This window comes from Pseudarthrobacter adonitolis, assembly GCF_055412845.1.
This window is the reverse complement of the sequence record NZ_JBVAYW010000008.1, coordinates 1-57,671: the sequence shown is the minus strand read 5'-3', so window position 1 is coordinate 57,671 and position 57,671 is coordinate 1. Positions and strand designations below refer to the sequence as shown.

The 57,671-nt window shown below is 66.1% G+C and carries 44 protein-coding genes, 1 tRNA gene and 2 pseudogenes (1 of these 47 running past the window's edge); 28 read left to right on the top strand and 19 right to left on the bottom strand.

All coding sequences use genetic code 11. The features are described from left to right. On the top strand, nucleotides 1-116 hold the end of the coding sequence (locus tag ACZYZ4_RS10680; RefSeq protein ID WP_463860671.1) for a L,D-transpeptidase. Its footprint begins 1,123 nt before the window's first position; the window shows 116 of its 1,239 coding nt (coding positions 1,124-1,239); its start codon lies off the left edge, out of view; its stop codon occupies nucleotides 114-116. Nucleotides 117-141: 25 nt separating this feature from the next. Here ACZYZ4_RS10680 and ACZYZ4_RS10675 read toward each other — a convergent pair whose 3' ends face one another. Continuing rightward, entirely contained in the window at nucleotides 142-942 is an 801-nt protein-coding gene (locus ACZYZ4_RS10675) for an RDD family protein (protein WP_463860669.1), read from the bottom strand. A gap of 62 nt (nucleotides 943-1,004) precedes the next feature. Between ACZYZ4_RS10675 and ACZYZ4_RS10670 the strand changes: the two genes are divergently transcribed. Further along, entirely contained in the window at nucleotides 1,005-1,997 is a 993-nt protein-coding gene (locus tag ACZYZ4_RS10670; protein WP_463860667.1) for a stage II sporulation protein M, read from the top strand. A 123-nt stretch (nucleotides 1,998-2,120) separates the two neighbouring features. Next, nucleotides 2,121-3,224, top strand: coding sequence for a TIGR01906 family membrane protein (locus ACZYZ4_RS10665; RefSeq protein ID WP_463860665.1), 1,104 nt, complete (start codon nucleotides 2,121-2,123; stop codon nucleotides 3,222-3,224). A 38-nt stretch (nucleotides 3,225-3,262) separates the two neighbouring features. Here the strand turns inward: ACZYZ4_RS10665 and ACZYZ4_RS10660 are convergent. Next, a pseudogene (locus tag ACZYZ4_RS10660) lies at nucleotides 3,263-4,684 on the bottom strand (AMP-dependent synthetase/ligase); the annotation flags it as partial. A gap of 66 nt (nucleotides 4,685-4,750) precedes the next feature. Continuing rightward, nucleotides 4,751-6,433, bottom strand: coding sequence for a dolichyl-phosphate-mannose--protein mannosyltransferase (locus ACZYZ4_RS10655; RefSeq protein ID WP_463860663.1), 1,683 nt, complete (start codon nucleotides 6,431-6,433; stop codon nucleotides 4,751-4,753). Between the two features lie 133 nt (nucleotides 6,434-6,566). On the opposite strand from ACZYZ4_RS10655, the gene rsmI reads away from it, so the two are divergent. Together rsmI and ACZYZ4_RS10645 are read left to right on the top strand one after the other, a co-directional pair. Beyond that, nucleotides 6,567-7,439, top strand: a complete 873-nt coding sequence (gene rsmI, locus ACZYZ4_RS10650; protein WP_463860828.1) for a 16S rRNA (cytidine(1402)-2'-O)-methyltransferase — start codon at nucleotides 6,567-6,569, stop codon at nucleotides 7,437-7,439. 173 nt (nucleotides 7,440-7,612) lie between these two features. Next, nucleotides 7,613-9,112, top strand: a complete 1,500-nt coding sequence (locus tag ACZYZ4_RS10645) for an NAD-dependent succinate-semialdehyde dehydrogenase (protein WP_463860661.1) — start codon at nucleotides 7,613-7,615, stop codon at nucleotides 9,110-9,112. An 80-nt stretch (nucleotides 9,113-9,192) separates the two neighbouring features. Here ACZYZ4_RS10645 and ACZYZ4_RS10640 read toward each other — a convergent pair whose 3' ends face one another. Genes ACZYZ4_RS10640 through ACZYZ4_RS10630 form a run of 3 tightly spaced genes read right to left on the bottom strand, consistent with a single transcriptional unit; the run spans nucleotide 9,193 to nucleotide 14,202 of the window. After that, a complete protein-coding gene (locus ACZYZ4_RS10640) occupies nucleotides 9,193-11,679 on the bottom strand; it encodes a transglutaminase TgpA family protein (protein ID WP_463860659.1) in 2,487 nt (828 codons plus the stop codon). Continuing rightward, the gene (locus ACZYZ4_RS10635) at nucleotides 11,676-13,079 is read right to left on the bottom strand and encodes a DUF58 domain-containing protein (protein ID WP_463860658.1); all 1,404 of its coding nucleotides are present in this window, start codon (nucleotides 13,077-13,079) and stop codon (nucleotides 11,676-11,678) included. Before ACZYZ4_RS10635 ends, ACZYZ4_RS10640 begins: the two co-directional genes overlap by 4 nt. A 13-nt stretch (nucleotides 13,080-13,092) precedes the next feature. After that, nucleotides 13,093-14,202, bottom strand: coding sequence for an AAA family ATPase (locus ACZYZ4_RS10630; RefSeq protein ID WP_463860656.1), 1,110 nt, complete (start codon nucleotides 14,200-14,202; stop codon nucleotides 13,093-13,095). A gap of 165 nt (nucleotides 14,203-14,367) precedes the next feature. Here ACZYZ4_RS10630 and ACZYZ4_RS10625 point away from each other — a divergent pair, with 165 nt between their 5' ends. The 5 genes from ACZYZ4_RS10625 to ACZYZ4_RS10605 all read left to right on the top strand — a co-directional run bounded on the left by ACZYZ4_RS10625 (nucleotide 14,368) and on the right by ACZYZ4_RS10605 (nucleotide 20,632). Then, a complete protein-coding gene (locus tag ACZYZ4_RS10625; protein WP_463860654.1) occupies nucleotides 14,368-15,315 on the top strand; it encodes a TatD family hydrolase in 948 nt (315 codons plus the stop codon). Nucleotides 15,316-15,599: 284 nt separating this feature from the next. Then, nucleotides 15,600-16,751, top strand: coding sequence for a resuscitation-promoting factor (locus tag ACZYZ4_RS10620; RefSeq protein WP_463860652.1), 1,152 nt, complete (start codon nucleotides 15,600-15,602; stop codon nucleotides 16,749-16,751). A 184-nt stretch (nucleotides 16,752-16,935) separates the two neighbouring features. Next, entirely contained in the window at nucleotides 16,936-17,808 is an 873-nt protein-coding gene (rsmA, locus tag ACZYZ4_RS10615; RefSeq protein WP_463860650.1) for a 16S rRNA (adenine(1518)-N(6)/adenine(1519)-N(6))-dimethyltransferase RsmA, read from the top strand. Next, nucleotides 17,805-18,767 (top strand): 4-(cytidine 5'-diphospho)-2-C-methyl-D-erythritol kinase, encoded by a 963-nt coding sequence (locus tag ACZYZ4_RS10610; RefSeq protein ID WP_463860648.1) that lies wholly within the window; start codon nucleotides 17,805-17,807, stop codon nucleotides 18,765-18,767. Before rsmA ends, ACZYZ4_RS10610 begins: the two co-directional genes overlap by 4 nt. Before the next feature lie 38 nt (nucleotides 18,768-18,805). Continuing rightward, entirely contained in the window at nucleotides 18,806-20,632 is a 1,827-nt protein-coding gene (locus ACZYZ4_RS10605) for an ABC-F family ATP-binding cassette domain-containing protein (RefSeq protein ID WP_463860646.1), read from the top strand. Nucleotides 20,633-20,826: 194 nt separating this feature from the next. Here the strand turns inward: ACZYZ4_RS10605 and ACZYZ4_RS10600 are convergent, their stop codons facing one another. Next, nucleotides 20,827-21,471 (bottom strand): TetR/AcrR family transcriptional regulator, encoded by a 645-nt coding sequence (locus tag ACZYZ4_RS10600; RefSeq protein WP_463860644.1) that lies wholly within the window; start codon nucleotides 21,469-21,471, stop codon nucleotides 20,827-20,829. Nucleotides 21,472-21,620: 149 nt separating this feature from the next. On the opposite strand from ACZYZ4_RS10600, the gene ACZYZ4_RS10595 reads away from it, so the two are divergent. The 9 genes from ACZYZ4_RS10595 (at nucleotide 21,621) to sufU (ending at nucleotide 33,569) form a co-directional block, all read left to right on the top strand. Continuing rightward, nucleotides 21,621-21,692, top strand: a tRNA-Gln gene (locus tag ACZYZ4_RS10595). A gap of 109 nt (nucleotides 21,693-21,801) precedes the next feature. Continuing rightward, on the top strand, nucleotides 21,802-23,283 hold the full coding sequence (glmU, locus tag ACZYZ4_RS10590) for a bifunctional UDP-N-acetylglucosamine diphosphorylase/glucosamine-1-phosphate N-acetyltransferase GlmU (RefSeq protein ID WP_463860643.1): 1,482 nt from the start codon (nucleotides 21,802-21,804) through the stop codon (nucleotides 23,281-23,283). Beyond that, entirely contained in the window at nucleotides 23,283-24,263 is a 981-nt protein-coding gene (locus ACZYZ4_RS10585) for a ribose-phosphate diphosphokinase (RefSeq protein ID WP_463860641.1), read from the top strand. Before glmU ends, ACZYZ4_RS10585 begins: the two co-directional genes overlap by 1 nt. Nucleotides 24,264-24,521: 258 nt before the next feature. Then, nucleotides 24,522-25,112: a 50S ribosomal protein L25/general stress protein Ctc gene (locus tag ACZYZ4_RS10580; RefSeq protein WP_463860639.1), complete on the top strand. Its 591-nt coding sequence runs from the start codon at nucleotides 24,522-24,524 to the stop codon at nucleotides 25,110-25,112. 79 nt (nucleotides 25,113-25,191) lie between these two features. Then, nucleotides 25,192-25,782 carry an aminoacyl-tRNA hydrolase gene (gene pth, locus ACZYZ4_RS10575; protein ID WP_463860637.1) on the top strand — a complete coding sequence of 197 codons (591 nt, stop codon included), beginning with the start codon at nucleotides 25,192-25,194 and terminating at the stop codon, nucleotides 25,780-25,782. 118 nt (nucleotides 25,783-25,900) lie between these two features. After that, on the top strand, nucleotides 25,901-28,639 hold the full coding sequence (locus ACZYZ4_RS10570; RefSeq protein WP_463860635.1) for a LuxR C-terminal-related transcriptional regulator: 2,739 nt from the start codon (nucleotides 25,901-25,903) through the stop codon (nucleotides 28,637-28,639). Then, nucleotides 28,626-31,334, top strand: a complete 2,709-nt coding sequence (locus ACZYZ4_RS10565; protein ID WP_463860826.1) for a helix-turn-helix transcriptional regulator — start codon at nucleotides 28,626-28,628, stop codon at nucleotides 31,332-31,334. Before ACZYZ4_RS10570 ends, ACZYZ4_RS10565 begins: the two co-directional genes overlap by 14 nt. A 435-nt stretch (nucleotides 31,335-31,769) precedes the next feature. Next, nucleotides 31,770-33,095 carry a SufS family cysteine desulfurase gene (locus ACZYZ4_RS10560; RefSeq protein WP_463860633.1) on the top strand — a complete coding sequence of 442 codons (1,326 nt, stop codon included), beginning with the start codon at nucleotides 31,770-31,772 and terminating at the stop codon, nucleotides 33,093-33,095. A 24-nt stretch (nucleotides 33,096-33,119) separates the two neighbouring features. After that, nucleotides 33,120-33,569 (top strand): Fe-S cluster assembly sulfur transfer protein SufU, encoded by a 450-nt coding sequence (sufU, locus tag ACZYZ4_RS10555; RefSeq protein WP_463860631.1) that lies wholly within the window; start codon nucleotides 33,120-33,122, stop codon nucleotides 33,567-33,569. 33 nt (nucleotides 33,570-33,602) lie between these two features. On the opposite strand, the gene nhaA is transcribed toward sufU, so the two are convergent. From nhaA to ACZYZ4_RS10535, 4 genes are all read right to left on the bottom strand, one after another. Continuing rightward, entirely contained in the window at nucleotides 33,603-34,916 is a 1,314-nt protein-coding gene (gene nhaA / locus ACZYZ4_RS10550; protein WP_463860629.1) for a Na+/H+ antiporter NhaA, read from the bottom strand. A 71-nt stretch (nucleotides 34,917-34,987) separates the two neighbouring features. Beyond that, the gene (locus ACZYZ4_RS10545; RefSeq protein WP_463860627.1) at nucleotides 34,988-35,209 is read right to left on the bottom strand and encodes an SCO4848 family membrane protein; all 222 of its coding nucleotides are present in this window, start codon (nucleotides 35,207-35,209) and stop codon (nucleotides 34,988-34,990) included. 4 nt (nucleotides 35,210-35,213) lie between these two features. After that, nucleotides 35,214-35,711, bottom strand: coding sequence for a DUF2505 domain-containing protein (locus tag ACZYZ4_RS10540; RefSeq protein ID WP_463860625.1), 498 nt, complete (start codon nucleotides 35,709-35,711; stop codon nucleotides 35,214-35,216). A 48-nt stretch (nucleotides 35,712-35,759) separates the two neighbouring features. Beyond that, nucleotides 35,760-37,313, bottom strand: a complete 1,554-nt coding sequence (locus ACZYZ4_RS10535) for an SDR family oxidoreductase (RefSeq protein ID WP_463860623.1) — start codon at nucleotides 37,311-37,313, stop codon at nucleotides 35,760-35,762. A 181-nt stretch (nucleotides 37,314-37,494) separates the two neighbouring features. Between ACZYZ4_RS10535 and mfd the strand changes: the two genes are divergently transcribed. Both mfd and ACZYZ4_RS10525 read left to right on the top strand, forming a co-directional pair. Then, nucleotides 37,495-41,175, top strand: coding sequence for a transcription-repair coupling factor (gene mfd, locus ACZYZ4_RS10530; protein WP_463860621.1), 3,681 nt, complete (start codon nucleotides 37,495-37,497; stop codon nucleotides 41,173-41,175). A gap of 6 nt (nucleotides 41,176-41,181) precedes the next feature. After that, entirely contained in the window at nucleotides 41,182-42,003 is an 822-nt protein-coding gene (locus tag ACZYZ4_RS10525) for a metal-dependent hydrolase (RefSeq protein WP_463860620.1), read from the top strand. Between the two features lie 135 nt (nucleotides 42,004-42,138). Here the strand turns inward: ACZYZ4_RS10525 and ACZYZ4_RS10520 are convergent, their stop codons facing one another. From ACZYZ4_RS10520 to nirB, 6 genes and pseudogenes are all read right to left on the bottom strand, one after another. Further along, nucleotides 42,139-42,384 carry a hypothetical protein gene (locus ACZYZ4_RS10520; RefSeq protein WP_463860618.1) on the bottom strand — a complete coding sequence of 82 codons (246 nt, stop codon included), beginning with the start codon at nucleotides 42,382-42,384 and terminating at the stop codon, nucleotides 42,139-42,141. 52 nt (nucleotides 42,385-42,436) lie between these two features. Beyond that, the gene (deoC, locus tag ACZYZ4_RS10515; RefSeq protein WP_463860616.1) at nucleotides 42,437-43,162 is read right to left on the bottom strand and encodes a deoxyribose-phosphate aldolase; all 726 of its coding nucleotides are present in this window, start codon (nucleotides 43,160-43,162) and stop codon (nucleotides 42,437-42,439) included. A 101-nt stretch (nucleotides 43,163-43,263) separates the two neighbouring features. Next, nucleotides 43,264-44,158 (bottom strand): annotated as a pseudogene (locus ACZYZ4_RS10510) (FAD-dependent oxidoreductase). A gap of 138 nt (nucleotides 44,159-44,296) precedes the next feature. Continuing rightward, on the bottom strand, nucleotides 44,297-45,451 hold the full coding sequence (locus ACZYZ4_RS10505; RefSeq protein WP_463860614.1) for a uroporphyrinogen-III synthase: 1,155 nt from the start codon (nucleotides 45,449-45,451) through the stop codon (nucleotides 44,297-44,299). 14 nt (nucleotides 45,452-45,465) lie between these two features. After that, on the bottom strand, nucleotides 45,466-46,500 hold the full coding sequence (gene cobA, locus ACZYZ4_RS10500) for a uroporphyrinogen-III C-methyltransferase (RefSeq protein ID WP_463860612.1): 1,035 nt from the start codon (nucleotides 46,498-46,500) through the stop codon (nucleotides 45,466-45,468). 2 nt (nucleotides 46,501-46,502) lie between these two features. After that, nucleotides 46,503-49,160 (bottom strand): nitrite reductase large subunit NirB, encoded by a 2,658-nt coding sequence (nirB, locus tag ACZYZ4_RS10495; protein ID WP_463860610.1) that lies wholly within the window; start codon nucleotides 49,158-49,160, stop codon nucleotides 46,503-46,505. Between the two features lie 263 nt (nucleotides 49,161-49,423). Here nirB and nirD point away from each other — a divergent pair, with 263 nt between their 5' ends. Then, nucleotides 49,424-49,786, top strand: a complete 363-nt coding sequence (nirD, locus tag ACZYZ4_RS10490; RefSeq protein ID WP_463860608.1) for a nitrite reductase small subunit NirD — start codon at nucleotides 49,424-49,426, stop codon at nucleotides 49,784-49,786. 135 nt (nucleotides 49,787-49,921) lie between these two features. Here nirD and ACZYZ4_RS10485 read toward each other — a convergent pair whose 3' ends face one another. After that, nucleotides 49,922-51,688 (bottom strand): phospho-sugar mutase, encoded by a 1,767-nt coding sequence (locus ACZYZ4_RS10485; protein WP_463860606.1) that lies wholly within the window; start codon nucleotides 51,686-51,688, stop codon nucleotides 49,922-49,924. 112 nt (nucleotides 51,689-51,800) lie between these two features. On the opposite strand from ACZYZ4_RS10485, the gene ACZYZ4_RS10480 reads away from it, so the two are divergent. Beyond that, nucleotides 51,801-52,289 (top strand): RrF2 family transcriptional regulator, encoded by a 489-nt coding sequence (locus tag ACZYZ4_RS10480; RefSeq protein ID WP_463860604.1) that lies wholly within the window; start codon nucleotides 51,801-51,803, stop codon nucleotides 52,287-52,289. A gap of 43 nt (nucleotides 52,290-52,332) precedes the next feature. On the opposite strand, the gene ACZYZ4_RS10475 is transcribed toward ACZYZ4_RS10480, so the two are convergent. Continuing rightward, nucleotides 52,333-53,151, bottom strand: coding sequence for a purine-nucleoside phosphorylase (locus ACZYZ4_RS10475; RefSeq protein WP_463860602.1), 819 nt, complete (start codon nucleotides 53,149-53,151; stop codon nucleotides 52,333-52,335). 128 nt (nucleotides 53,152-53,279) lie between these two features. On the opposite strand from ACZYZ4_RS10475, the gene ACZYZ4_RS10470 reads away from it, so the two are divergent. The 5 genes from ACZYZ4_RS10470 to ACZYZ4_RS10450 form a co-directional block, all read left to right on the top strand. After that, a complete protein-coding gene (locus ACZYZ4_RS10470; RefSeq protein ID WP_463860600.1) occupies nucleotides 53,280-54,695 on the top strand; it encodes an NAD(P)H-quinone dehydrogenase in 1,416 nt (471 codons plus the stop codon). 65 nt (nucleotides 54,696-54,760) lie between these two features. Then, entirely contained in the window at nucleotides 54,761-54,946 is a 186-nt protein-coding gene (locus tag ACZYZ4_RS10465; protein WP_252566255.1) for a PspC domain-containing protein, read from the top strand. A gap of 463 nt (nucleotides 54,947-55,409) precedes the next feature. Further along, entirely contained in the window at nucleotides 55,410-55,580 is a 171-nt protein-coding gene (locus ACZYZ4_RS10460; RefSeq protein WP_463860598.1) for a histone-like nucleoid-structuring protein Lsr2, read from the top strand. A gap of 101 nt (nucleotides 55,581-55,681) precedes the next feature. Beyond that, nucleotides 55,682-55,879, top strand: coding sequence for a hypothetical protein (locus tag ACZYZ4_RS10455; RefSeq protein WP_463860596.1), 198 nt, complete (start codon nucleotides 55,682-55,684; stop codon nucleotides 55,877-55,879). Between the two features lie 554 nt (nucleotides 55,880-56,433). Then, nucleotides 56,434-57,671, top strand: a 1,238-nt coding sequence (locus tag ACZYZ4_RS10450; protein WP_463860594.1) for an Ig-like domain-containing domain, incomplete at its 3' end; no start/stop codon positions are given.

Genomic DNA, 57,671 nt, shown 5'->3' with positions numbered 1-57,671 from the left:
TTGACAACATGACCACCGGCGATGTGGTTCAGATCGTCAACACCGAAGGCGACTACGCCGCCGTCGACGACGGCTACGGCGACTGGAACATCCCCTGGGCGGAGTACGACAACTAGGGAACCGTTCGGTCCAGGACCGGGCCTAGGAGCCGAACGGCAGGCGGTCCAACCGCTCCGCCGTAGCCGAGTTCTGGCGCCGGGCCTGGTGCAGCCGCGCAAGTTCGCGGTGACGGCGTTCGGCGGTAACAGCGGCCAGGTACTGATCCGGGCTGGTTCCCGGGGGCGGCGGAGGGGCCACATGCCCGGCCAGTTCCGTGGCGATCGACGCGGCCATTCCGGCGGCGGACAGCGGTGACATGCGCCCGGCCTGCCGGATGAACTGGGCCGCCTGCCGTGCGGTCGCATCCGGAATCCGTCCGATATCCGCGGCCGTGGCCCAGGCCTGAAGCTGCGGGGGAACAAAGACGCGGACCGGTGCCTCCACAGGGACGCGCCGGCGCAGGGCATAGCTGCCGGCGAGGATGTCACCCAGCCGCTTGGAGCGGCTGCTGAAGAGGGCGACGCCAATGGCGAGGCCGCCCAGGGTGAGGTAGATTTCCAGGAATCCGGTCAGCCCCCGGATCACCGCGTGGCGGAACCGGATGGCCCCGCCGTCGTCCCTGACCACCCGCAGGCCGGCCGCCAATTTTCCGAGGGAGAGCCCCCGGGTGAGGGTCTCCACCGCCACAGGGACAATCACAAAGCAGAAGACCACGCTAACTAGCGTCAGCGCCCGCATTGCCGCCTCGTCAAGGTCCTGGCCGGCGGCCGAGACGCCCAGCAGGATCAGGACCAGCAGGATGATGTTGAACAGGACATCCAGCAGCAGGCCAAGGGCTCGGGCGGCTAAGGATGCGGGGCGCAGTTCCAGGACAACGGCCTCGCCGGTGATTATCGAACTCAAGCGGATACCCCTCGTCAACCATCCTGCGGACGTTCACAGTCTATGGCGGCTAGGCTGTTGCCGTGGATATGGATGCCTTCTCCGCCGTCAACGGGGACAAGTGGTCAAGGCTGCACCAGCTCGCCCATAAGCGGCGCCTCAGTGGCGAAGAGGCCGATGAACTGCTGCGCCTCTATCAGTCGACTTCGGCCCACCTTTCCTTCATCCGTTCGATTGCCCCGGAAAGCGGCCTGTCCGCATCCTTGTCCGCCACCCTGGCCCAGTCCCGGACCCGCTTCACGGGCGCACGGTCCAACGTGATGGCGGACCTGGCCCGCTTTTTCGTTGCCGCACTTCCGGCAGCCCTGTTCCGCCTGCGGTGGCTGACGGTGGCCTGCGGCGCCGCATTTCTCATGGTCGCCGGCGGCTACGCACTCTGGATCGCGACGTCCCCGGATGCCCTGCGGTCCGTTGCCTCGGAGGCTGCGGTCCTGCAATACGTCGAGGAAGACTTCATTGATTACTATTCGGAAAATCCTGCGGCCTCGTTTGCGGGGGCCGTATGGACCAACAATGCCTGGATCAGTGCGCAGGCCGTGGCCCTGGGCATCACCGGCATCTGGGTGCCCATGATCCTGTTCACGAACGCCCAGGGTGTCGGGATCGCCGCCGGGGTCTTCGCCGCCGTGGGCAAGCAGGATGTTTTTTACAGCTACATCCTGCCGCACGGACTGATGGAACTGACGGCTGTCTTTATTGCTTGTGCGGCGGGCCTGCGCATCTTCTGGGCCATGGTGTCCCCGGGACCACGGACGCGGGGACGGGCCGTGGCGGACGAAGGCAGGTCGCTGATCACCGTGGCCCTGGGGTTGGTGCTGGTGCTGTTCGTTTCCGGATTGGTGGAGGGCTTTGTCACGCCAAGCCCGCTTCCGGTATGGGCCAAGATCGGCATCGGCCTGGCAGTGCTGGCTGCCTACTGGGGCTACGTCCTGGTGTGTGGACGGCGGGCCTATGACGCCGGTGAACGCGGTGACTTGGTGGCCGGCGACGCCGGATACAGCGAAATCGCCGCATGAATCAGGTAGCGCCGGGGTGGCTCCTCGCCCTCGTGGAGGAGCGGGCGGTAGGCTCAATATCAGATACACGGCGCTGCCCGGATCAGAGCCGGCAGCGCGGACCCCAACGGAAGTGACGCTGCTGTGAACGACTATTCGCCGACCCCTGCCAAACGCACGGAGCCGCAGCCGGATCCGGACCTGGATACTTCATCGGACTCGGACGAGCCGGCCTTTGCCTGGCTGAAAGACTCCGGCTCCAGCACTCCCGAGGCGTACCCGGCAAGTAACGCGGGTGCCGGGCAGGGCGGTGTCACCCAGCCCGAAAGCCGCGCCGGCCGCAAAGCCGCGGAGGCCGCCGTCGAACCACCCGCCGTCGTACCTTCTGTGGAAGAGTCACTGCGCAAAGAACCGTCCGTCCAGGGCGCCGCCCGAAACGGTGCCCACTTCAGCGAACCGCTGCCCACGTCCGCGCTCCAGGTCCGTCCGCCGCAGGGGGAAGTGGAGCGCCGCAACGCGGAGCGCGAAAGTGCGGCCAACGCCAAGCCCGTGGCCCCGCGTATGTGGCAGGTCCTGCTGGCCCTTTTCTACCCCGTGGTCCTGCTGGTGCTGGCCGTTCGCGCGGTCACCAGCCCGCTGTTTCTGTGGGCCGAGTACAACCGGCCCGGGTTCCCTGGCGACGGGTACGGCTTCAGCACGGATGACAGGATGACATACGGCTCCTACGCGGTTGACTACCTCAGTAACTGGGCGGGGCCGCGGTACCTGGGTGACCTGGTCAACCGCAGCGGCGGGGACCTTTTCAAGGACGGCGAAGTCAGCCACATGGCCGACGTGAAAGTTGTTATCCTCTCGGCCTTTGGCGGGGGAGCACTCCTGATCGTCCTCAGCCTCGTCGCCATCGCGTACCTGCGCCGCCGCAGCACCGGCGGAGTCCGCCGCGGACTGTTTGCGGGATCCATCGTTGCGCTGGCAATCATCCTGGGCCTCGGCGCGTTGGCCGTGCTCGGCTGGCAGCAGTTCTTCACCGAGTTCCACCGGATCTTCTTCGCCAGCGGTTCCTGGACGTTCGCCCTGGAAGACACCCTCATCAGGCTGTTCCCGGGCCAGTTCTGGATCGATGCCGGCATTGTTATCGCCGCGCTGGTCCTCATGGCAGCTCTGGTGACGCTCATCCTCACCTGGCCCACCCGTCGCCGTCGCGGCCTGGCCAAGGATGACCAAGACGCCGTAGAGGTGCAGCCCTAAGCAGCTGCCTGTGCTCAGCCGTTAAGTCTGGCGGGCTGCTTCTTGCGGCCGGTAATGGTCAGGAAGCCCTCCGGGTCCAGTTCGCCGAGGTCCCCGGTGCGGAAGAAACCGTCCACAAAGGCCTCGGCGGTGGCTGCTTCATTGGCGTGGTAACCCTTGAACACGCCGATGCCCTTGACCAGCACTTCGCCGTCCTCGGCCACGCGGATGGTGGTGCCCGGCAGGGGGACGCCCACGCTGCCCACCCTGGTCCGGGCGGGCGTGTTCGCCGTACAGGGCGCCGTTGTTTCGCTCAGCCCGTAGCCCTCAAGGACCGGGATCCCGGCGCCGCGGAAGAAGTGCGCGTCCTCAGGGTCCAGGGGGCTGGACCCCGATACCGCGTAGCAGACCCGGCCGCCCAGGATCTGCCGGAGCTTCGGGTACACCAACCGGTCAAAGATGGCATGCCGCGCCCGCAACGCCAGCCCGGGTCCGCTGCCCCCGCCGCGGGCCACGCTGTCCTGTGCCGTGGAGAAGCGGATGGCGGCGGTTGACGCAGCCCCGAAGATTTTGGCCTTCCCGGACACGGCAGCCTGGTGCGCGGCGTCCGCCCGGACCTTCTCGAAGATCCTGGGCGCCGCCAGGAGGAACGTGGGTTTGAACGTGCCCAGATCGGCCGGCAAATCAGCAGGACGGGTGACATGGCCCAGGGTGGCACCGGCATGGAGGCACGCCACCTGGGCCGCGCGGGCGAGCACATGGGCCAGCGGCAGGAACATCAGGGTGCGTGCATTCTGCGCCTTGAGGACCTCCGGGAAAAAGGCGACGACGTTGACGGCCACGAGCGCAAAGTTGCCGTGGGTGATCACGCAGCCTTTTGGACGTCCGGTGGCGCCGGAGGTGTAAACCAGGGACGCGACGTCGTCCAGGCTCGCGGCGGAGCGGTGGCGTTCCAGCTCGGCGTCCGTGACGCCCATTCCGGCAGCCGAGAGGCTGGCGAGGTTCGGAGCCTCGCCGTCGTCATCCATCCTCACCACGGTGACCAGCCGGTCCTTGAGCAGGGTGGAGCCCTCCAGGATGCCCGTAATCATCGCCACCTTGCCGCGGTCCTCGGCGAACACCCGCCGCGCGCCGGCGTCGTGCAGGATCCACTCCACCTGGCCGGGGGTCGAGGTCTCGTCGATGGGAACGCTCACGCCGCCGGCGAACCAGATGGCGAAGTCCACCAACGCCCACTCATAACGTGTGGCGGACATAACGGCCACGGTGTCGCCCGGCTCCAGGCCGCCGGCGATCAGTCCTGTGGCGAGGGCACAGACATCGTGCAGGAACTTTTGCGCCGGAACGTCGGTCCAGCCGTTGGGGCCTTTGCGCGTGTAGAGGGCGTGGGCCGGGTTGGCGGCCTCCTGCCGGCGCAGGAGATCGGTGACATTGCTGCCGGGCTCCAGCTCCACCAGGAGTTCTGTGCTTGCTTCTCGCACGGGGGCGTCTCCGTTCCGCTGCCTCAACGCAATTCGCGGGTGGTCAGGGTCTGATGCAATCCTGCCTTAGATCCAGGACGGCATCCACATCCGGTGGCGCCATTCCTGGTAGGGGATGGTCTCCGCCGCCCACACCGGGTAGAAAAATGCGGATAACAGGACTGCCCCGGCGACGAAGAGCGCCACCAGGTAAACACCGGACCGCCGGCGCCAGAGCGGGTCGGTGTCCCGGCCCAGGACAAGGCCCAGGCAATACACCAGAGCGAGCACCAGGAAAGGCTCAAAGGAGACGGCGTAAAAGAAGAACATGGTCCGCTCCGGGTAAAGGAACCACGGCAGATAGCCGGCGCCCACGCCCGCAAGGATGGCCCCTGCGCGCCAGTCCCGGCGCCCGGCCCACCAGAACAGCAGGACCACCAGCGAGATGGCCGCTCCCCACCAGATCATTGGGTTCCCCACCGAGAGAATGGCTGAGGCGCAGTTGGGCACGTCGCATCCCGGGACGCCCTGCTCCGGTTTCTGGTAGAAGAACGACGTCGGCCGGCCCATCACCAGCCAGCTCCAGGCGCTTGCCTCGTAAGGGTGTTCCGAGCCCAGCCCCTGATGGAACTTGTAGGCCTCCAGGTGGTAGTGCGCCAGCGAACGCAGGGAGTCCGGCAGCCAGCCCCACTCCGCTGAGGGGTTGCTCTGGGCCCACCGCCGGAAGTAGGCGCCCTCGGAACGGAACCAGCCCGTCCAGGTGGCGGTGTAGACCACCACTGCAACCGGAACCATGCTGGCAAAGGCCAGCAGTCCATCCTTGATGATTCCGCCGCTGACCCAACCGCGGATTCCCGCGACGCGCCGTGCATTGAGGTCCCACAGGACCGTCAGCACGCCGAAGCCGGCGAGGAAAAACAGGCCCGACCATTTGGTGCCCACAGCAAGCCCCATGCACACGCCTGCGGCGAGCCGCCACCAGCGGATCCCCAGCCACGGTCCGGCCAGCAGCTGACTCACTGAGGGCCGGCCCTTCCGGGACGCGGCCGCGAGCCGTCCGAGCCGTGTGGCCAGCCGTCGTCGACCGTCTTCGCGGTCCAGCAGCAATGCTCCGAAGGCCGCCAGGAGCCAGAGCATCAGGAAGATGTCCAGGAGTGATGTCCGCGACATCACCAGGTGGTGGCCGTCGACGGCGAGCAGCAGGCCCGCGGCGGCAGCCAGCGGCAGTGAGCGGAACAGTTTCAGCGCAATCAGCGTGAGCAGCAGGATGGACAGGGTTCCGGTCAGTGCGGCCCCGAACCGCCAGCCGAACGGATTATCGGCCCCAAACAGCCACATGCCGCCGGCGATCATCCACTTGCCCACGGGCGGATGGACCACATACTCGGGAGTGTCCAGGAGGATGGCCGGGTTGCCTGCGTTGAAGGAGTCGTTGGCCTTGTCCGGCCAGCCCCGTTCGTAGCCGCTGACCACGTAGGAGTAGGCGTCCTTGACGTAATACGTTTCATCGAAGACCAGGCTGTGCGGCGTGTCCAGCCGGACAAAGCGGAGGATGCCGCCGATCACGGACGTTAGGGCAGGCACCAGCCAGAACCAGAGACGCAGCGACGGCGGGTACTCCCGCCAGCTGCGGGTACTTCCGATCAGGCGCTCGCGGAGTGCTGCAGCAGAGAAGGCCTCCGCCGGACTGGCGATCCACGGGCCTCGTGCCGGCGGGATGGTCTGGCCGGCCTCGGCAGGCCGCATGGAGGTCTGCGTCACGAGCCCCATGCTACCTTTTGCAGCTCGGGCCGCCTGCCAGCAGTACGCTGGGGGAGTGGACCCTAACCTCAGCACCTTCGCCGATTCCCGCCCTGTAGAACCTTCCGTTGCCGCCGGGGAGGAACCCGTGACTGAGGCGCAGGTGACAGTGGACCCACCTGCAACGGCACCGGTCGCCACGGGGCCCGGCCGGATTGTGCTGGCGGCGACGCCCATCGGCAATACCGGCGACGCGTCGGCCCGCCTGATCGAACTCCTGGGGACGGCGGACATCGTGGCCGCCGAAGACACCAGGCGCCTGCACCGCCTTGTCCAGAGCCTCGGAGTCACCGTCGCCGGGCGGGTCATCAGCTACCACGAGCACAACGAAGCCACCAAGACCGCGGAGCTGCTGGAGCACGTCCGGTCCGGCAAAACTCTGGTTATGGTCACAGACGCCGGCATGCCTTCGGTCTCGGACCCGGGGTTCAGGCTGGTGGAAGGCGCTGTGGCAGCCGGACTCACCGTGACCGCCGTCCCGGGCCCATCCGCGGTACTGACCGCCCTGGCACTGTCCGGACTGCCCACCGACCGCTTCTGTTTTGAGGGATTCCTGCCCCGGAAAGCCGGCGAACGGGCGTCGCGGCTGGCGGACCTTTCGGCCGAACGCCGGACCATGGTGTTTTTTGAGGCCCCGCACCGCCTGGAATCGATGCTGCGGGCGCTGCGCGAGCGCTTCGGTGCCGAGCGGCGGATCGCTGTCTGCCGCGAACTGACCAAGACCTACGAGGAAGTCATCCGCGGGACGGTCGGGGAACTGTTGCTGTGGGCCGAAGGCAACGAGGTCCGCGGCGAGATTGCCGTGGTGCTGGGCGGCGCCCCCGAGCAGGCGCCGGGCACCCCGGAAGACCACGTGGCCGCCGTCAACGAGCTGGTTGCCCAGGGAATCCGGCTCAAGGAAGCCGTGGCCGCCGTAGCTGAGGACGTCCGCGTCAGCAAGCGGGAGCTCTACTCGGCGGTCCTCGCGGCACGTTGAGCGAGCGAAACCGCCAACTGTGCAGCTGCACAACGGTGTCTCGGTTCAGTAGTGCGTCCAGGAGTAGACCCTCTGGCAGCCACGGCAGTAGTGTGACAGTAAATCAGCCAGGAAGGCAGGCCGCCCAGGCCCTGCGTCGCGGCTGACCCAACCTTACTGACGAGGGAGTCACCGTGACTGTCACCGCACAGCCAGCCGTTACCGCGGAGCGCGAAAGCGAGCTGCTGGCCTCTGTTCCCACCGGATTGCTGATCAACGGCGAATGGCGCCCGGCGGCGTCAGGCAAGACGTTCGACGTCGAAGACCCCGCCACGGGCAAGGTCCTCCTCAGCATCGCTGACGCCGGCGCCGAAGACGGCAAGGCTGCTTTGGACGCGGCTGCCGCTGCCCAGGAGCCGTGGGCGAAGGTCCCGGCTCGTGAACGTGGCGAAATCCTGCGCCGTGCCTTTGAGATGGTCACGGCGCGTGCCGAGGACTTCGCGCTGCTGATGACCCTGGAAATGGGCAAGCCGCTGGCCGAAGCCCGGGGCGAGGTCACCTACGGCGCGGAGTTCCTGCGCTGGTTCTCCGAAGAAGCCGTCCGCGCCTTCGGCCGCTACTCGGTCTCACCGGACGGCAAGTCCCGCCTGCTGGTGACCAAGAAACCGGTGGGCCCGTGCCTGCTGATCACGCCGTGGAACTTCCCGCTGGCCATGGCCACCCGCAAGATCGCTCCTGCCGTCGCGGCCGGCTGCACAATGGTGCTGAAGTCCGCCAACCTCACGCCGCTGACGTCGCAGCTGTTCGCCGCGGTCATGCAGGAAGCGGGCCTGCCGGCCGGAGTCCTGAACGTCATTCCCACGTCCACGGCAGGCGCCACCACCGGCCCGCTGATCAAGGACCAGCGCCTGCGCAAACTCTCCTTCACGGGCTCCACCGAAGTGGGCCGCCGCCTTCTTTCGGACGCCTCCGAGACGGTGCTGCGGACCTCCATGGAACTCGGCGGCAACGCCCCGTTCGTGGTGTTCGAAGACGCGGACCTGGACGCCGCCGTCGCCGGCGCCATGCTGGCGAAGCTGCGCAACATGGGCGAGGCCTGCACCGCGGCAAACCGGTTCATCGTCCACGAGTCCGTCGCCGACGAATTCGCCAAAAAGTTCGCCGCGAAAATGGGTGAGATGACCACCGCCCGGGGTACGGAGCCGGAGTCCAAGGTGGGTCCGCTGATCGATGCGAAGAGCCGGGACAAGGTCCATGAGCTGGTCTCCGACGCCGTGGCCTCCGGCGCCAAGGCTGTCCTGGGCGGCGCCCCGGCCGAAGGACCGGGCTACTTCTACCCGCCCACCATCCTCACCGGCGTCACCGAAGGCACCCGGATCCTGTCCGAGGAAATCTTCGGCCCCGTCGCACCGATCATCACCTTCGGCACCGAGGACGAAGCGATCCGCCTGGCCAACAACACCGAGTACGGGCTGGTGGCGTACGTCTTCACACGCGACCTGAACCGCGGCATCCGGATGGGCGAACGGCTTGAGACCGGCATGCTCGGCCTGAACGCCGGTGTCATCTCCAACGCCGCCGCACCGTTCGGCGGCGTCAAGCAGTCCGGGCTGGGACGTGAAGGCGGCCTCGAAGGCATCGAGGAATACCTCTACACCCAGTACATCGGCATCGCGGACCCCTACGCCGGCTGAACGGATCGTCCTCCGGCTGACAGGATGACCCTCCGGTCAGCCCTTACTCCACGCCCGTAGGTAGCCGCTGCGGCGAGCCGCTATTGGCTACCCCGCGGCCGGAACAAGCCGCCGCGCGCCCTCGACCAGGAGCGTGCGGCGGCTTTTGCCGTCCGGCGCGCCAGCCTGTTGAGCCCCTTGAACGGGGCAGCCAGGAGCCAGGCCCACCCTCCCAGAACCGACGGTGGGAGCCAGTCGGCACGGAGGCGTAGGGGGAGCGAGGCGTTGGCACGCAGGGACTGCTGCACCGCCGCGATGCGCGGGGCAATCGCCCCGGTCCTGCTGCGGCCGGCTATGTCCTGGACAGGTGGGCCGTAGTGCCGGCGTTCGAAGTCGGAGGTGAGGCTGCGTATGGCCTGGTGCGCGGCGTCATCCGTGCCGCCACTTTCGCCGAGCAGCGATGACTGGCGGAGCCGTGCGGAATACGTTCGGGCTGTTTCGCTGGATTCCGGTGGCAGCCCGTAGTCGGTTCCGAGGTCACGGATTTCAGCCCACGCCAGCGGAATCACGTCCTCCCGCGCCCGGTCCTCGGTGCGGAGCCGCCGGGCACGCCGCCCCATCCTCACGAGCCGTGGCGAGGCCACCAGGAGGACCAGGCCCAGCGCGGCCCCTGTCCCCAGCAGCCATGGCAGAACCCGCTGCCCGAGGTCCGCCGCACCGCCACCTGCGCCGGGGAGGGGCACGGCCGTGGCGCTTGGCGTGGGGGCCGGGGCGGTGGCGCCGGGAAGAAGGTCGTCGTTGCTTTCCAGCGAACCGGGGGAACCAGGGGTGCTGGTTTCCGTGGCGTACGCGGGTATAACACCACGCGACGGCGTGGGTTCGAAGGGCACCCACCCCAATCCCTGGAAGTAGAGTTCGGGCCAGGCGTGGGCATCCCGGGCGTCCACCTCAAACTCCGGCAGTGCACCTTGCCCGGCCACTGAAACCGTGGAACCGGTGGTGCGGCCCGGCGCGTAGCCAACCGCGATGCGGCTGGGGATACCCTCCAGGCGGGCCATCACGGCCATCGCGGACGAGTAATGGATGCAGTATCCGCTCTTCTGGGTTAGGAAATCGGCCAGCACCGAGAGTCCGTTACCGTCGTAGCCGCCCTGGACGGGTGACTGGAGCGAGTAGGTGAACTCCCCTGAGCGAAGGTACCTCTGGATGGCCATGGCCTTGGCGAAGGGTGTGTCACCGGAAGCCGTCACCGCGTCAGCCGTGCTGCGGACGATGTCCGGGACGTTGCCGGGAACCCTGGTGAAGTCGGCAGGGATTCCCCGCACGGCCTGCGACGACTGTTGGAGCAGGGCGGCCGTGAGCTTTGGCGCCGAGGACACCACAATGTATTGCTGTGCCCGCGAGGTGGTGTTGGATCCCTTGACGGCCAGGGTGGCCGGGTCCCATGTCCAGGCACCGTTGAGCCCACGGATTGATTCGGGGGCGTAAGGCAATGGCAGGTACGGGCTGGTGAACGTGCCCGTATCCATAGCAGTCACCTGGCGGAGCTGCTCCCCGGCGACGATCTCGTAGCCCGTCTCAAGCTGTCCGGCCACGGGGCGGCGCTCTGCGTCCCGGTCATCAGGTCCCCAGGATTCGCCGTCGAAATTGTCAACAGTGACGGACCGCAGATACAGCGGCCCCGCCGCATTGGTGGCATAAGTGATCCGACCGCTTCCTGCCGGTGCCCGCAGGCTGTTTCCCAAGGTAATCATGGGGTTCAAGCCGGTGCCGGCGCCCCAAGGGTTCAGCCGGGAGCCCTGCGGAAACGTGCCGTGGTCGAAACCGGGGATGGCCGCCGGTCCCGCCAGGGTTGCCACCAGTGCCACGGTTCCGGTCAGCACGGCCCGCCGGAGCTGGCCGGGATTCCGGCCGCTGTCGGCTGATGTGCGGGAATCCGGCGCAAACCACTGGCTGCACGCGAGGATCAGAAGGTACCCGGCCACCGTGGCAATAAAGCCCCAAACCCCCACACTTTGGGGCTTCACGGTGGCGGGGACTACCAGGATGGCCAGCAGGCCCAGCCCGGTTGTTGCCGGCATGCCAAGGGGCACGGCCAGCGCATCAATGAGGATGACTGTCAGGCCCAGGGCTGCGCAGCTGACCATAACGATTCCTGCGTTTGGAGCCACCGGGGCACTTTCCGCAAGGACGGTCTCGCTCGCCCTGCGGATGAACCTGTCCACTTCGGCCAGAGTTGCCCCGGATGGGATGAAACCGGCAATGCCCGTGCTCCGGAAGAATGTCAGTGTGAGAATCGCGATCAGGGACCCGAAGCCGCCGGCCGCCACCACGAGTGGCTGGGCCCGCAGGGCGCGGAGCGTGGCGATGGACAGGCAGACCACCACTACCGTGGTCAAGATGGGCAAGTACCAGGCCCAACCGCGCAGGACGCCGTTGAGGGAAATCGCGGCGCCGGCCACGGACAAGGCGACGGCACCGGCCATGGCCCAGGGGTGCGCCCCGACCCGCGTCCATGCGGGGACCTGTCCCGGGGTGCCCGTGGCTGCCCGCTCGCGGGACGCGTGGCGTTCCGGTGCCAGCGTCACCGCCCCACCCCCGCTCCGCGGCGCACGTCTGCCGCTGCCGTGGCGGGCGCAGCACCAACCTGGTCGAAGTGGGTCCAGGCGTCCGGGACTGAAACCGAGGCTGGCACCGCCGCTGCCCTCCAGCCGCCCCGGCGGAGGGTCTCCAAAGAGTCCTCGGAATCCGCCGGCCTGTCGGAAACGATGATGGCGAAGGCATTTGCGCCGTAACCCGCCGCCGGAGCGAGGGCTCTGGCCTCGCTCGGAGAGATCCTGCCGAGCAAAGCAATAAGGGGCCCCCGCATCCGGTGGGCCGAGAGTTTGTCCATCAGGTGATCGTCGAAAACAGCCGGTCCGGCATCCTGGCCACCGGCGTCCCGGGCAGCGTGGTGCGGACCGGAGAGCTGGATGGCAGCGAGGCTTTCGGCGATCGACTTGAGCCCGGACACTCCGCTGAACTCTTCCGCCTCCGGTTCCGGCGCAGACGGGGAACGGAGGAACGCGGGTTCGCCGCGGGGGTCCAGGAGGCGGAGAGCATAGTTCCGCTCCGAGAGGTGCGTGCAGATGGAGATCGCGGCCACCACGGCCCACTCGAACGTGCCGCTGGTGATCATTTCGTGGCCGTCCACGGCCGCATTGCCCCCGAAACCGGAGCCGTGACCCCCGGAATACGCCGCGAACCGTTGGTCCAGGATGAGGGTGGCCTCCGGCGTCGTGACGGATTCCTCCTGGCGCACCATCAGGGCGCCGTGGTGGGCGGTCGCTGCCCAGTGCACCCTGCGCATGGGATCGCCCGGGCGGTATTCGCGGGTCATGACGTCATCGTCGCTGGGGTTGGCGCGGGTACGGGTTGCTGTGATGCCGTCGTTGCCGCGGGCTCCCGCGAGACCCGTCACGGGAAGCTCGACGGCGGCGGGCGTCACGGTGAGCGTGTCGCCGTCGTCAATTGACCGCCGGTGCAGGGACAACCCGAACGGATCAGTGAACTCGGCTGATACCGGGCCGATCAGGTACTGTCCGCGTTTGGTGGAGCGCAAGTGGTATTCGTACCTGCTGGTCCCGCCCTTGGCTGAGCGGGCGGGAAAATGGAAGGCCGGGGATTCGCCGAACCGTGGCGGCAGCCGTTCCTCCATGATCGCCCGGCCGCCACCGGAACCGGTCCGCGCCACGGCGAGCCGCACTGTGGTGGCGGCGGAGGTCTCCACCGGGGACGGGGTGAACTCGCGGTAAACCTGGAACCGGGGCTTGAGGAGCCTGATTCCGGCGAGCGAAACCAGGGGAAGGACGATGAGCAGGACACTCAGGCTCAGCAGGTCCCGCCGCCCCATGATCTGCGCAGACAACAGGCAGACGGCGCCGGCGGCCAGGAGCCCCCAGCCGCGCTGGCTGAACAGGTGTCGGGGCAGTCGGTCACGCAGCGCCATGTGACAGCCCTGCCTAGTGGTTCCGGCGCAATCCGGCCGGCGGGGCCGATGACCGGGCCGGGTTGTTCACGGGGTCCTGGTTCACCGGGAGCCGGGTGAGAACGCCCCGGATGACGCTGTGCGGGGTCTCGCCGGCGCCGGCCGCCTTGCGGTCCAGGATGATGCGGTGGGCCAGCACGGATTCCGCCACGCTTACGACGTCGTCGGGCAGCACAAAATCACGGCCGTCCAGGGCCGCCGTGGCCTTCGCAGCCCGGAGCAGCTGGAGCATGGAGCGTGGGCTGGCGCCCAGCCGGAGCAGGGGGCTTTCGCGCGTGGCGCGGCCTACGGAGACGGTGTATTCCTTGACGGCCTGGGATACGTAAACCTGCTGGACCGTGGCGATCATCGCTGCGACGTCCGCCGCGGTGACCACAGCGGAGACACTGGCCAACGGGGAGGTTGCCTGATGAGTCTCCAGCATTTCGATCTCGGAGTCCTTGTCCGGATAGCCCATGGAAATCCGCGCCATAAACCGGTCCCGCTGGGCCTCGGGAAGGGGATAGGTGCCTTCCATCTCGATCGGGTTCTGGGTGGCCACCACCATGAACGGTTCGTCGAGTTTGTACGAGTCCCCGTCCACGGTCACCTGGTGTTCCTCCATGCACTCCAGGAGGGCGGATTGGGTCTTGGCGGACGCGCGGTTGATTTCATCGCCAATGACGATGTTGGCGAACACGGCACCCGGGCGGAACTCGAACAGCCGCGACGCCTGGTTGTAGATGGACACGCCCGTCACGTCGGAGGGCAGCAGATCGGGAGTAAACTGGATGCGGCTGACCGTGCAGTCGATGCTCCGTGCGAGGGTTTTGGCCAGGAGTGTCTTGCCCACACCTGGCACGTCCTCCAGGAGCAGATGGCCCTGGGCCAGCAGCACGGTCAGGGCGAGCCTGGCCGCATCCGACTTTCCGTCGATGACTGTGTTGATCGAGGCCAGGATGCGATGGCTGGCCGAGTGGAATGCTTCGGCGTCCATGGCGGCTGCCTTGTGACCGTTGAGGTGGCCCGCCTGCTCCGTCACGGCGGTAAAGCTCCGGCTGGCAGGGGTTACCTCATTGACGGCGGTGCGGCGGTGGGAGTCCATCTGCAACCTTTCAGCCCGGGGATCACCCGGAACGGGACAGCAGGCCTGCCTTCGCCCTGGCGGTGGGCGTTCGCATCTGTTCTAACCAGCCTACTAACATAACTGCCCTGGCTGACAGTGCGTTCCGGGAATTCTGCGGGGATCCGCCGCCGCTAGGCTTGAGGGATGTGCAATTCGCTGATTCCCGCCGCCTACCGTGCCGCCGGGGCGGGCCCTGCAGATGCCGCCCACACCGGCGCCGGCGCCGCAGCCGGCGCCGCAGCAGGAGCCGGGCGGCAGGCTCGGCAGGACTATCCGCCGGCGCCCGAGCCGCTGCCGGTCCCAGTGATGGACAACCATACGCACCTGGATTTCCCGGACGGCGGGAGTCCCGTGGGCATCGCCGCGGCGATGGATGCGGCCCAGGCCGTCGGAGTGCAGGGAGCTGTCCAGGTGGGCTGCGACCTGGAGTCCTCCCGGTTCACGGTCCGCGCCGTTGACCTGGACAGCAGGTTGCTGGGGGCAGTGGCACTGCACCCCAACGACGCCCCGGACTATGCCAGGCGCGGCGAGCTGGAGGATGCGCTGACGGAGATTGAGCGACTGGCCGCTCATCCCCGGATCAGGGCCATCGGCGAGACCGGCCTTGATTTCTTCCGCACCGAAGGGGAAGGCCTGGCCCACCAGCGCTATTCGTTCCGGCGGCATATCGATATTGCCAAGCGCCTGGACCTGACGCTGCAGATCCATGACCGCGACGCGCACGACGACGTTGTGCAGGTCCTGCGCGAGGAGGGGGCCCCGGAGCGGGTGGTGTTTCATTGCTTCTCGGGTGATGAGGCGCTCGCCAGGATCTGCAACGCCGCGGGCTGGAACATGTCCTTTGCCGGCACACTGACCTTTAAGAATGCGGCTAACCTCCGCGCCGCGCTGGCGGTGGCAGACCCGGACCTGGTGCTGGTGGAAACAGACGCTCCGTTCCTGACTCCGCATCCGCACCGCGGCCGTCCCAACGCCTGCTACATGGTGCCGTACACCGTCCGCGCCATGGCCGAAGTGACAGGAACTGACCTCGCGGAGCTCTGCACCCGGATTAGCGAAAATACCGTGCGGGCGTACGGTTCGTGGGACTGATTTGGGCCTCGGCGGATCATTCGATACGCATACCTCGTATGTAAAATTCTTGGCCGCTTTATAACGCTACGGTTACAGTGGAGAACTATTAGCCGGGGTCGGGGAAGGCCTTCGGATAATTTCACTTCATTCGCAGCAGGACCAAGCTGGGCTTTCGTGCCCCTTGTCTGCCGCGCACGGAGTGTGGCGGCGCAACGGTGCCCGGAGCTGTCCCCAGGGTCACGCGCCGGCTATTTCACTGCGTTTTTCCCCGTGCCCGGACGGATCTAAAGTTACGGGCAATCGTGGTCAAGCTCTTCACAACGGACGGCAAGTTCAGTTTTATCAAGGTCGGCACCCAACTTGTGGTGCTGTGCGCGCTGGTGTTGGGCCTCGTGGCCTTCGTCGGAAATAACAAAACCGTTACCCTCAATGTCGACGGAAAAGTGACGTCGGTCCAGTCCTTCGGCGGCACCGTGGGCCAGGTAGTAAAAAGCGCCAACGTAGAACTGAAGCCGGCTGACCGCCTCTCGCCCTCGGCGGACGCCAAAGTGGAGCACGGCACCGTGATCAACGTCAACATGGCCAAGGCCGTGAAAGTCAGCCTGGACGGTTCTGAAAAGACCGTCAACACAACGGCGCCGGATGTTGCAGGCCTCGTCACCGAACTCGGAGTGGCCAGCGCCTCCTCCGTTTCCGTCCCGAAGGAAGCCCAGCTCGCGGTGGCCGGGTCCTTTGTCTCCATCTCCACGCCCAAGACCGTCAGCATTGTCGCAGACGGCAAGGCCGCCACGGCCACCACCACCGCGGGGACCGTCGCCCAGGTGCTGGAAGACGCAGGCATCACCCTCGGCGTCGACGACCGCACTTCCCAGCCCGGAAACGCGCACGTGGTCAACAACATGGTGGTTAAGGTCTCCCGGGTGGATACCAGCCAGACCGCGGCCACTACCGAAGATGTTGCTTTCGACAGCATGACCACTGAGAGCGCTGAGCTTCTCAAGGGCGAGAAAGAGGTCACCCAGGCCGGCGTGGCCGGCAAGGTGGACAAGAGCTACAAACTGGTGATGGTGGATGGCCGTGAAGCCTCGCGGACCCTGGTCTCCGAAACTGTTTCCGTGCAGCCCGTGACTGAAAAGGTCACGGTAGGCACCAAGGCAAAGCCAGCAGCCGCCGCCGGAACAAACACCGGCGCCGCGGCCCCGGCAATGATGAACGAGGCCATGTGGGACAAGATCGCCCAGTGTGAGTCCACCGGAAACTGGTCCATCAACTCGGGCAACGGCTACTACGGCGGCCTCCAGTTCGACATCCAGACCTGGACCGGCTCGGGCGGCGGCGCCTACGCCCCCAACGCCAGCCTCGCCACCAAGGCGCAGCAGATCGACATCGCCAACCGCGTGTACGCACAGCGTGGCCTGCAGCCGTGGGGCTGTGGCTGGGCCGCTACGAGCTAGGCAGCAATGAGCACCTGCGCTGGCGGCAGCTGACCACAGCCGCCAGGCAAGCAGAAGGCAGCGGCCGGTCCCGGATTGTCCCGGGGCCGGCCGCTGCCGTTAAGCGGAAACGCACACCGCGTAACACGCATGATCCGCCCGGAAAGCGGATGGCCCGTCACAGCGGCCGGGATAGGATACCTAGGTGACTGAACCGACTGCCGCCGCGCCCGCACCCCTCTTTGGTGCCTCCGACATACGCCGGCTGGCCGAAGAAATCGGTATCCGGCCCACCAAGACACTGGGCCAGAACTTTGTCATCGATGGCAACACCATCCGCCGGATCGTCTCGGTTGCCAACATCGGGCCCACAGAGACCGTGCTGGAAGTTGGGCCCGGCCTTGGTTCGCTCACCCTGGGCCTGCTGGACGCCGCGCAGACGGTGGTCGCCGTCGAAATCGACCCTGTCCTGGCAGCGAAGCTGCCCGAAACCGTCAAGGCCTGGCGGCCTGAAGCGGCGGGCGCTTTCCACCTGGTCCAAGCGGACGCCATGAAGGTGACGTCCCTCCCTGTTGAGCCCACCGCCATCGTGGCAAACCTGCCCTACAACGTGGCCGTGCCGGTGGTGCTGCACCTGCTCCAGCACTTTCCCAGCCTGCAGCACGGTCTGGTCATGGTCCAGGACGAGGTTGCCGACAGGCTGGCCGCGGGGCCAGGATCAAAGACCTACGGGGTGCCCTCCGTAAAGGCTGCCTGGTACAGCAGCATGCGCAAGGCCGGGGTGATCGGGATGAACGTCTTCTGGCCTGCGCCGAAGATCCAGTCCGGACTTGTGGCCTTCACGCGGCGGGAACCGCCTGAAACAACTGCCACCCGTGAGCAGGTGTTCGCCGTGATCGACGCCGCCTTCGCCCAGCGCCGGAAAACGCTGCGGGCTGCCCTGGCCGGCTGGGCCGGCGGAGCACCCGAAGCCGAGCGCTGCCTCATCTCCGCCGGAGTGGCGCCATCGGCCCGGGGCGAAGTCCTTGACATCCACGCCTTCGCCCGGATTGCCGAAGCCCGAGAGGCCGGGTCGTGAAGGCACCCGCCGGGAAGTTTCCCGCACGGACGGTACGGGTGAAGGCGCCAGGCAAGGTCAACGTTTCCCTGGACGTGGGACCTTTGCGCGCGGACGGCTACCACTCCGTTGCCAGCGTCTACCTGGCCGTTTCCCTCTATGAGGAAGTGGCTGCCACCAGTACGGAGGCGCCTGGGATCACCGTCAGCATCAGCCCTGAGAGCACGTTGGACCTGGACGGCGTGGATGTTCCGCTGGATGGAAAGAACCTGGCCTACAAGGCCGCAGCCATCATGGCCGATGTCTCCGAGCATTCCACCGGAGTGCACCTTGAAATCACCAAACGGGTCCCCGTTGCCGGGGGCATGGGCGGCGGCTCGGCCGACGCCGCAGCCACCCTGCTGGCCTGCGATGCGCTATGGAACAGCGGGCTGTCGCGGGACGAGTTGGCACATCTGGCCGCCGAATTGGGTGCCGATGTCCCTTTCTCCCTCCTCGGTGGAACCGCCGTCGGGCTCGGCGTTGGCGACGACCTATCGCCGGCCCTGGCCAAAGCCCAAACCGACTGGGTCCTCGTGGCAGCGGACTATGGACTGCCCACCCCCGAGGTCTTCCGCACCCTGGACCGGCTCCGCGAGGCCGAAGGGCTGGACATCGCCGAGCCCACGGCCGTGGATCCCAAGATCCTGCAGGCGCTGCGGAGCGGGGACGCCCATGCCCTGAGCCGGGTCCTGGTGAACGATCTCCAGCGGGCCTCCATTGAACTTGCCCCCGCGCTCCGCGATACGCTGGGAATCGGCGAGTCCCACGGCGCCATCGCCGGGATTGTCTCCGGTTCCGGACCGACCGTGGCACTGTTGACGCATAGTCCGACAGCAGCCGAAAGCCTGGCCGAGGACCTGCGGCACTACGGTCTGACAGCATTGGCTGTCCACGGGCCAGTGCCCGGCGCGCGCATCATCTCCGATACCCTCCTTTAAGAGCCCCTTTCCTTACTGAGCAGCAGAAAGCAGTCCCCTTGGCACACCTTCTTGGCGGCGAAAACCTCACGGTTTCGTACGCAACGCGCACCGTCCTGGACGGCATCACCCTCGGACTCGAGGAAGGTGACAGGATCGGCATGGTGGGCCGGAACGGCGACGGCAAATCCACACTGATGCGCCTGCTGGCCATGCGCTCAACCCCGGACTCCGGCCGGGTGACCAAGCGCAGCGAAGTCAACATCGGTTACCTGGACCAGAGCGACGTGCTCGACGGCGACCTCACCGTCGGCGCGGCGATCGTCGGCGACCAGGCCGACTACGAATGGGCCCGCAACCCCCAGATCCGCGAAGTCATGGGCGGCCTGGTGTCCGACGTCGACTGGCATGCCAACGTCCACGCCCTCTCCGGCGGGCAGAAGCGGCGCGTGGCGCTGGCCAAGCTGCTGATCGAGGACCATGACGTCATCATGCTCGACGAACCGACCAACCACCTCGACGTCGAAGGTGTCGCCTGGCTGTCCAGGCACCTGAAGACCCGGTGGCGGGCCAACCAGGGCGCCTTTCTGGTGGTCACTCACGACCGCTGGTTCCTGGACGAAGTCTGCACCAAGACGTGGGAAATCCACGACGGCATCATGGACCCGTTCGACGGCGGCTACGCGGCCTACGTCCTGGCCCGTGCCGAGCGTGACCGCTCAGCCTCCGTGGTGGAAAGCAAGCGCCAGCAGCTCGTTAAAAAGGAGCTCGCCTGGCTGCGCCGCGGCGCTCCGGCCCGCACAGCCAAGCCGAAATTCCGTATCGAGGCCGCCAACGCCCTCATCGCCGACGTCCCCGAGCCGCGCGACTCCACAGCCCTGAGCAAGATGGCCACCGCCCGTCTCGGCAAGGACGTCCTGGACCTTGAGAACGTCTCTCTGGACTTCCTCGGCGGCGACCCCGGACAGAAACTCTTCGACAACATCACGCTGCGGCTTGCCCCCGGTGAGAGGCTTGGCCTCGTGGGCGTCAACGGCGCCGGCAAGACCACTCTGCTGAAACTCCTCAACGGCCAAATTGAGCCGTCATCCGGCAAGGTCAAGCGCGGCAAGACCGTGGTCACCGCCGTGCTGACCCAGGAGGTCAAAGAGCTCGACGACGTCTCGGACCTGCGCGTTATCGAAGTCATCGAGCGTGAAAAGCGGTCCTTTAACGTGGGCGGCAAGGAGTTCACGGCGGGCCAGCTGGTGGAGCAGCTCGGCTTCACCAACGAAAAGCAGTGGACCCCGGTCAGGGATCTGTCCGGTGGTGAGCGCCGGCGCCTCCAACTGCTGCGCCTGTTGGTGGGGGAGCCGAACGTGCTGATGCTCGATGAGCCCACCAACGATCTCGATACCGACACCCTCGCCGCCGTCGAAGACGTCCTTGACGGCTGGCCGGGCACGCTCGTTGTGGTCAGCCACGACCGCTACCTGCTGGAGCGCGTGACGGACCACCAGATGGCTCTGCTGGGTGACGGCAAAATCCGCGCCCTGCCGCGCGGCGTGGACCAGTACTTGGAACTCCGCGAAGGGGCTCTTGCCGGCTCCACCATCACCGGCGGCGGCAACCCCGTCACCGGTCCGAGTGGCAGCTCCGCCCCCGCGGCTTCCGGCTCCTCTGAAGCCGAAAAGCGCGACGCCCGGAAGGCCAAGAACCGGATCGAGCGCCAGCTGGGCAAACTGGAGCAGCAGGAAAAGAAGATTCACGACCAGATGGTCAAGAGCACCGCAGAATCCGACTTCGACGCCCTCGCCGACCAGAACAAAAAACTCAAAGACCTCGCCGCCGACCGCGAAGCCCTGGAAGTCGAATGGATGGAAGCCCTGGAAGTCCTCGGCGAGTAGCCCTGCGCGGGGTGCGGCTTGGGTGCCGGAGCCGGCCCTTCCGCGTCGCTTAGACACAGCAAATAGGGAGCCCAGCGACCGTAGCGTCACCTATGTGCCGTGTCTAAGCGACGGCGGAGGGCCACTGCGCCGCGTAGGTGACCACAAGCGCTCGCGAACGCAACCCTACGGCCCTTCTCTCGCGCAGAGGTGGCTTAAGTGTCCGTCCGCTCTGAATCTTCGGTGCGGAGTTCCGGGTCTTTTTGGAGGCCGGTGAGGCCGTTCCAGGCGAGGTTGACCAGGTGCGCGGCCACGGTGTGTTTGTCGGGCTGGCGGCTGTCCTGCCACCATTGGCCGGTCATGGCCACCATGCCCACGAGCATCTGGGCGTACATGGCGCCGTCCTGGGCGCTGAAGCCGCGGCGGTGGAATTCGTCGGACAGGATGTGTTCCACGCGGGCCGTAACTTGGGATAGCAGGGTGGAGAAGGCGCCTTCGGGCTGCGACGGCGGTGCGTCCCGCATCAGGATCCGGAAGCCCTCCGCCCGGTCCTCGATGTAGGTGAGCAGGGCCAGGGCGGCGCGTTCCACCAGGACCCTTGGTTTGCCTTCTTCGGTCAGGGCAGCGGTGATCGAGTCCAGCAGGATGTGGAACTCGAAGTCCACCACCTGCGTGTAGAGGCCTTCCTTGGAGCCGAAATGTTCGTAGATCACGGGCTTGGAAACACCGGCGCAGGCCGCGATTTCCTCAATGGTGGTCCCGTCGAGCCCGCGCGCGGCAAAAAGGCCACGGCCGACGTTGATCAGCTGGCTGCGCCGCTGCACGCCTGTCATCCGTGTCCGGGGTGGGTTATTGCTCACATTTCCATCATGCCCTAGCGCCGCTGAAACAGTTGGAACCGGTAGCGGTGCAGGGGCCAGGCTGCCGTGATTCCTGCCAATGTCGCGGGCTGCCCTGAAGCCATGGCAAAATAAATACTTGTGCCTTGGCCTTTGCGCCTGTGGCATGGTCCGCCCTGGTGTAATGGCAGCACCCCGGCCTTTGGAGCCGTGGAGTATAGGTTCGAATCCTATGGGCGGAACTGCTGTGCGAAGACCGTCCAGTAGGATGAACTCGGTGCCCCGCCAGCGATTTGGCCGGGCAGGCACCGCACCCAGCGCAACGCGCAACCAAGCAAGGAGAACCCGTACGTGATCCCCGAGACTACCGGCCCAGCCGCCGTCATTGTTCTGGCAGCAGGCGCCGGTACCCGGATGAAATCCCGTACCCCGAAGATCCTGCACGAAATCGGCGGCCGGTCCATGGTGGGCCACGCCCTCCTGGCAGCCCGCAGCATTAATCCCGGACGGCTGGCCCTGGTGGTCCGCCACGAGCGGGATCTGGTTGCCCGCCACCTGAACGAGCTGGACCCCGAAGCCCTGATCGTGGACCAGGACGACGTCCCCGGCACCGGCCGCGCCGTTGAGGTGGCCGTGCAAGCACTGGACGCCCAAGAAAAACTCGCAGGCACCGTAGTGGTCACTTACGGCGATGTTCCGCTCCTGACCGGCAGCCTGTTGGCGGACCTGGTGGCCACGCATGAGCGGGAGTCCAACGCCGTCACCGTGCTCACCGCGCTGCTGGCTGACGCCACGGGCTACGGACGCATTCTCCGCGGTGATGACAGCTCCGTGACCGGCATCCGCGAGCACAAGGATGCAACGGAAGCCGAACGCCTGATCCGCGAGGTCAATTCCGGCATCTACGCCTTCGACGCCGATGTCCTGCGTGACGCGCTGGTCCACATCACCACTGACAATTCGCAGGGCGAAAAGTACCTCACCGACGTGCTGGGCCTCGCGCGGCAGTCGGGCGGCCGGGTTGCCGCCGTCGTCACCGAAGACCGCTGGCAGGTGGAGGGCGCCAATGACCGCGTGCAGCTCTCCGCCCTCGGCGCGGAACTGAACCGCCGCACCGTTGAAGCCTGGATGCGCGCCGGGGTCACCGTAGTTGACCCCGCCACCACCTGGATCGATTCCACCGTCAGCCTGGACGAGGACGTCCGCATCCTGCCGAACACGCAGCTGCACGGAGCCACCACCGTGGCGAGGGACGCCGTCGTCGGCCCCGACTCCACCCTGGCCGATGTCCGCATCGGCGAGGGCGCCAAGGTGACCCGCACACACGGCTCCGGTGCGGTGATCGGCGCGGACGCCGCCGTCGGCCCCTTCACGTACCTGCGTCCCGGCACCGTGCTCGGCGACGCCGGCAAGATCGGTGCGTTCTACGAAACCAAGAACGTCACGATTGGCCGCGGCTCCAAACTTTCCCACCTCGGCTACGCCGGCGACGCCGAAATCGGCGAGGACACCAACATTGGCTGCGGCAACATCACGGCCAATTACGACGGCGAGAAGAAGCACCGCACGGTGATCGGCTCGGGCGTCCGCACAGGTTCCAATACGGTCTTTGTTGCACCGGTCACTGTGGGGGACGGTGCCTACAGCGGCGCCGGCGCGGTGATCCGCAAGGACGTCCCGGCCGGGGCGCTCGTCTTGTCCGTTGCAGCCCAGCGCAACGCCGAGGGCTGGGTTGTGGCCAACCGCCCTGGCTCACGCTCGGCTGAACTGGCGCAGGCGGCCGCCGCAGATTCCTCACATACCCCAGCATCGACAGAAGAGGACCAGCAATAATGAGCGAAATTACGGCACACGGCGAGAAGAAGCTGGTGCTTGCCGCTGGGCGGGCGCACCCCGAACTGGCGCGGGAAATCGCCAAGGAGCTGGGTACCGAGCTGCTGCCCGTGGATGCCTACGACTTCGCCAACGGGGAGATTTACGTCCGCGCCGGCGAAAGCGTCCGGGGAACCGACGCGTTCGTCATCCAGGCGCACCCTGCACCGCTGAACAACCACCTCATGGAACAGCTGATCATGATCGATTCGCTGAAGCGGGCCTCCGCCAAGCGCATCACCGTGGTGTCCCCGTTCTACCCGTATGCACGGCAGGACAAGAAGGGCCGCGGCCGCGAACCGATTTCCGCCCGCCTGGTGGCGGACCTGTACAAGACCGCCGGCGCCGACCGCATCATGAGCGTTGACCTGCACACCTCGCAGATCCAGGGCTTCTTCGACGGGCCCGTGGACCACCTCATGGCCATCCCCCTCCTGGCCGACTACATCCGCACCCGCGTCGCCGCGGACAACGTCACCGTGGTGTCCCCGGACACCGGCCGGGTGCGCGTCGCGGAGCAGTGGGCCGAACGCCTAGGCGGAGCGCCGCTGGCATTTGTGCACAAGAGCCGTGACCTCACCGTTCCCAACCAGGCCGTTTCCAAGACCGTCGTGGGCCAGATCGAGGGCCGGACCTGCGTCCTCATCGATGACATGATCGACACCGGCGGCACCATTTCCGGGGCGGTCCAGGTCCTGAAGAACGCCGGGGCGAAGGACGTCATCATCGCCGCGACGCACGCTGTCTTCTCCGAGCCTGCGGCACAGCGGCTGTCCGAATCCGGCGCCCGCGAAGTGGTGGTCACCAATACGTTGCCCCTCACTGCCAATCAGCAGTTCCCGCAGCTGACGGTGCTGTCCATCGCACCGCTGATCGCCCGCGCCATCCGCGAAGTGTTCGACGACGGTTCGGTCACCAGCCTGTTCGACGGCAACGCCTGATACTTTACGCTTTTGGTGGTTGAGCCTGTTTCGCTAGGCTCAACCACCGCCGTTTTCAGTAATTGGGCCCCGCGCTGGTAAGCTTTTTGACGATACCTTGGCGAGGGAGAGCATCCGGGCAACCGGACTGCAGGTCTCCGTTATCGACTGGGTCTGAATCTCCCTTCTGGAAGGGCCGCCTCAGGGCCGCCCGGCGTTGAAGGTCGTAACAGACCTCCGCCCTTGCTGAACACCTTTTAGTCTTCCGAGGAGATACACATGTCTGAGCAGAAGCTCGCAGCAGAAGTCCGCACCGAATTCGGCAAGGGCTTTGCCCGCCGCGCACGCATGGCCAACCTGATCCCCGCCGTCATCTACGGCCACGGCGCCGAGCCGATCCACATCACGCTTCCGGCCAAGGCCACCACGCTGGCAGTCCGCAAAGCCAACGCCCTGTTGTCCCTGGACGTCAACGGCGAAGAGCACCTGGCCTTGGTCAAGGACGTCCAGCGCGACCCCATCAAGCAGATCATCGAGCACATCGACCTGCTGACCGTCATCAAGGGCGAGAAGGTCACCGTGGACATCCCGGTCCACATCGTTGGCGAACTGGCTCCGGGCAGCGTCTTCAACCAGGAACTCACCGTCATCTCCCTTGAGGCCGAGGCAACCCACCTGCCGACCGCCATTGAGGTCGACATCGAGGGCCGCTCCGCCGGACAGCACATCCACGCTTCCGACCTGGTCCTGCCGAAGGGTTCGGTCCTGCTGGCCGACGCCGACGCACTGGTTGTCCACATCTCCGAGGCCACTGAAGTCTCTGACGAAGAGGCACAGGCTGACTCCGCAGCCTCAGTCGCAGCCGAGTAACAACGGCACAGTTTGATTTGTGGCCGGGCCCTGTCGGGGTCCGGCCACAGCCATGTCCGGACCACCTTAGGATTGAATAATGACTGACACCTGGCTGATCGTTGGCCTCGGAAACCCCGGGGCCGAATACAAGGGCAACCGGCACAACGTCGGCCAGATGGTCCTGGACGAACTCGCGGGCCGGATAGGCGGCAAGTTCAAAACCCACAAGGCACGCGCGCAGGTGCTCGAAGGGCGGCTGGGGATCGGCGGCCCCCGGGTGGTGCTGTCCAAGCCGATGTGCTACATGAACGTTTCCGGCGGCCCGGTGGCCGGCCTGGCGAACTTTTATGGCATTGATCCGGACCATGTTGTTGCGGTGCATGATGAGATTGATATCCCATTCAACACCGTAAAGCTGAAATGCGGTGGCGGCGAGGGCGGCCACAACGGCCTCAGGGACATGTCCAAGGCGCTGGCCACCAAGGAATACCTGCGGGTACGGGTGGGTGTGGGCCGCCCGCCAGGTCGGATGGACACCGCAGACTATGTCCTGCGCGATTTTGGCACTGCAGAGAGCAAGGACCTTCCGTTCTTGCTCGACGAGGCGGCTGATGCCGTGGAAATGCTTGTCAGAGACGGACTGACCGCGGCCCAGCAGAAGTTCCATCCGGCCAGGTCGGACGTTTAGCAATTGAACTTAAAACCGCCTGTCCCTGTTTACCTGCGTGTGCCAAGGGGTAGTGTTCTTCCTAAGCGGGGGGGCGATGGAGCTTATCCCGCTTTAGTGGGATGTAGGGGACAAGTTCATGTCAATCGAGCCACTCAGCTGGGGATTTGGGTCACCGCTCAACGACGTTGAGCCGCGCGCGGACACTGCTGGCATAGCAGAGCCGCAGCGATGGTCCGTGCCTGCGCGGAGCGCCAACCTCGAAGCGGTCCGTACCGCCCTGACCGGCCTCGACTCCCTGGGAGTCGTCATCACCGGCGGACGCGGCGTCGGCAAGTCATCTTTGGCCAGGACAGCCGTCTCCGACCTGGGCCCGGATATCTGCACGTTGCAGCTGCGCAGCGCCCCGTCGTCCGGCACAACGCCCTACGGTTGCCTCGCCTTCCTGCTGGCGCGGCTTCCCCAGGCGTACATGGGTTCGCCCACAGCCATCCTTCGCGGCATTACCTCCCTCATCAAAAGCGATGCCGCGGGGCGCCAGTGTGTCATCACCCTGGACACCGCCGGCAGTATTGATGACATGAGCGCCGGTGTCCTGCTCAACATCCTCCTGACCGGGACCGCCCGCATGGTGGCCGTGGCACCCATGATCAGTGACCTTCCGGCCGACTTCCACTGGCTCCTCAACGACCGACGGCTCACCGAGGTCAGGCTGGACAACCTCAATGAGCTGCAGACCCGCCAAGTGCTGCTTTCCCTGCTGGGCCACCGCGTCTCCGCCTCCCTGGTCAGCACCTTCCACACCATGGTTGGCGGCAACCCACTGCTCCTGAAGGCGCTTGTAACCGAGCAGCAGCATTCGGGGAACCTGGTTCTATCCGACTCCGTCTGGACACTTCGGGACAAGGTGGTGCTTGACGGCGCGGCCAGCCTTGACGACATCGTACGGTCCCAGTGGACCCGGAAGTCTCCGGCGGAGCGGGATGTCATCGAGATGCTCTCCTGCGCCCGCAGCGTGGAACTGTCCAGGCTGACCGCCGTCTACGGTGCCGGTGTGGTGGCGGACATGGAGGATTCGGGCCTGCTGGAGATCGACGCTTCGGACAACCGGTGGGTTTCACTGCGTGAAAAGTACCTCGGCGACGTTGTCCGCTCCTGGCTCAGCATCACTCGGCGAAGGGAGCTGCGGAGCCTGCTTCTGGGCGGCAAGGAACCTGACCCTGCCGCGATGACGGTGGAAGAGTTGATGGCGTTCGGCGCCTGGACCCAGGAATGCGAGGCCGAGTTAAGTCCGGCCATGGCGCTGGCCGCTGCCGAAGCCGCAGTGCAGCTCTTTGATCCTCATGTTGCCCTCAAGTATGCCGCCACACTGAAGCGGAATGATCCTCAATGGGTGCCTGCCCAGCGGCAGAAGGCTGCAGCGTACCTGCTCATGGACCTCTCGGTGCAGGCAATGGCGGCACTGGACGATATTTCCCAGCCGCAGCTGGACAACCTGGACGTTGAGGAGTTCGCCCGGGTGGTCGCGGCCAAATCACGGGTCATGGTCTGGCTCCCCGAACACACCGCCCGCGTGCCGGCGCTGCTGCAGACGGCACGGGAGCGGCTGGGCGTGGCGCCAGGAATCGCGAAGGGTTGGCCGGAGCCCCTGGCTGCTGCGGCCAACCGGATCAGCCTAAGCGAATTCGAGTACCAGGCCTTCGTGGGGGACTATGCCTCCGCCTTACCGGCGCTGGAAGCCGCTGCGGACCCGGGGCAGAATCCGGACACCTGGTTCAGGATGAACTCAGCAGTCATCCTTATGAGCGCGCTGTCCATGACCGGGCGGGAAATGGACGCCCTGAGCCTGATGAGGCAGCTGGGCGGGCAGATCTCGGATGCCGCCGAGATCGTGGGGCTGCGTGAGAAGTTCGCCGGCCGGGCGTACAACGTGCTACTGATGGCAGGGCAGTGGCGCCGGTGCATCGACCTCCTGGATCCGCCTTCCGCGCGCGAGTTCCACCGGCTCCCTTACCGGAGCGCCGCCGCGGAGCTCGCGGCCGGCATCGCCTACGTGTACTCGGGCCGCGGTGCCGTGGCCCTTGATTCGCTGCTCTCGGCCGCTGCACAGCTGGAGCTGCGGCCCGTTCAGAGCATGCTCCGCGCCGCCTACGCTGCCATCGCCTTCGCATATGCGCAGACCGGCAATGCCGGGCAGTCCCGGAAGTATCTTGACAGGCTGCAGCGGACAGCAGGTGCCGCTGACCATGCCACCCGGAGCCGCACTGAATTCTGTGCTGATATGGCCGCCCGTTGGCTGGGGGACAGTGACGCAGCCACCCGCCTCAAACAGTCTGCCCGCCGTGACATCGCAGCAGGCACGTTCACCCTTGCCGGGATCAGCCTTCTCGGAGCCACGGTCAACGGCACGGAAGCGGACTTCCGGCTGATGGAACAAGTAGCCGAGCACCGCCAGGGCCCCTTGGCTGAAATTTCGCGGCTGATCGCCGTGGGCAGCCGGACCCGCGACGCCAAAACGTTGCTTGCCGGCGGGGAACTGGCGGCCACCCTGGAACTGGATGCGGTTGAGGCCCGTTGTATGGCGCTGGCCGTTGACTATGCCCGGCAGGCCGGTGACTCGGTCTCCGCCAGAACCGCACAGGCTCGGCTGGACATCCTCGCAGCGACCGTGGCAAGCCTGCCGATCGTACCGAGCAGCGGCAGCCCGCTCCTGACCGCCAGGGAGAGGCAGATCGCGCGACTGGCCGGCCGGGGCGTGTCCAACCGTGACATTGCCGAGGAAATGGGCGTGTCCGTGCGCACTGTGGAAGGTCACCTTTACCAGGTCTTTACCAAGCTCGGAGTAACGTCCAGGGGTGATCTGACTGGACTCGTCTAACGGCTACGTAGCCAAACCGAGACAGCTCACGGGCCGGCGTGAACCGCTGGAGCGGATCTGCAACATCATCCGCAGCCGCACGAGCCAGGCAGTGTTCCTCATGGCGGGCCCGGGCATCGGAAAGTCAACGCTGACCGAGGCCATCACCGAGCGGCTTGCCCAGGAGATGATCATTGTTCAGATCCACGGAAGCTCGTCGCTGTCCGGCGTTCCCTTTGGAGTCTTGGCGCCCTACACGGCGGAGCTGACGGCCGAGGACTCCGTGTCTCCGGTGGCTGTGCTGCGGTCCGTGTGGAGGTACTTTGAGAAGCTGAAAGCCGGCAAGGATACCCCGTTGCTTCTGGTGATGGATGACGCCCATCACTTGGACGAGGCAACGGCCAGCATTGTGGCCGACATGATCTCCGCCGGCTGGGCCACTGTGCTTGCTGCCGGCAGGCCGCGGCCCGGGCTGCCGCAGCCGCTCGCGCAGCTCTGGTATGACGGCCTGGCTGACCGTGTGGATCTTCATCCCATGAACCGGGAGCAGATCGAGGAAGTCCTCTCCCATGCACTTGATGGAACAGTCCCGTCCGGAACCATTGACACTATCTGGGGTGCGTCCGGCGGAAATCCGCGGATTCTTGATGCCTTGCTGCACGATGCCGCAGAGCGGGGCGAACTCGCAAAGCGGAACGGGATCTGGATGCTGTTGGGCCCCTTGCCTGCCGACGGACCCAGGCTCACCGAGGTGGTGGTGAAGGACATGCTCCGCCGCAGCCCGGACGAGCAGGAAGTGCTGAAACTTGTCGCCCTCGCCGGGCCCGTGAGCCGGAAGGTGATCGAGGATATCTTTGGCGCCGAAGTGGTGCGCACGCTGCTGGACCAGCAGATGATGGTCGAAAGTTCCGGCATTCCGGCCGATCTCCGGATCTGGAACTCCGTGTTCGGCGAGGCGCTCCGCACCAGCATCTCGGTGTCCCGGAGCCTGCAGCTGCTTGAAAAGATCCGGGATCAGCTGGGAACCGCGCCCGAAGGGTCTGAAGGCAGGATGAGGGCCGTGGAATGGGCCCTCGAATGTGGATTGAAAATATCCGATCCCGAGCTGCTCGAGGCCGCTGGCACCGCCTTGGTCCACTCCAGGAACCGGAGCAGCCGGACGATGGCGGCAAAGGTCGCGGACCCGGACCTCGTGCCACAGGCACAGGCTGTCCAGGCAAGGGCCCTATTCAATGAAGGCGACTTCGATGGTGCGGCCAAGCTCCTGGATGGATGCTGGCTGCAGCTGGGGAAGGGTCCCTGGGCTGTCCCGGTCCTGATGCTCAGGGCCATGGCACACCAGGCTTTGGGAACACCGCTGGCAATATTCGCAGCCGATTCCCGCGAAGCGCTTCAGAGTGCAGGCGCCATGACGGCTGGCCCGGTTGCTGTGCCGCCGGATTCCCAACAGGCACCCGGTGCTCCAGCCAAGCTCTGGCAGGAGTGCTTGCTTCGCCTGTTGGAACTTGGCGAAGCCGGCAACCACCAGGCCTTGGAGGCCGAGGTCCAGGAACTTCGGAGCAGCCGCACCGGCGATGCCACGGAGGACGCCCTGCGTGCTGTGGGACTCGCGCTGCTGGCCCATTCGCTCGCCTCGGCCGGACGTGCTGCCCAGGGCTTGGACACCGGATTGCTGGCGGCCTCGGAACTTCCCGCCCTGCAGGGCGGCGTGTTCTTCTTCAACGAATTTGTCCTTGGCCGCCTGGTGGCAGATTACCTGGCCATGGGGGAGTGGGACTCGGCGGAACGGGCATTGGCGAACTACGCCGCCGGACAGCCGCGGGGTGTCGCATATTTCGGCGGCAGCCTCGAGGTACTCCGTGGCTATTCGTTGCTGCGGCAGGGGCGGATGGAACGCGCCTACCAAACGCTGTTGCCGGCTGTGGAGACCTTGCGGCTCAACGATCCGTTGCGGATGTTCCGGTTTGGTTCCGGGCTGGCGTTTTATGTAGCGGCGAGGCTCGGTGACGCCGCCCAGGCAGGCCGGCTTGAGCTGGATTACAAGGATTCACCGCAGGGCTCCACCGGCTTCGGACTCCTTGCAACAGCCTACGCCGCAGCAGGTTCGGAGTATGTGGCGCATGACGGAAAAGGCCTGGCGTCCCTCCACACCCTGGCCACCACGCCCGAGGTGACCACCCGGGCCGGGACACTTCTGGAACTTTTGGCTCTCTGCTGGGACCTGGGCGATCATTCCGTGATCCCTATGGTCCACTCCCTGGCCGGGAGCGTTGAAGGCCGCTGGGCCGCTGCAATGCTCACCCTGGCGGGGCATTGGGAGTCCGCGGACGCAGATTCCATCATGGACACGGCGGCCATGCTTGAAGGTGAGGGATTCGTCAACCTTGCGCGGGAAGCCTACGCGCGGTCGAGCACCGTCCTTGAGAGCTCCGGGGAGCGTCGGCGGGCCCGTCAGGCGGTGGCCCTGCGGGAGAAGTGTGACCACGAACTGGGCGAGCGGTTCCGGGAAGGCCACTTCATCGCCGCAGCACCCAGCGTGCACCTCACGCGCCGGGAACAGGACATCGTAGAGCTCGCTGTGCAGGGTCTCACCGACAGGGAAATCGCACAAAGGCTCATGGTATCCGTGCGTACTGTGGAGGGCCACCTCTATCGCACGTACGTCAAACTCGGCGTGCGGAGCCGCGACGAACTGGCTTCAGCCCTTCCGCACTAGGCCTGCGTGCGGAACCCTGCGTGCGGACGCCGTGCGTGCGGAACCCTGTGTACGGACGTCCAGATACGCGTAGCCGCGGGGCCTAACCCGTAGCCCAGGCGCAAAAAAGTAGAGTACTGCCTACTCGTGTGCGTGGCTTCCGCGTGCGATTGACTTAGTGCGGCAGGAAAACGCGGAGCCACCAGAACCGCGGACCGGCCAACAGAGTTTTCAGGCCTCTTTTTGACGTAAGCTTCCAGCCCCAGGGGCTGGATCGAAACGGGGCCGGCGACGTCGGAGTCTTCTGAGACCGAGGCTCTCCCCCCAGCCGTCGCCGGCCCTCACTTCCGCGGGCTGAAGCCCGGAGCTGCTGTGGCGGTTGCCCATCGGGCCGCCGCCACAGTGGTGTTGTGGGACAATTGAGTGTCAATCCATTGGCATCTCAAGGAGTTAGCTTTGGCCCTAGTATCAACGCCTGCCACGCTGGAACGCGCAGTGCCGGCCATGGATAACGCCGAAGTCCTCAGGATTCGAAACGACTTCCCCGTTCTTGGCCAGTTGGTGAACGGCCAGCCCCTGGTGTACCTCGATTCGGGCGCCACCTCGCAAAACCCTTCGAGTGTCATCGAAGCTGAGCAGGAGTTTTACGAACAGCGCAACGCTGCCGTGCACCGCGGGGCCCACTACCTTGCCGTGGAAGCAACAGAGGTTTTCGAGGATGCCCGCCAGACCATAGCGGACTTCATCGGTGCCGACTACGCGGAAACGGTATGGATCTCCAACGCCACCGAAGGCCTGAATCTGGTCAGCTACGCGCTGTCCAACGCCTCGCTGTGGGCGGCGCAGGGGCGCGGTGACGCCCGGCTGATCGACCTCGCTGTGGGCCCCGGTGACCAGATCGTGGTGACCGAAATGGAGCACCATGCCAACCTGATCCCTTGGCAGGAACTGGCGTTCCGCACCGGCGCCACCCTGCGCTACATCCCCATCGACGACGCCGGGGCCCTGCGGCTGGACATTGCGGCCGAGATACTGGGACGCAAAACCAAGGTCCTTGCCTTCACCCACGCCTCCAACGTGCTGGGCACGATTAATCCCGTGCAGGAACTGGTCGCGCTGGGGCGGCAGGCCGGAGCCTTGGTGGTCCTGGACGCCTGCCAGTCCGCGCCGCACCTGCCGTTGAACGTCAAGGAGTTGGACGTAGACTTCGCCGTTTTCTCCGGCCACAAGATGCTGGCGCCTACCGGAATCGGCGTTCTCTACGGCAAGCGGGACATCCTGGACGTGCTGCCGCCGTTCCTCACCGGCGGCTCCATGATCACCACCGTGACCATGGAACGGGCCGAGTACCTGCCCGCGCCGCAGCGCTTCGAAGCCGGCACCCAGCGCATCTCGCAGGCCGTTGCCCTGGCCGCCGCAGCCAACTACCTCACGGAAACCGGCCTGGACCGCGTGCACCGCTGGGAATCGGAGCTCGGCCAACGGATGGTGGCGGGACTGGAGTCCATTCCCGGCATCCGCGTCTTGGGGCCCGCAGCAGGACAGGAACGGATCGGTCTTGCCGCGTTCGACGTTGACGGTGTGCACGCGCACGACGTGGGGCAGTTCCTGGATTCCCGGGGCATCGCCGTCCGCGTGGGTCACCATTGCGCCCAGCCGCTGCATCGCCGCCTGGGCCTGACCGCAACCACCAGGGCAAGCGCCTACCTGTACAACACCACCAACGACATCGACGCCTTCCTGGAATCCGTCGCCGGAGTCCGCTCCTACTTCCGCGTCTAGCGGGATCACCGAAGGTAACCCACCATGAGCCTTGACCAGCTGTATCAGCAGATCATCCTTGACCATTCCAAGGCCCGCCACGGCAGTGGCCTGGCGGGCGTCGCCGCGCCGGCGGGGGCATCCACGGGCCAGTCCCACCAGCTCAACCCGGTCTGCGGCGACGAAGTCACGCTGCGGGTGGCCGTGGAAGACGGCAAGGTGGCGCAGATTTCCTGGGACGGCGAAGGGTGTTCCATCTCGATGGCATCGGCGTCGGTCCTTAGCGAGCTCGCGGAGGGAATGACCGTGGACGAACTCCACGCCGTCATTGGCAGCTTCCGCGAAGTGCTCCGCTCGCGTGGGAAGATCCCCGCCGATCCCGAGATCCTGGGCGACGCCGCGGCTTTCGAGGGTGTCGCCCGCTACGCCGCGCGCGTTAAGTGCGCCATGATTTCCTGGGTGGCTGCCGAGGACGCCCTGAACCAGGCAGCCTAGGCCGCACGGGCTGCCGAGGCCGGTCCGCGGCCGTCAGTCCCGGCGCTCGAAAACGTCAGGGACGCCGTCGCCGTCAGCATCGCGCCGTTCCGCCAGCTCCACGGCGCGGTAATGCCGGTTCCGCAGCCGGAGCACCACGGCGGCGAGCAGGGCGGCAACCAGTGATCCGGTGAGGATGGCCACCTTCGCGTGGTCATCGTGGGTCGAGCCAGCACCGAAGCTCAGCTCGCCGATCAGCAGCGACACCGTGAAGCCCACTCCGGCCAACAGCGCAAGGCCCGCAACATCGATCCAGGCGAGGCCGTCGTCGAGCTTTGCCCTGGTGGTCTTAGTGATCAGGTAAGTAGTGCCGAACACGCCAATCGTCTTGCCGGCCACCAAAGCAGCCACAATTCCCACCGCCACCGGATCCGCCAGGGCCGACCGGAAGCCGTCGAGGCCGCCCACGGCAACTCCGGCGGAAAAGAAGGCGAAGACCGGGACGGCGAAACCTGCCGAAAGCGGGCGGAGCCGGTGTTCCAGGGACTCAGCCATACCGGAACCCGTTTCACCGCGTTTCCGCGACGCCAGCACTGGCACGGCAAACGCCAGCAGTACGCCGGCCACCGTAGCGTGGATACCGGAAGCGTGCACGAGTCCCCAAGTGGCGGCGGCCAGCGGCAGCAACAGGTACCAGCTACGGACCCTCCTCTGGGCCAGCAGGGTAAACAGCCCCAGAGGAACCAGCGCCGCCAACAAGAAGAGCGGCTGCAGTCCGGACGAGTAGAAGAAAGCGATGATGCCGATGGCCAGCAGGTCATCCACTACGGCCAAGGTCAGCAGGAAGGTCCGGAGGGCAGCAGGCAGATGGGTGTTGATAACGGCCAGGACGGCCAGGGCAAAGGCAATGTCGGTGGCTGTGGGAATTGCCCAACCCCGCAGGCTCTCAGCGCCCTGGCCCAAGTTCAACAGGGTGTAAATCAGGGCCGGAACTGCAACCCCTCCCACGGCAGCCGCCACCGGAACCACCGCCTTGGACACCTTGCGGAGCTCACCGGAGACAAACTCCCGCTTGAGTTCCAGGCCGGCCAGGAAGAAAAAGATAGCCAGGAGACCGTCCGACGCCCAATGCCCCAGGGAGAGCCGGAGGTGCCAGGGCTCGTAGCCGATTTTCAGCTCCCTCAGCGCGAAGTAGCCCTCAGCCGCCGGCGAGTTGGCCCAGAGGAGGGCCGCTGCGGTGGCCAGCAACAGGAGGGCACCGCCGGCTGTTTCCAGCCTGAGGATCTCTGAGATCCGCAGGAATTCAGGGTAGCTTGAGCGGCTGAGGACCTTAGCAGCGAAGGTAGGGCGGGAGAGGCGCTTGGCCATGGGTGGCTCCTGGAATTAAGGGGTCAGCAAAACTGTTGCCGACCAGACTTCCCGGCGCACCTGTGACCAGCCTACCCGAGCAGGCCCATAACCCCGATCACGGCGGTGGCAGCTCCCAGCACCATGGAGATGCTGACCAGCACCACGTGGACGGTGAGGAACTTTGTGGCCTTGCCGGAGGCGTCCTGCGCCCTTGGGTCCTTCATCACGCGGCGCAGGAACTGCGGCCAGACCACCAGGGACCAGACGCCGGCGATGATCAGCAGACAGGCCGCAAACAGGGGGAGCTGCATGGCCTTAGTGGCTTTCGAGCCAGGCCTGGGCCTGCTGTGACTGGATGTTCAGGGCCTTGGACACCATGGGCTCGGCCGCCTCGGCGATCTTGCCGCCCAGGAAGGGGACGGACGAGGTCACGCTGCCTTCAAGTTCAACGCGCGTGCTGCCGCCCTCCGCCACGAGCCGCTGGATCGCGGTCACATCGATCGGGGCGCCGGTGATCTTCAGCGTGATGTTGCTCTGGCGGGAACCATCGGCCGCGGGGGCCTCCCAGTTCTCCACCTGCGTTACGGTGAGCTTTTCGCCCACGAACTTGCGGGCGATCTCCGGGAGCCGGGTGGTGGGCAGGGTGCGGACCGAAGTGGTACTGAATGCTCCGTCAACGTCTCCGACCACTTCGAAGGACTCCAGTGTGCCGCCAACGAATTGGCTCGTGTGCCGCTGGAAGTCCACGTTGATAAATACGGCAGCGACGCTGCCGACGGCGTGCGGAAGGGTGGTGGTTGCACTCAGTGCCATGTGTCCTCCAGTGATGTGTAGGTCAGAACGCTTTTTGCTCCCCACATCCTACGGGGAGCCCTGCGGGTTGTTGGAACCGGCCTCCGCGCTGTCGGCGCTGGCGATTTTCTGCGCCGCCATGGTGATGTTCCGTGCCATCGCGGGAAAAATGAGGCTGTGGAACGGCAGCACGGCCAGCCAGTAGAGCTTTCCGCTGAGGCCTTTGGGGAAGAAAATGGCCCGCTGCCGGTAGCGGCTGCCCGTCCCGTCAGGTTCCACGGACAGCTCTAGCCAGGCACGTCCGGGGGCACGCATCTCCGCGCGGAGGCGCAACAGTTTTCCGCGCTCTATCCGCTCGACACGCCACCAGTCCACCACTTCGCCTGAGGCCAGGGTGCCGGGGTGCCGGCGGCCCCGCAGCAGGCCCGCGCCGCCGGTGAGCTTGTCCAGCAAGCCACGCACGCGCCATGCCAGCGGCAGCGAATACCAGCCGTTCCGGCCGCCGATCCCTTCGATGATGGTCCACACGTGGGCAGGATCAACATCCCCGTGGAAGGTCCGCTCATCCACATAGACCGTGTGCCCTGCCCAGTCCGGATCGCTGGGCAGCGGATCGGCGTCGGCCCCGGCATTTGACCACGTGGTTTCCACCTGGCCGTCACGCTCCTTGCCCAGGGCGAGGGCAACGGCCCGCCGGTACGGAGTCAGGCCTCCCGCCGGCGCAGGGATGTGGGCGTCGATGTTGTGCTCGCGGGACACGGCATCGTGCTGCAGCGACTCGACGAGCGGCAGGGACATGGACAGCGGGATAGGCGTGGTCAGTGCCACCCATACGCCCGCGAGCTTCGGGGCGGGAATGGGCAAAGCCAGAACCACCCGGTACGGCAGCCCGGCCTCGGCGGCGTATTCCTTCATCATGCCCGCGTAGCTCAGGACCTGCCGGCAGCCGATGTCAAAGGTGCGGTTGACCGGCCCGTCCATGGATGCGGCGCCCACAAGGTAGTGCAGCACGTCCCGGACGGCGATCGCCTCAATCTTGTTGCGCACCCAGCTCGGGGCCGGCATCAGCGGAAGGGTCTCGGACAGGTGGCGGATCATTTCGAAGGACGCCGACCCGGAACCGATCACCACCCCGGCCTGGAAGACCACCGCGTCCACCGTGCCGTCCAAAAAGACCTTTCCCACGGCCTCCCGGGAGCGCATGTGCGTGGACAGTTCCACGTTGGCCGGGTGCAGGCCGCCCAGATAGACGATCCGGCCTACGCCGGCGGCAGCAGCAGCTGTGGCGGCCGTTTCCGCCATGGCCTTTTCCTTGGACTCGAACCCGGCGCCGGACGCCATGGAGTGGACAAGGTAGTAAAGCACGTCGACGCCGGCCAGCGCCTGGTGCAGGGCAGCGCCGTCGTCGAGACTGCTCTGGATCACCTCAACCTTGCCCAGCCACGGCACGCCGGCGATCTTGGCCGGTGTCCTGACCAGGACCTTTACGGTGTGGCCGGCCTCCAGCAGCCGGGGGACCAAGCGGCCGCCGATGTAGCCGGTGGCGCCGGTCACCAGGACGGTTCGCGCCGTCCCCGAAGCCACGGCGTGGGGAGTGACTTTCGGACTATTGCTATCGCTCACTGAAAGCTCCTCAGGCCAGCCGGGCGGACGCGCCCAGCAGGCGCGCTTCCCCAGCAAGCTTAGCAACGGGGGTGCCCGGCGGGTCCCGGTGCAGGGGTAGGCTGGGATGACCCGGGATTCGAAGTGAATTTCGGGTTTTCGTGTTGCCTGCTTTTCCGTGACCCCCACAGGAGTTTCCGCCATGAGCCCCACTGGCCCGTCCCATCCTGGCCTGTCCCACGCTGGTCCCTCGCTGGCCGGACTGCGCCGTGTCCTGGCAGAAGACCAGACGTTCGCGCGGGTCCAGGCCGAGGCGGCCAGGGGCTTTGGCGTCCGGGGCCAGGACTACCAGATCAGTGCGCCGGCCGGACTCCGCGCCGTCCTGCTGGCGGAAATGGCAGACGGCCTGGCCGCCGGCGCCGACGAAGGACCTGCCGACGGCGGGCTCCCGGCCGTGGTGCTGGCAGTCACTGCGACAGGACGCGAAGCAGAGGATCTGACGGCGGCCCTGCGCGCTTACCTGCCGGCCGATTCAGTGGCCGAGTTCCCCAGCTGGGAAACCCTGCCGCATGAACGGCTCTCACCCCGCTCGGACACGGTGGGCCGCCGGCTGTCCGTCCTGCGCCGCCTGGCGCACCCGGAAAGTTCGACGGCGGGCCGGCTGCGTGTGGTGGTAGCGCCGGTCCGCGCGGTGGTCCAGCCGATCGTCGCCGGGTTGGGTGAGCTGGTTCCGGTCACGCTGAAGGTGGGACAGGACATGCCGTTCTCTAACGTGGTGCGGAGCCTCGCCGACGCCGCCTACGCACGCGTGGACATGGTCACCCACCGTGGCGAGTTTGCCGTCCGCGGCGGCATCATCGACGTCTTCCCGCCCACCGAGGACCATCCCATCCGCGTGGAGTTCTTCGGCGACGAGGTGGACCAGATGCGCTGGTTCGCGGTCGCCGACCAGCGCTCGCTGTCGGCGCCCGGCGTGCATCACCCCACCGAGCTCCACGCCCCGCCCTGCCGCGAAATCCTGATCACGCCGTCGGTGATGTCCCGCGCGGCCACCCTGAAGGCTCAGCTTCCCGCGGCCGCGGACATGCTGGAGAAGATCGCCGGCGGGATCACGGTGGAAGGCATGGAATCCCTGGCCCCGGTGCTGGTGGACGCCATGGTCCCGTTTGTGGAGCAGCTGCCCGCCGGGTCCATCTCGGTGATCATTGAACCGGAAAAGGTCCGCAGGCGCGCACACGATCTTGCGGCCACCAACGAGGAGTTCCTGGAAGCCGCTTGGTCCACGGCATCGGATGGCGGCACGGCTCCGCTGGACCTCAGTTCGCAGGCGTCGGCAGCTTTGCACTCCGCCAGCTTCCGTTCCCTGGCCGAAACCCGGAGCTTCTCGCTGGAGCACGAGGTGTCCTGGTGGTCCATCACGTCGCTGGCCACTGACGAGGAGCTGCTGCCGGAGATCGACGTCCTGAACCTCCGTGCCCGGGAACCGCGCGGGTACCAGGGCGATGTGGCCGAGATGATGGACTTCATTGGCTCCCACGTCCGGGACCAGTGGCGGATCGTGGTGGCCACGGAGGGACCCGGCCCGGCGCAGCGCCTGGCGGAACTGTTCCACGATGCCGACATCCCCTGTGCCCGGGTGGACACCCTTGAGCAGCAGCCGCAGGCGGGCATCATCGAGGTGACCACTGCCGCCGTCGGACGCGGTTTTGTCCTGGACAGCCTCAAGCTGGGGCTGCTCACCGAAGCGGACCTGCTTGGACGGACCTCCGCGGGCTCCACCAAGGACATGCGGCGCATGCCGTCCAAGCGGCGGAACGCCGTGGACCCGCTGCAGCTGGTCAACGGCGATTCCGTGGTGCACGAACAGCACGGCATTGGCCGCTTCATCGAACTCATCCAGCGCAAGGTGGCCGGCGGCGGAGACGGCGTCCGCGAATACCTGGTCCTGGAATACGCCCCGTCCAAGCGCGGCGCCCCCGGGGACCGCCTGTTTGTCCCCACCGACCAGCTGGACCAGGTTACCCGCTACGTCGGCGGTGACACCCCGGTGCTCAGCAAGATGGGCGGCTCCGACTGGGCCAGCACCAAGTCCAAGGCGCGCAAGGCCGTCAAGGAGATCGCCGGCGAACTCATCAGGCTGTACTCCGCGCGGATGGCCTCAAAGGGCCACGCCTTCGGGCCCGACACCCCGTGGCAGCGTGAGCTGGAGGAGGCGTTCCCGTATGTGGAGACGCCGGACCAGCTGACCACCATCAACGAGGTCAAGGCGGACATGGAGCGGGAGATCCCCATGGACCGCCTGGTGTCCGGCGACGTGGGCTACGGCAAGACCGAGATCGCCGTCCGGGCCGCGTTTAAGGCAGTCCAGGACGGGAAGCAGGTGGCGGTCCTGGTGCCCACCACCCTGCTGGCCCAGCAGCACTACGAAACGTTCACCGAGCGCTTCTCCGGCTTCCCCCTGCGGGTCAAGGCACTGTCGCGGTTCCAGGGGACCAAGGAAACCAAGGAGACCGTGGAGGGCGTCAAGAGCGGCTCCGTTGACGTCGTCATCGGCACCCACCGCCTGCTGTCCAAAGACTTTGCGTTCAAGGACTTGGGCCTGGTGATCGTGGATGAGGAGCAGCGCTTTGGCGTGGAGCATAAGGAAGCTCTGAAGAAGATGCGGACCAACGTGGACGTGCTGGCCATGAGCGCCACACCCATTCCGCGGACCCTGGAGATGTCCCTGACCGGCATCCGGGAAACCTCCACGCTGGCCACGCCGCCGGAAGAACGCCACCCCGTGCTGACCTACGTGGGCCCGTACACGGACAAACAGACCTCGGCGGCCATCCGGCGTGAGCTGATGCGCGAAGGCCAGGTGTTCTTTGTGCATAACCGGGTGTCCACCATCGAACGGACGGCCGCGAAGATCCGTGAACTGGTTCCGGAAGCGCGCGTGGAGGTGGCGCACGGGCAGATGTCCGAGAGCCGGCTGGAGCAGATCATTGTGGACTTCTGGGAAAAGCGCTTCGACGTCCTCGTGTGCACCACCATCATCGAAACCGGCCTGGACATCTCCAACGCCAACACCCTGATCGTGGACGGGGCCGACAAGTACGGCCTCTCCCAGCTGCACCAGCTCCGCGGCCGGGTGGGCCGCGGCCGTGAACGCGCGTATGCCTACTTCCTGTACCCGTCCGAGAAGCCCCTGGGCGAGGTGGCCCTGGAACGGCTCAAGGCCGTTGCCACGCACAACGAGCTCGGTGCCGGCATGCAGCTGGCCATGAAGGACCTCGAAATCCGTGGCGCCGGCAACCTGCTGGGCGGTGAGCAGTCCGGCCACATCCAGGGCGTCGGCTTCGACCTCTACATCCGCCTGGTAGGTGAGGCGGTGGCCGACTACCGCGGCGACGCCGAGGAAAAGGCCGCCGAAATGAAGATCGAGCTGCCGGTCAACGCCCACCTCCCGCACGATTATGTGCCGGGGGAGCGGCTCCGCCTGGAGGCCTACCGGAAGCTGGCCTCCGCGTTGACCTATGAGGCCATCGAGGAGGTCCTGGCCGAGCTTGTGGACCGCTACGGCGAGCCGCCGCTGCCGGTCCAGAACCTCATCGCCGTGGCCCGCTTCCGGGTGGGTGCCCGCGAGGCCGGCCTGTCCGACGTCGCGCTTCAGGGGAACTTCATCAAGTTCTCGCCGGCGCAGCTGCCGGAGTCTAAACTGATGCGGCTGACCCGGATGTACCCGGGTTCCCAGTCCAAGCCCACTCTGGACGCGGTGCTGATTCCGAAGCCCAAGACCGCGAGGATCGGCGGCCGCGACCTGCAGGACGCCGAAATCCTGGAATGGGCCAACGGGGTCATCCGCAACATTTTCTCCGACGCACCGCTGGCGGTGAGTTAAAGCTTGATGGGAGGACATCACGCCGCGTCGGGAGCCGCGGCGTGGGTAGCTATTGCCTCAACGGGACCGTACACGCTGGGCTGGTATCCGCTGGACGCCACCGGAATCATCATCGGCGGGATGGCGACGGCGGGGACGGCGCTGGTGTGCGACTGGGACCACCGCCACAGCACGGTGGCAAACTCACTGCCGCCGCTGTCCAATGTGATTGCCGTGGGTATTGAGAACGTCAGCGGCGGGCATCGGCAAGGCACCCACTCGGTGCTCGGGGCGGCGTGCTTTGTGCTGCTGGCCATGATGGCCGGGCAGTTCCAGCTGCAGACGGACTGGGGCCTGCTGTCGGTGGGCGCCGGCCTGCTGTGCATGTTCCTGATCAACATTGCGGCCAAGGCGCTGAAGCTGTTTCCCAAGTCCGGCTTTATCAGCAACTGGATCTTTGCTCTGACCATGGCCGGACTGGTGACCTGGTTCGCGCCGGAGCAGTGGACCTGGCTGCCCGTGTCCATGCTGACCGGGGTAGTGGTCCACATCGTGGGGGACATGATCACCACCGGGGGTGTGCCGCTGCTCTGGCCGATCGTCATCAAGCCGCCGAAGTTCCTCCGGAAGCTGCCGGTGCTCAACGACGTCTGGAAAGCCAACGGCGCCTTTTCCCTGCCGCTGCTGGGCCGCGCAGGTTCCCGGCGCGAGTGGCTGGTGCTGATCCCGGTCAGCGCCTACGCGATGGTGGGTGTGTTCGTAGCGGCCTGGTCGTTGGCGAAAGCACACTTCCCGGCGGCCATGGCGATCGGAAAGACCACAGTCAGCCGCCTGCTTGGGTCGGGCTGACGCGGCCTGTATTTAATTGACGTGGGCTGACGCGGCCGGTACTTAGGCGGCCAGTATCTAAGCGTCCATGACTTTAAGAGGCTGGGGCCCCGGAATTGATCCGGGGCCCCAGCCTTTCTGAGATACCGAGGGTTCTTACTTCCCGCCGGCGGAATCCGAGCGGCCCAGGATGGTCTGCGGGATCCAGAACGCCAGGAAAAACAGGCCCAGGCAGACGGCCATCGGCCACGGGTTGCCGAGCGTGAGGAAGGACAGGGAGTAGATGGAGCCCAGGAACAGCGCCATCATGGGTACAAACAGAAGGATGCTGCCCAGGAGGCTGTTCTCGTTCTGGGGGGTCTGCACCGTGGCGTTGCCGGACTCTGTGGTCTTGCTGGACATTCTTTCCTCCTCGGCCCCGCGGGGCTCAAACTGTGGCGGCCCCGGGCCGGCGTCAGTAGCTGGATGAACCCTGTTCACCCTTGACTATGGCAATGCCGGAACTGGCACCAATACGTGTTGCACCTGCAGCAATCATAGCCTGCGCGTCGGCCAGGGAACGTACGCCGCCGGACGCCTTGACGCCGAGATCGGGGCCGACGGTGCGGCGCATCAGGGCGATGTCTTCGGCCGTGGCACCCCCGCCGTTGAAGCCTGTGGACGTCTTAACGAAGTCCGCCCCCGCTTCAACGGACGCCTGGCAGGCAAGCACCTTCTGGTCGTCGCTGAGCAATGCGGTTTCGATGATGACCTTCAGGATGGCGCCGCCCGCGTGGACCGCGTCGGCGACGGCGGAGATATCGTCCACCAGTGCACCCTTGTCACCGGCACGGGCTGCCGCGAGGTTGATGACCATGTCGATTTCGTCCGCACCATCCAGTACCGCGCCGCGGGCTTCAAAGGCCTTCACATCGCTGGGCGTGGCACCCAGGGGAAAGCCGATCACCGAGCACGTCAGAACCCCGGACCCCTTGAGCGCGGTCTTGACCGTCTTGACCCAGAGGGGGTTCACACAGACTGACTTGAAGTGGTACTCAGCGGCCTCGGCACACACTTTGAGGATCTCCGCTTCGCTGGCCTCGGGCTTGAGCAGCGTGTGGTCGATGTAGGAAGCGATGTTGCCCGACGCTGAGTCCGTACCGGCTCCGGTCCGGTCGGCAGGAGTGGCTGCGTTGCTCATGATGGTCCTTTCCATGTGGCCTTGTGGGCCGCCGGAGCCACACAGTGCGTGGCTGTTCAGGTGACCATCTTGTCACAGCGGGTGTCACGGCGGGCGGACGCTCACGCGGCCGCAGGCACGCGCTCCGGCACACCCGCAGCCACGCCTTCCGCCGCTGATGTAGCGGTCATCAGCTGTGCGGCGCAGGCGCCGGCGGCAGAAGCCGCCGCGACCAGCAGTCCCAGCCGGACGCCGTCGAACGCTGCGGCGTCACCGATGGCCCAGATGCCGGGAACTGAGGTCCGGGAGTCCTGGGTGATAGCGATCCCGCCGCCGGGTGCAGTGCGGAGCCCGGCGCTTGCCGCGAGCCCGTCCCGGGCCACCCTTTCCTCGGCCAGGACCACGAGGTCGCCGTTCATGCTGCTGCCGTCGGCAAAACGATTCCTGAGGCGTTCGGCCCATGGCCGGGGACGGGCGCCTTAACCGCGGCGGGCCGGAGCGTGGTGCGGATGGGCCGGACCCCGCGGGCCCGCAACACGGCCTCGGCCTGTCCTGCCGCGGTGCCGGTACCCACCAGAATGCCGAGGGGGCGGCGGCCCAGTGCTGTGGTCAGGTCCCGAACGGCTGCTCCAATGGCGGAGGCGTCGTCGATCGTGGAATAGCTCAGGCAGTGGCTGGCGCCTTCCACGGGGGCCTCCTCAGGTGCTGAACCCGTGGCGATGACCAGGTGGTCATAACCGAATTCCATGCCGTCCGCGGTGGACACCGTGCGGGTTCCGGCGTCGACGAAACTGGCAGGCTGGCCGAAGCGGAGCGAGACCTGGGGCAGCGCGGCGAGGTCCAGGAGTTCCGCGGACGTGTCGTCCCGGTTGCTCAGCACCGTGACGGTGCCGCCGAACCGGGCGCGGTTCAACTGGTGACCAGGGCCTGTGCGGCCGGCCCTGCCCCGACGATGACGATACGGGGCGAGCCGGCGGCGGGCCCGGAGGTGACAGTGGAGGGTGCGGGTGCGGACATGTACTGGCCCTTTCGCCGGCGGCCGTCAGTGTATTCCGGCCGGGCGGTTCGTGGTGAACCCCAGCGTAGGCCGCCTGTTTTTCCACCGTGTTCCATATGGTCGCTGCCATTTACCGCCCGGTAACAATAGGAGAGGTGCTAGACGCGGATCCGGTAACCTCTCTTGACCACCGTCTCCACCAGGCGGCCGTCCGGCAGCGATGACCGCAGGCGGCTGACAGTCATGTCCAGGGCGTGGACTGACCCCTTCAGCTCGAGCAGCTCGGACAGCGATTCCCGTGAGAGCACGGCTCCACCTGCCCCCAACAGGGCACGCAGCAGCAGCAGCGGCGCAGGCGCCAGCTCGACCTGCACTCCGTCGACCCGCAGGCTGCGCCCGCGCAGCTCAAGGTTGCCGGAGACGGTGTCCAGCCGCCGCACGTGGTTCAGGGCGAGGTGCTCGCACACCAGGCGGATGAGGGCGCCCATCCGGAACCGCTCCGGAATGAGCGGCGAGAGACCGGCATCGAGCAGGGGCTGGGCCGTGACGGGCCCCACCACTGCCGTGGTGACGTTGGTTTGCAGGCTTTCGATGAGCTGCTTGTAGACGCCCATTTCTTGGGCGGTGCTCCACACGGCATCGACGGCGGGGGCGCTGGTGAAGGTGAGGACATCCAGGTTGCCGCTGCACACAGCCTCGATGAGGCGCGGAAGCCGGTCTTCGCCGTCGGGCTTTACCCAGCGGTAGGGGGTGACCGTCAGGACCGTGGCGCCGGACATACGCAGCCGTTCCAGCTGCCGGACGTCCGTGTAGCCGTGCAGCTGCACGGCCACGGTTTTGCCGCGCACGCCTTCGGCGAGCAGCATGTCCACCAGCGTTGCGGTGGTTTCGTCGCTGCTGATTCCGACGTCGGCGAGTCCGGCCGCGCGGACCGCGCCGCGGGCTTTGGGGCCGCGGACGAACATCCGGCATGCCCCGAGGGTTTCCAGCAGCTGCTCACCGATCCCAAAGGAATCGGCGGCTTCGCACCAGCGGCGCATGCCGTACGCCGTGGTGGCGATGCATAGGTCCGGGCGTGCGGCGATGATGGCCTTGGTGTCCTCGATGAGGCGGATGTCCTCCTGCACCGGGGCGATCTTGAGGGCCGGCGCGTGCAGTACTTCCGCGCCGCGGCGTTCCAGGGCCTCGATGAGGTCCCGGGAGCGCCGGTGCGAGGTGACTCCGATGCGGAAGCCCTCCAGCGGGGAATCCGCAGTCTCCGGCCCGGACGTCTCGTCAAGCTGGGCAGGCTCAGCTGGTGCCAGTGCGTTCATGGGGGTCAATCCTTTCATGAACCGAGCAGCGAGGCCGCCAGCCGGTCGAGGTCGGCGGCGGCCTCAGCATGCCCGCGGTTGGCTTCCGCCACGCGAACCACCTCGCCAATGACAAGCACGGCGGGATTGCTGCACCCGGCAGCGGCGGAGGTGATGGTGCCCAGGTCCGCGATGGTGGTGCGCTGGCCGGGGCGGTAACCGCGTTCGACGACGGCCACGGGCATATCGGGGCGCATGCCGGCTTTGCGGAGTCCGGCCACGAGCTGGTGCAGGGTGCCGATGCCCATCAGGACCACAATGGTGCCGCCCAGTCCGGCCAGGTGCGTGTGTTCCTTTTCGGTCAGGGGCGCGTGGCCGGAGACCACGGTGAACATGTGGCTGACCTCGCGGTGCGTGACGGGGATGCCGGCGGCCGCCGGCACGGAGATCGCGCTGGTGACGCCAGAGATGACACGGACGGGCACGCCCGCTGCCACGCAGGAGGCCACTTCCTCGCCGCCGCGGCCGAAGACGTAGGGGTCGCCGCCTTTGAGTCGGACGACGTTGTTGCCGGCGAGGGCGCTCTCCACCATGAGCTTCTCGATGTCGGCCTGGCCCACCTTGTGGTGGCCGGGCTTCTTGCCCACATCCACCAGTTCGGCGGAGGTTAGGTCCGGCAGGTCCTGGCACGGAGCCAGCCGGTCGAAGTACACCACGTCCGCATCGCGGAGGGCCTTTACGGCGGCGACAGTCAGCAGGTCGGTGGTGCCGGGTCCGCCACCCACCAGGGTGACGTGGCCGACGGGTCCGGCGGCCGGCTCGGCCGCCACCGGGATGCCGGTGGCGCGGCACCGCTCGAGCAGGGCCTCCCAGCCGGGCTGGCCGTCGTCGACAGCTGCGACCAGGAACGGGCGCTCGGGGAGCGGGCCGTCATGCGCTGCCCCCGCAGGGGTGCTGAGGCGGTAGACGACGGCGCCTGCTGCCTCGTAGCGGCGGACCGACTGGCGGGCGGCGTGGTCGGAGCCGGTGACCAGGACTTCGCGGCCGGTGAGATCAATGCTGAGCTGCATGGCTATACCTCGTTCTCGGCGCGGGGCCGCATGGGGATGGAGGCACCGATCAGGACCGGCTGTTGGCTGGCGCGGGCTTTTTCTTCCGGAGTGGCAGGGCGCATCTGGCCACGCTCGTCGGAGACGAAGGTGATGGAGTCATCCTTCTGATCGGGGGCGTTGACGAAGGAACGGAACCGGCGCAGGCGCTCGGGGTCCTTCAGGGTGTCCGCCCATTCGTCCACGTAGGTGTCAACGTGCTTGGCCATGGCGGCTTCGAGCTCCTCGGCGATGCCCAGGGTGTCCTTGACCACCACGTCCTCGACATGCTTGATGCCGCCGTCGAGCTCTTCCTGCCAGCGCGCGGTGCGCTGCAGGCGGTCGGCGGTGCGGATGTAGTACATAAAGTAGCGGTCGATGTACTTGAGCAGGGTTTCGTCGTCGAGGTCCTTGGCCAGCAGCCGGGCGTGGGCCGGGGTGGCACCGCCGTTGCCGCCGACGTAGAGGTTCCAGCCGTCGGCCGTGGCGATCACGCCGACGTCCTTGCCGCGGGCTTCGGCGCATTCGCGGGCGCAGCCGGAGACGCCCATCTTGAGCTTGTGCGGGCTGCGGAGGCCGCGGTAGCGGAGCTCGAGCTGGATGGCCATGGCCACTGAGTCCTGGACGCCGAAGCGGCACCAGGTGGAACCGACGCAGGACTTCACCGTGCGCAGGCTCTTGCCGTACGCCTGACCGGATTCGAAGCCGGCGTCCACCAGTTCCTTCCAGATTTCCGGGAGCTCTTCCAGCCGGGCACCGAACATGTCGATCCGCTGGCCGCCGGTGATCTTGGTGTACAGGTTGTACTTCTCGGCTACGGCGGCGATGACGCCGAGCTTCTTGGGGGTGATTTCACCGCCGGCGATGCGGGGGACCACCGAGTAGGTGCCGTCCTTCTGCATGTTGGCGAGGGCGCGGTCGTTGGTGTCCTGCAGGGTGCCGCGGCCGGCGTCCAGGACGTAGGCGCTGTTCTGGCTGGCCAGAATGTTGGCGATGGTGGGCTTGCAGATGTCGCAGCCGGCGCCGGTGCCGTACTTGGCCATGATCTCTTCGAAGGAGGTCAGTTCCAGCACGCGGATGGCGTCGAAGAGTTCCTGGCGGGAAAGCTCGATGTGTTCGCAGAGTGCCTTGGAGACCTCGACGCCGGACTTGGTGAGTTCGGTTTCCAGCAGCTTCTTGAGCATCGGCACGCATGAACCGCAGCTGGTTCCGGCGCGGGTGCAGCCCTTGAGCTCGCCAAGTTCCTGGACGGGGGCGTTGCCGTCGCAGGCGCCGCAGCCGTTGATGGTGTCGCGGATGGTGCCGGCGGCCACGTTGTTGCAGGAACACAGGATGGCGTCGTCCGGGAGTTCGGTTTCCGGGGCGTCGCCGCCGCCGGCCGCCGTGAGGTAGGCGCCCGGTTCGGCGCTGAGTTCCCGGCCGAGGATGGGCCGAAGGCTGGTGTACGGGGTGGCGTCGCCTACGAAGATGCCGCCGAGCAGGGTCTTGGCATCATCGGTGGTGACGATCTTCTGGTAGACGCCGCGGGCGGGGTCGGCATAGACGATCTCGAGGGAGTGCTCTGTCCGGGCGAACGCGTCACCGAAGCTGGCAACGTCCACGCCGGAGAGCTTGAGCTTTGTGGCGGTGTCAAAGCCGGGAAACGTGGCTTCGCCGCCGTGCAGGCGGTCCGCGACGATCTCGGCCATGGTGTTCGCTGGGGCAACCAGGCCCAGGCACATGCCCTCAAAGTTGGCCACTTCACCGATGGCCCAGATACCGGGTACTTCCGTGGCGCAGAAGTCGTTGATGACCAGGCCGCCGCGCGGGCCCAGGCTGAACTGCGGCTGCTCGCCTTCGGCTGCGCGGAAGAGTTCGTCGCGGGGCTTGACGCCGATGGCCACGATGACGAGGTCGGCGGGGATGATCCGTTCGTCTGCCATGAGGACGCCGGTCACCTGGCCGTCGTCGTCGGAGAGGACCCGCGAGGGGAACACGCCGCCGTGGACCGTAAAGCCCTTGGCTTCGATGAGGCGGCCCAGTGCCTGGCCCGCTCCTTCATCCAGCTGCGTGTTCATGAGCCACGGTGCGCCGTTGATGACCACGGGCGTGGCGCCGAGCTGCTCGGTGCCTGCCGCTGATTCGAGGCCGAGGAGGCCGCCACCGATGGTGACGGCGTTGATCTTGCGGCCCAGCTTTTCGGTGAGCTCCGCGATGGCCTTGTTGATGGCCCAGACGTCCTCGAGCGTGCGGTAAACGTGCACGTGCTCGGCACCGGGGATGGGGAGGCGCATGGCATCGGAGCCGGTGGCCACCACCAGGTCGTCGTATTCAAAGATGCTGCCGGCAGCGGTCTCAACCGTCTTCGCCTCGGCATTGATCTTGATCACGCGCTCGCCGGTCTTCAATGACAGGGAACCGTGGTCCCACATCGAGGCAGAGCCCAGGGTCAGGTCCACACTGCTGTCAGTCAGTGCCTTGGAGAGCGCCACTCGATCGTAGGGGAGGTGGGCTTCTTCCGTGAGGACCGTGACGTGCCAGCCCTCAAGGCCCCGGGTGTGCATGGCATCGGCGAAGCGGTGGGCAGCAGGGCCGCCACCGGCGACGAGGATCCGGCGCGGTGCCCGGCTCTCTGTGTCCTGGCGTGAAGTCTGTTCGGTCACTGTGGGCCTTTCGCATGTGCCGCAGACGGTGTTCTGCGACTTTCTCTGACGAGGTGTCCATCCAGACTAGGTAGCCGCAGTTTCGCTTCAGTTTCCCAATTGTTTCGTAGGCTTAACTTCTGCATCACGAACGCGTTTCCGAACGAGTGAGGTCTCTTTTACGCGCCGGACACATTCACTGAACGCCTTTGAAACACCCGCTGCCTAAGTTGTTTGTTACGGCCATAGAGGTGGCCAATCAAGCATGGGGAGAGGAGCCGGACATGACGGCAACACTGGAACTTGGGGCGCTCGCCGCCGACACCGCTACCTGGCACCGGGTCTGCGCCGTGGACGAGCTTGAGCTTGCCTGGGGCGAAGCGGCACTCATTGCGGGCCGCCAGGTGGCACTTTTCCGGACCGGGCCCAGCGAGGTTTTTGCGGTAGCCCACGAAGATCCGGCCACCGGCGCCCACGTGATAGCCCGCGGCATTCTGGGGTCACGCGGCACACGCCCCACCATCGCTTCGCCGCTACACAAAGAGGTCTACGACCTGGAAACCGGTGAATGCTTCGGAACCGCCACGGTGCGCCTGGAAACGTTCAGCACGCGCATTTCCGACGGTTTCATCGAAGTCGAGGTCTAGGCCGACCGGCTTTGAGCTGCCCTGCCCCGAAAAAGCGGTGTGGGCCCCCTGTGTGTCAGCCAGCAACGGTCATGCGCGGCGGGGCCGACCTTACTTAAAGGCGGGGCGTCAACACTTAAAGGCGGGGCGTCAACGTCAGAGTCCGAGGGCCTCGCGGACGTCGTCGAGCACATTATCGAGGGCGGTTCGGGCCGACTGGCGGGCTTCCGGCAGTTCGGCCACCGACTCAACCGGGACGATGACTTCCAGGTAGCACTTGAGCTTTGGCTCGGTGCCGCTGGGCCGGATGATCACGCGGGTCTGGTCCCGGGTCAGATACAGCAAGCCATCGGTGGGCGGCAAAAGCTCGCTTCCGTCGGCCAGGTCCACAAAGGTTTCAACAGTAGAGGACCCGAACGAATCTGGTGGGCTGACCCGGAGCCGGTTCATCATGGCGTCCAGCAGGCCCAGATCCGCCACCCGGATGCTCAGTTGATCGCTGGCGTGCAGCCCGTGCTGCAGATAGAGCTCGTCCAGGGTGTCAAAAATGGTTTTTCCGTCCGCTTTGGCGGCGGCAGCCAGTTCCGCGATGAAGACAGCGGCCGAGATCCCGTCTTTGTCCCGGACCAGTTCAGGTGCAACGCAATAGCCCAGGGCTTCCTCGTAGCCGTAGACCAGCCCGGGCACCCGGGAAATCCACTTGAACCCGGTCAGCGTTTCCTCATGCGCGTATCCTGCCGCGGCAGCGATGCGGGAGAGCAGGCGCGAGGACACAATCGAATTGGCGAATACGCCGACACTGTCCGCGCCAGCTTCGTCCGTGCTGCCTGACGCTTCGTCAGTGCCGGCCGCCAGCCGGGCCACAATGTGTGCCCCCAGGAGCGCGCCGACCTCGTCGCCGCGCAGCATACGCCACGCGCCGGTGTCAGGATCCTTCGCCGCCACTGCGGCGCGGTCCGCATCCGGATCGTTGGCCAGGACAATATCGGCGTCGACGCGGGCGGCAGTCTCCAGGGCCAGGTCCAGCGCGCCCGGTTCCTCCGGATTGGGGAAGTTCACCGTGGGAAAGTCGGGATCCGGCTCCGCCTGTTCGGCCACCAGGGTTACGTCGGCAAAGCCGGCCGCATTCAGCACCGCCACGGCCGTTTCGCCGCCGACGCCGTGCATGGGGGTCAGGACAATCCGCAGGTCACGGGACGGGAAGCGGGCCGCATCGGCGAGTGCCGCCGTCGCGCGTTTATAGTCCGCCGCAACCGACGGGTCCAGGACCGTCCAGCCGTCCGTGGCAAGGGTGATGGATTCCAAGGCGCCCTCGGCATCGATCCGCGCGGCGATCCTGGCGTCGTAGGGAGCCACGATCTGCGCTCCCCGGCCGCTGTCCTCCACGGCGTGACGGCCCAGGTACACCTTGTAGCCGTTGTCCTGCGGGGGATTGTGGCTGGCGGTCACCATCACACCGCCGTCGCACTCCAGGGCCCGCACGGCGAAAGCGAGCAGCGGGGTGGGCAGCGCAGACGGCATCAGGAAGGTTTCAATCCCTGCGGCCGTGAAGATGGCCGCCGTTTCCTCGGCGAAGATGTCGGAGTTATAGCGGGCGTCATAGCCGACGACGGCGCGTGGCCGGGTACCGGGCGCGGCCTCACCCACCGCATCAACGAGGAAGTCGGCGAGGCCGGCGGCGGCGCGGCGCACCACCACGCGGTTCATCCGGTTCGGCCCGGCGCCCAGGGCGGCGCGGAGGCCGGCGGTGCCGAACTGCAGCGTGCCGCTGAAGCTGTCGGCCAGCTCCTGTGACGCTGCGCGGGAGCCCTCCTCCGCGAGTTGCAGCAGCTCGGTGAGCTCTGCGGCTGTGGCGGGATCCGGATCTTTTGCCGCCCATTCGCGGGCTTGGCTGAACAAGGAAGCGGCATCGGGGGGCGTCATGCGGTCAACGCTATCGTCATTGCTCCGGGAACTGTGCCTGAACACTCGCCTGTGACAGCGGAAAGCAGCGAAATCCTTGCAGTAAATTTTCTGGACAAGTAATATCGCGAATATGAAATTGGGGCAGGGTGTTGAGTGGGGGCTGCATAGCTGCGTCAATATGTCCTGGACCGCGCCGGGGGAGGCCGTCAGCAGCGCACGGCTGGCTGAGTTCTACAAGCTTCCCGCCGCGTATCTGAACAAGCAGCTCCAGGCCCTGGTGCGGGCCGGGATCCTGACCTCGGTGTCCGGCCCGCGGGGCGGCTTCTCGCTGGCCAGGCGTCCGGACCGCATTTCTGTCCTTGATGTGGTCCTGGCTATCGAAGGAAATGACCATGCCTTCCGGTGCGAAGGCATCGCCAAGGACGCCCCGGGCGGCAGCATGGACGCCGACTACGCCCGCACGTGCCTTATTTCGCAGACCATGCGCCACGCCGAAGTCACTTGGCGGACTGAGCTGTCCCGGCAGAGCATTGCCGGGATCGCCCAGTCCATCGAGCGCCGGTTTCCAGAGGCCCGGGAGTCCACCGTCCTGCAGCTCGTCGGTACGCGAGGCGGCTAAATCGCGACGCGGCTCAGGGTCGGGCGGGCCGACGGCCTGGTGGCTAAAGCTTGGCGATGATGCCCGCCAGCAGTTTGGAGATGCGCGGTCCGGCGGCCTGGCCGGACTCGATGACTTCCTGGTGGCTGAGAGGCATGGAGCTGATGCCGGCTGCGAGGTTGGTGACCAGTGAAATTCCGAACACTTCCATGCCTGCGTGGCGGCCGGCGATCGCTTCCAATGCGGTGGACATGCCCACCAGGTCGGCGCCTATCCGCTTGGCGTACTGGACTTCGGCCGGCGTTTCGTAATGCGGTCCGCTGAACTGGGCGTAGACGCCTTCCTCCAGTGAGGCGTCCACTTCACGGGCGAGGGCACGGATGCGCGAGCTGTACAGATCTGTCAGGTCAACGAACGTTGCGCCTTCCAGCGGTGACGTGGCGGTGAGGTTGATGTGATCTTTGATGAGCACCGGGGTGCCCGGCGTCCAGCTTTCGTTCAGGCCCCCGCAGCCGTTGGTGAGGACCAGGGTTTTGCAGCCGGCAGCGGCAGCGGTGCGGATGCCGTGGACCACGGCGCGGACGCCTTTGCCCTCGTAGTAGTGCGTCCGTGCGCCCAGGACCAGCGCGCGTTTGCCCTCTTTGGTCAGGACGGAGCGGATGGTGCCCACATGTCCTTCCACGGCCGGGGCGTGGAAGCCCGGGACGCGGTCAGCGGTCAGGGTGGCGGTGGTCTCGCCGATGAGGTCGGCGGCTTCGGCCCAGCCTGAGCCCAGGACGAGGGCGACGTCGTGGCTGTCCACCCCGGTCTCCTGGGCGATGTAGTCAGCGGCGGAGCGCGCGGCGGCGAAAGGATCCGTGTTCTGGAAGTCTGTATTACTCACTGGTACAAGTTATCGCGCTGTTGCCTCTGTGCACAGTGGCAAAAGCGTCGCTCCGGGCCGCGGCCGGCACCGTGACGGGCCACTCCTTTATTGGTGGTCCCTGCGCAGATGCGCGAGAATGGTTGATTGTGACTACGCATCCTGATTTCAGCTCACCCCGGATCGCAATCCTCGGAGGTGGCCCCGGCGGATACGAAGCCGCCATGGTAGCTGCCGCGCTGGGAGCGCAGGTGACCATCATCGAACGCGCGGGCATGGGCGGCTCCGCCGTGCTGACCGACGTCGTGCCTTCCAAAACCCTGATCGCCACCGCGGACCTGATGACCCGCGTCGGTGAGGCGGGGGAGCTGGGAGTGAAGTTCGACGTCGACGGCGGCGACTTTGTGCCCGTGATGCGCGCCGATCTCAAGCACATCAACGACCGCCTGCTGGGCCTGGCCCGCCAGCAGTCCCAGGACATCTCCTCCGGACTGGAGCACCAGAACGTCCGCATCCTGCTGGGTTCGGGCAAGCTCCTGGACAGCCACACCATCGAGGTCCTGACCGCTGACGGCACCGAAATCGTGGAAGCTGACACCATTCTGCTGGCCGTCGGCGCACACCCCCGCGAGCTGCCCACCGCGCGCCCGGACGGGGAACGCATCCTGAACTGGGCCCAGATCTACAACCTTGACGAGCTTCCCGAGGAACTGATTGTGGTGGGGTCCGGTGTGACCGGTGCCGAGTTCGCCTCCGCTTACAACGGCCTGGGCTCCAAAGTCACCCTGATCTCCAGCCGTGACCGGGTGCTGCCCGGTTCGGACACCGACGCCGCGGAGGTGCTGGAGGAAGTCTTCGAGCGCCGCGGAGTGCGGGTCCTGTCCCGGGCGCGCGCTGAAACCGTCGAGCGGACCGACGACGGCGTGGTGGTCACCCTGGGTGACGGATCGAAAGTCACCGGCAGCCACTGCCTGGTCTGCGTGGGCTCCATCCCGAACACCGCCGGCATCGGCCTTGAAGAAGCCGGCGTGGCACTCACCGAGAGCGGCCATGTAAAGGTCGACGGCGTCTCCCGCACCACCGCGCCGAACATCTACGCCGCCGGCGATTGCACCGGAGTGCTGGCTTTGGCATCGGTGGCCGCTATGCAGGGCAGGATCGCGATCGCCCACTTCCTGGGCGACAGCGTTATGCCGCTCAAGCTTCACCAGGTCGCGTCCAACATCTTCACCTCACCCGAGATCGCGAACGTGGGCGTCTCCGAGGCCGAGATCCAGTCCGGCAAGTACCAGGGCGACATCGTCAAGCTGTCGCTCAAGAGCAATGCCCGTGCCAAGATGCGCAATCACAAGGACGGCTTCGTCAAGATCTTCGCGCGCAAGGGCTCCGGCACAGTCATTGGCGGTGTTGTGGTGGGGCCGAACGCGTCCGAGCTGATCTTCGCCATCTCCCTTGCGGTCACCCAGAAGCTGCACGTCGACGACGTCGCCAGCACCTTTACTGTGTACCCGTCACTGAGCGGTTCCATCTCGGAAGCGGCGCGGCGCCTGCACGTCCATATGTAAACCGTCGGTGGTTGAGCCTGTCGAAAGCCAGGCTCAATCACCGCAATCTGCGGTAGCGTGGCCCCATGACTACAGCACTGGAGCGCCCGCGCAGCGGAAAAATCATCGGTGGCGTGTGTGCTGCCCTGTCAGCCCGGTTCGGGATCCCAAAGTTCCTGGTCAGGCTTGGCTTTGTGATCTTTGGGCTGGTGGGGATCGGCGAGCTGGTCTACATCGCGCTGTGGATCATGATCCCCAAGGCCCCGGCTTAGCTTCCGCGCGCTGCCCCCCGCGCTGATATCCGTCAGCCTGGCCGCCCACGGCGACGAGCACAACGCGGAGACCTACGTTGGCGGAGTTCGAGGAAAAGACAAACTGTCATCCGAGCCACGTCGGGATATTCTCCGGCGCGCTGCTCCATAAGCGCTACAACTTCCTCGAACGCCGCTCATGAAGAAAATCGTCAAGGACAAGGGGTCCCCGGACCTGGATCCATCCCGCGATTACCTTTATACGGAGTGGGACGGGGTGAAGCGGCCGCGCCAGTCCGTCAGGAACGGCCGTAGGGCCGGACGACGTCTCCGGGCGCAAGGGGCTGGAACCACTGCTCGCAACCCAGCTTGTCGGCGTCGTCTTCGCGAACGTCTGAGTACAGGGACTGACTGTCCGCATCCTCCAACAGGACTTCCTCAACCTGTGCCCGGGGCCAGGCGCGTCAGCTGGTTAGATCATCTGATGGCTAAACGCACCGTGATTGAACTCATTGATGACCTGGACGGATCCCAGGCATCCGAAACGATCCGCTTCGGACTGGATGGCGCCGAATACGAGATTGACCTGACCAAACAGAATGCAGACTCCCTCCGCGGTTTATTGACGCGCTACGTTGATGCAGGGCGTCAATAACCATTCCCCGCAACTCCAAGCTCGAAAACGCCGGATCCACCATCGAAGCCATCGAGGCTGCACGAGCAGGGCTTGCCGACCTGCAGGAACCCGCCAGGAAGGTGGCCGAGGAGATTGGCCCCGACGTTATCGCCCGGTTCCGCCGCAGCTTCGCCGACACCTCCGGAGTGTCCTTCGGGGTCACCAAGGACAACGCAGAGCTGGCCGAAGGCTGGCGGTACGAGAAAGCCCGCGACGCCGTCGAATCCGTGCTGGGAGCCAAGGGCGATGCAGCCCGCGAGATCCTGGCCTCGCTGTGACCCGGCCGGACAGCATCGTCAATGCCACCGGAATGCCCATGTCCTTCATGGTCCGGGACACCTCTACAACACCCAGTGGATGCACTGGCGACGCCCAGGCTGACTTACTCCAGCGCATCCGGGATCGGCGACCACAGCATGGCAGCACCGGGACAACGGACGGCTGTCTCCGCCGCGGTCTGGTCCAGGGTCATCACAATTGGGGGTTGCTTTTGATGCCTCAACCATTGACACTGTAAGAACTTGGGGTTCTACGTTCAATTCTGGGACAACGATGCTGTATGTATGCATTTTTTCACATGCGCGGGCGTGGTAGAGGGCGCAGGACTTCCTGGCTTGGCGTAAGGCGGGGAGGTGGTCGCTCGGCTGGTCTTCGTCTACGCGGGTCGCGGAATCTGCGGCTCCATGCACTGCTGACAGCGCTGCTGCTTGCGCTGAGTGTTGTTGTGGTGGTGCCGGTGGCGGCGTCGGCTGCTCCCGGCGATGTTGGGGTTGAGGGTCCTTCGCATTCGGGGACGGGGACGCCGACGGGTTCGAAGCGGGCGACGAGTGGGTTGTGGTTCAACGACGGGCTCTGGTGGGGGAACCTGTGGGACACCGCTAGCTCGGATTTTCATATCTTCCGCTTCAATGCCGCGACGAGCTCGTGGGTCGATACCGGTGTGGCGACGGACACGCGGGCGAACACGCATCATGACGTGCTGTGGGACGGGAAGACGTTGTATGTGGCGAGCTACCGGTTCGTCAACGACGGTCTTCCGGCTGAGCCGAACTACCCGACGACGATGCGGCGTTACGGCTACGACTCGAGTACAAAGAAGTACTCGAGTCTGGGTTCTACACAGATCAACAATTACCGCGTTGAGGCCCTGACCATCGATAAGGACTCGACGGGTCGGGTGTGGGCCACGTGGCAGCAGGCGAACAAGATCTATCTGAACGTCACTGGAACGGATGGCAAGACGTGGGGGACGCCGTTCCAGCATCCTGCATCGTTGAGCAATGTGTCTGTGGACGACACATCGGCTGTGATCGCGTTCGGACCCGGCAAGATGGGTCTGATGTGGAGCCGGCAGGTCGGTGACTCCGCCGACGGCATGTACTGGAGCTACCACGTCGATGGAGCGCCGAACACCGCCTGGACCGCTCCTGTGGCGGCGGTGTCGGGGCAGCGCAGCGGTGATGACCATATGAACTTGAAGTGGCTGGACTCCTCGGGTGGTCGGGTTTTCGCCGCTATTAAGACGTCGTTCACGTCGGCGCCTCAGCCGCTGATCCAGCTGTTGGCATTGAGTGGCACAACGTGGTCGGCGCACCCGATCGCGACTGTGTCGGAATGCCCGAACCGGGTGATCGTCTTGATTGATGAGAGCACGCAGAGGCTGCGTACCTTCGCTACTTATCCGAAGCCGAGTGGCACGACGAACGCTGGTGTCTGCACCAGCTCGGGAGGTGCGATCTACGAGAAGTCCGCGCCGCTGGGCGACATCAGCTTCACCACCGCGAAGACGGCTCGTATCGTGGACGCCGACCAATATGTAACCAACGTGACGTCGACGAAGCAGAACCTCAACAGTGCGACGCGGGGCACGGGCAACAGCGGTCTGCTGGTGCTCGCCGATGTGAACGCCACAAGCCGGTACTGGCACTTTTACGAACCCAGCGTCGGTGGTGGTGGTGATACGACGGCTCCGACGGTGACGAATACGTCTCCGACTGCTGGTGCGACTGGCGTGGCGGTGACGGCGAATGTGACGGGTTCGTTCTCGGAGGCGATGGATGCCTCGACGGT

Coding starts and splice junctions, on each gene's coding strand:
- mfd (WP_463860621.1), top strand. CDS start 37,495: ATGAGCCCCACTGGCCCGTCCCATCCTGGCCTGTCCCACGCTGGTCCC.
- ACZYZ4_RS10585 (WP_463860641.1), top strand. CDS start 23,283: ATGAGCGAAATTACGGCACACGGCGAGAAGAAGCTGGTGCTTGCCGCT.
- ACZYZ4_RS10525 (WP_463860620.1), top strand. CDS start 41,182: ATGGGAGGACATCACGCCGCGTCGGGAGCCGCGGCGTGGGTAGCTATT.
- pth (WP_463860637.1), top strand. CDS start 25,192: ATGACTGACACCTGGCTGATCGTTGGCCTCGGAAACCCCGGGGCCGAA.
- ACZYZ4_RS10460 (WP_463860598.1), top strand. CDS start 55,410: ATGGCTAAACGCACCGTGATTGAACTCATTGATGACCTGGACGGATCC.
- sufU (WP_463860631.1), top strand. CDS start 33,120: ATGAGCCTTGACCAGCTGTATCAGCAGATCATCCTTGACCATTCCAAG.
- ACZYZ4_RS10545 (WP_463860627.1), bottom strand. CDS start 35,209: ATGCAGCTCCCCCTGTTTGCGGCCTGTCTGCTGATCATCGCCGGCGTC.
- ACZYZ4_RS10635 (WP_463860658.1), bottom strand. CDS start 13,079: ATGGCGCTGCGTGACCGACTGCCCCGACACCTGTTCAGCCAGCGCGGC.
- ACZYZ4_RS10540 (WP_463860625.1), bottom strand. CDS start 35,711: ATGGCACTGAGTGCAACCACCACCCTTCCGCACGCCGTCGGCAGCGTC.
- ACZYZ4_RS10485 (WP_463860606.1), bottom strand. CDS start 51,688: ATGACGCCCCCCGATGCCGCTTCCTTGTTCAGCCAAGCCCGCGAATGG.
- ACZYZ4_RS10625 (WP_463860654.1), top strand. CDS start 14,368: ATGTGCAATTCGCTGATTCCCGCCGCCTACCGTGCCGCCGGGGCGGGC.
- ACZYZ4_RS10505 (WP_463860614.1), bottom strand. CDS start 45,451: ATGAACGCACTGGCACCAGCTGAGCCTGCCCAGCTTGACGAGACGTCC.
- nirD (WP_463860608.1), top strand. CDS start 49,424: ATGACGGCAACACTGGAACTTGGGGCGCTCGCCGCCGACACCGCTACC.
- ACZYZ4_RS10520 (WP_463860618.1), bottom strand. CDS start 42,384: ATGTCCAGCAAGACCACAGAGTCCGGCAACGCCACGGTGCAGACCCCC.
- ACZYZ4_RS10580 (WP_463860639.1), top strand. CDS start 24,522: ATGTCTGAGCAGAAGCTCGCAGCAGAAGTCCGCACCGAATTCGGCAAG.
- cobA (WP_463860612.1), bottom strand. CDS start 46,500: ATGCAGCTCAGCATTGATCTCACCGGCCGCGAAGTCCTGGTCACCGGC.
- ACZYZ4_RS10480 (WP_463860604.1), top strand. CDS start 51,801: ATGAAATTGGGGCAGGGTGTTGAGTGGGGGCTGCATAGCTGCGTCAAT.
- ACZYZ4_RS10630 (WP_463860656.1), bottom strand. CDS start 14,202: ATGGACTCCCACCGCCGCACCGCCGTCAATGAGGTAACCCCTGCCAGC.
- ACZYZ4_RS10655 (WP_463860663.1), bottom strand. CDS start 6,433: ATGGGGCTCGTGACGCAGACCTCCATGCGGCCTGCCGAGGCCGGCCAG.
- nhaA (WP_463860629.1), bottom strand. CDS start 34,916: ATGGCCAAGCGCCTCTCCCGCCCTACCTTCGCTGCTAAGGTCCTCAGC.
- ACZYZ4_RS10465 (WP_252566255.1), top strand. CDS start 54,761: ATGACTACAGCACTGGAGCGCCCGCGCAGCGGAAAAATCATCGGTGGC.
- deoC (WP_463860616.1), bottom strand. CDS start 43,162: ATGAGCAACGCAGCCACTCCTGCCGACCGGACCGGAGCCGGTACGGAC.
- ACZYZ4_RS10570 (WP_463860635.1), top strand. CDS start 25,901: ATGTCAATCGAGCCACTCAGCTGGGGATTTGGGTCACCGCTCAACGAC.